The organism is Pseudomonas sp. (assembly GCF_030150285.1).
Classification (GTDB): domain Bacteria; phylum Pseudomonadota; class Gammaproteobacteria; order Pseudomonadales; family Pseudomonadaceae; genus Aquipseudomonas.
In genome coordinates, this window is sequence record NZ_JASLGE010000037.1 from 56934 (window position 1) to 112772 (window position 55839).

The 55839-nt window shown below is 58.1% G+C and carries 42 protein-coding genes; 21 read left to right on the plus strand and 21 right to left on the minus strand.

What is annotated here, in order from left to right:
• Window positions 1-58: 58 nt before the first annotated feature.
• Entirely contained in the window at window positions 59-724 is a 666-nt protein-coding gene (locus tag Q1W15_RS08500) for a LexA family transcriptional regulator (protein WP_300726281.1), read from the plus strand.
• A 73-nt stretch (window positions 725-797) separates the two neighbouring features.
• Here the strand turns inward: Q1W15_RS08500 and Q1W15_RS08505 are convergent, their stop codons facing one another.
• The 4 genes from Q1W15_RS08505 to Q1W15_RS08520 form a co-directional block, all read right to left on the minus strand.
• Entirely contained in the window at window positions 798-2738 is a 1941-nt protein-coding gene (locus Q1W15_RS08505; protein ID WP_300726284.1) for an acetyl/propionyl/methylcrotonyl-CoA carboxylase subunit alpha, read from the minus strand.
• Entirely contained in the window at window positions 2735-3553 is an 819-nt protein-coding gene (locus tag Q1W15_RS08510) for a gamma-carboxygeranoyl-CoA hydratase (RefSeq protein WP_300726286.1), read from the minus strand. The genes Q1W15_RS08505 and Q1W15_RS08510 overlap by 4 nt, the downstream gene beginning before the upstream one ends.
• 41 nt (window positions 3554-3594) lie before the next feature.
• The gene (locus tag Q1W15_RS08515; RefSeq protein ID WP_300726289.1) at window positions 3595-5199 is read right to left on the minus strand and encodes a carboxyl transferase domain-containing protein; all 1605 of its coding nucleotides are present in this window, start codon (window positions 5197-5199) and stop codon (window positions 3595-3597) included.
• Window positions 5200-5351: 152 nt separating this feature from the next.
• Window positions 5352-6515, minus strand: a complete 1164-nt coding sequence (locus tag Q1W15_RS08520; RefSeq protein WP_300726291.1) for an isovaleryl-CoA dehydrogenase — start codon at window positions 6513-6515, stop codon at window positions 5352-5354.
• A gap of 204 nt (window positions 6516-6719) precedes the next feature.
• Here Q1W15_RS08520 and Q1W15_RS08525 point away from each other — a divergent pair, with 204 nt between their 5' ends.
• Window positions 6720-8402: an AMP-binding protein gene (locus Q1W15_RS08525; RefSeq protein ID WP_300726294.1), complete on the plus strand. Its 1683-nt coding sequence runs from the start codon at window positions 6720-6722 to the stop codon at window positions 8400-8402.
• A 719-nt stretch (window positions 8403-9121) separates the two neighbouring features.
• Here Q1W15_RS08525 and Q1W15_RS08530 read toward each other — a convergent pair.
• From Q1W15_RS08530 to xthA, 4 genes are all read right to left on the minus strand, one after another.
• The gene (locus Q1W15_RS08530) at window positions 9122-10018 is read right to left on the minus strand and encodes a hydroxymethylglutaryl-CoA lyase (protein WP_300726297.1); all 897 of its coding nucleotides are present in this window, start codon (window positions 10016-10018) and stop codon (window positions 9122-9124) included.
• A gap of 63 nt (window positions 10019-10081) precedes the next feature.
• On the minus strand, window positions 10082-10477 hold the full coding sequence (locus Q1W15_RS08535; protein WP_300726300.1) for a MerR family DNA-binding transcriptional regulator: 396 nt from the start codon (window positions 10475-10477) through the stop codon (window positions 10082-10084).
• Window positions 10478-10558: 81 nt separating this feature from the next.
• Window positions 10559-11854, minus strand: a complete 1296-nt coding sequence (locus Q1W15_RS08540; RefSeq protein ID WP_300726404.1) for a phosphate ABC transporter substrate-binding/OmpA family protein — start codon at window positions 11852-11854, stop codon at window positions 10559-10561.
• 115 nt (window positions 11855-11969) lie between these two features.
• Entirely contained in the window at window positions 11970-12782 is an 813-nt protein-coding gene (gene xthA / locus Q1W15_RS08545) for an exodeoxyribonuclease III (protein ID WP_300726303.1), read from the minus strand.
• 168 nt (window positions 12783-12950) lie between these two features.
• Between xthA and Q1W15_RS08550 the strand changes: the two genes are divergently transcribed.
• The 3 genes from Q1W15_RS08550 to Q1W15_RS08560 all read left to right on the plus strand — a co-directional run bounded on the left by Q1W15_RS08550 (window position 12951) and on the right by Q1W15_RS08560 (window position 19065).
• Window positions 12951-13601 (plus strand): GNAT family N-acetyltransferase, encoded by a 651-nt coding sequence (locus Q1W15_RS08550; protein WP_300726306.1) that lies wholly within the window; start codon window positions 12951-12953, stop codon window positions 13599-13601.
• 65 nt (window positions 13602-13666) lie between these two features.
• Entirely contained in the window at window positions 13667-15394 is a 1728-nt protein-coding gene (locus tag Q1W15_RS08555) for an autotransporter assembly complex family protein (protein WP_300726309.1), read from the plus strand.
• Window positions 15391-19065 carry a translocation/assembly module TamB domain-containing protein gene (locus Q1W15_RS08560; protein WP_300726312.1) on the plus strand — a complete coding sequence of 1225 codons (3675 nt, stop codon included), beginning with the start codon at window positions 15391-15393 and terminating at the stop codon, window positions 19063-19065. The genes Q1W15_RS08555 and Q1W15_RS08560 overlap by 4 nt, the downstream gene beginning before the upstream one ends.
• A gap of 47 nt (window positions 19066-19112) precedes the next feature.
• Here Q1W15_RS08560 and Q1W15_RS08565 read toward each other — a convergent pair whose 3' ends face one another.
• On the minus strand, window positions 19113-20108 hold the full coding sequence (locus Q1W15_RS08565) for an aldo/keto reductase (RefSeq protein ID WP_300726315.1): 996 nt from the start codon (window positions 20106-20108) through the stop codon (window positions 19113-19115).
• 120 nt (window positions 20109-20228) lie between these two features.
• Here Q1W15_RS08565 and Q1W15_RS08570 point away from each other — a divergent pair, with 120 nt between their 5' ends.
• Both Q1W15_RS08570 and Q1W15_RS08575 read left to right on the plus strand, forming a co-directional pair.
• Window positions 20229-21146 (plus strand): LysR family transcriptional regulator, encoded by a 918-nt coding sequence (locus Q1W15_RS08570; protein ID WP_300726318.1) that lies wholly within the window; start codon window positions 20229-20231, stop codon window positions 21144-21146.
• A 110-nt stretch (window positions 21147-21256) separates the two neighbouring features.
• Window positions 21257-21445: a hypothetical protein gene (locus Q1W15_RS08575; RefSeq protein ID WP_300726321.1), complete on the plus strand. Its 189-nt coding sequence runs from the start codon at window positions 21257-21259 to the stop codon at window positions 21443-21445.
• Here Q1W15_RS08575 and Q1W15_RS08580 read toward each other — a convergent pair.
• Both Q1W15_RS08580 and Q1W15_RS08585 read right to left on the minus strand, forming a co-directional pair.
• Window positions 21442-21828: a fe2+ zn2+ uptake regulation protein gene (locus Q1W15_RS08580; RefSeq protein ID WP_300726324.1), complete on the minus strand. Its 387-nt coding sequence runs from the start codon at window positions 21826-21828 to the stop codon at window positions 21442-21444. The genes Q1W15_RS08575 and Q1W15_RS08580 overlap by 4 nt on opposite strands.
• A 224-nt stretch (window positions 21829-22052) precedes the next feature.
• Entirely contained in the window at window positions 22053-23042 is a 990-nt protein-coding gene (locus Q1W15_RS08585; RefSeq protein ID WP_300726327.1) for a FecR family protein, read from the minus strand.
• Between the two features lie 88 nt (window positions 23043-23130).
• On the opposite strand from Q1W15_RS08585, the gene Q1W15_RS08590 reads away from it, so the two are divergent.
• On the plus strand, window positions 23131-23526 hold the full coding sequence (locus Q1W15_RS08590; RefSeq protein ID WP_300726330.1) for a PepSY domain-containing protein: 396 nt from the start codon (window positions 23131-23133) through the stop codon (window positions 23524-23526).
• Window positions 23527-23650: 124 nt separating this feature from the next.
• Here the strand turns inward: Q1W15_RS08590 and Q1W15_RS08595 are convergent, their stop codons facing one another.
• Window positions 23651-23908: a DUF2790 domain-containing protein gene (locus Q1W15_RS08595; protein ID WP_300726333.1), complete on the minus strand. Its 258-nt coding sequence runs from the start codon at window positions 23906-23908 to the stop codon at window positions 23651-23653.
• Between the two features lie 320 nt (window positions 23909-24228).
• On the opposite strand from Q1W15_RS08595, the gene zapE reads away from it, so the two are divergent.
• Complete coding sequence (gene zapE / locus Q1W15_RS08600) at window positions 24229-25344, plus strand: cell division protein ZapE (RefSeq protein ID WP_300726407.1); 1116 nt, start codon at window positions 24229-24231, stop codon at window positions 25342-25344.
• 17 nt (window positions 25345-25361) lie between these two features.
• On the opposite strand, the gene dkgB is transcribed toward zapE, so the two are convergent.
• The 5 genes from dkgB to Q1W15_RS08625 form a co-directional block, all read right to left on the minus strand.
• Window positions 25362-26165: a 2,5-didehydrogluconate reductase DkgB gene (gene dkgB / locus Q1W15_RS08605; protein WP_300726337.1), complete on the minus strand. Its 804-nt coding sequence runs from the start codon at window positions 26163-26165 to the stop codon at window positions 25362-25364.
• A gap of 138 nt (window positions 26166-26303) precedes the next feature.
• Entirely contained in the window at window positions 26304-27302 is a 999-nt protein-coding gene (locus tag Q1W15_RS08610) for a hypothetical protein (RefSeq protein ID WP_300726340.1), read from the minus strand.
• A gap of 206 nt (window positions 27303-27508) precedes the next feature.
• Window positions 27509-28903 (minus strand): efflux transporter outer membrane subunit, encoded by a 1395-nt coding sequence (locus Q1W15_RS08615; RefSeq protein ID WP_300726410.1) that lies wholly within the window; start codon window positions 28901-28903, stop codon window positions 27509-27511.
• Between the two features lie 7 nt (window positions 28904-28910).
• Window positions 28911-30878, minus strand: a complete 1968-nt coding sequence (locus tag Q1W15_RS08620; protein ID WP_300726343.1) for a MacB family efflux pump subunit — start codon at window positions 30876-30878, stop codon at window positions 28911-28913.
• Window positions 30879-32051 carry an efflux RND transporter periplasmic adaptor subunit gene (locus Q1W15_RS08625; RefSeq protein WP_300726346.1) on the minus strand — a complete coding sequence of 391 codons (1173 nt, stop codon included), beginning with the start codon at window positions 32049-32051 and terminating at the stop codon, window positions 30879-30881.
• A gap of 322 nt (window positions 32052-32373) precedes the next feature.
• On the opposite strand from Q1W15_RS08625, the gene Q1W15_RS08630 reads away from it, so the two are divergent.
• The 10 genes from Q1W15_RS08630 to nudC all read left to right on the plus strand — a co-directional run bounded on the left by Q1W15_RS08630 (window position 32374) and on the right by nudC (window position 48662).
• Complete coding sequence (locus Q1W15_RS08630; protein ID WP_300726349.1) at window positions 32374-32853, plus strand: sigma-70 family RNA polymerase sigma factor; 480 nt, start codon at window positions 32374-32376, stop codon at window positions 32851-32853.
• A gap of 101 nt (window positions 32854-32954) precedes the next feature.
• On the plus strand, window positions 32955-38390 hold the full coding sequence (locus Q1W15_RS08635; RefSeq protein WP_300726352.1) for a hypothetical protein: 5436 nt from the start codon (window positions 32955-32957) through the stop codon (window positions 38388-38390).
• Window positions 38391-38837: 447 nt separating this feature from the next.
• A complete protein-coding gene (locus tag Q1W15_RS08640) occupies window positions 38838-39461 on the plus strand; it encodes a response regulator transcription factor (RefSeq protein ID WP_300726355.1) in 624 nt (207 codons plus the stop codon).
• Window positions 39462-42734, plus strand: a complete 3273-nt coding sequence (locus Q1W15_RS08645) for a transporter substrate-binding domain-containing protein (protein WP_367280631.1) — start codon at window positions 39462-39464, stop codon at window positions 42732-42734.
• A 90-nt stretch (window positions 42735-42824) separates the two neighbouring features.
• Window positions 42825-43310 (plus strand): GNAT family N-acetyltransferase, encoded by a 486-nt coding sequence (locus Q1W15_RS08650; protein WP_300726360.1) that lies wholly within the window; start codon window positions 42825-42827, stop codon window positions 43308-43310.
• A 223-nt stretch (window positions 43311-43533) separates the two neighbouring features.
• The gene (gene gnd, locus Q1W15_RS08655) at window positions 43534-44514 is read left to right on the plus strand and encodes a phosphogluconate dehydrogenase (NAD(+)-dependent, decarboxylating) (protein ID WP_300726364.1); all 981 of its coding nucleotides are present in this window, start codon (window positions 43534-43536) and stop codon (window positions 44512-44514) included.
• A complete protein-coding gene (gene zwf / locus Q1W15_RS08660; protein ID WP_300726367.1) occupies window positions 44511-46034 on the plus strand; it encodes a glucose-6-phosphate dehydrogenase in 1524 nt (507 codons plus the stop codon). Before gnd ends, zwf begins: the two co-directional genes overlap by 4 nt.
• Window positions 46031-46864, plus strand: a complete 834-nt coding sequence (locus tag Q1W15_RS08665; protein ID WP_300726369.1) for an HAD family hydrolase — start codon at window positions 46031-46033, stop codon at window positions 46862-46864. The genes zwf and Q1W15_RS08665 overlap by 4 nt, the downstream gene beginning before the upstream one ends.
• Before the next feature lie 109 nt (window positions 46865-46973).
• Window positions 46974-47786, plus strand: coding sequence for a crotonase/enoyl-CoA hydratase family protein (locus Q1W15_RS08670; RefSeq protein WP_300726372.1), 813 nt, complete (start codon window positions 46974-46976; stop codon window positions 47784-47786).
• 45 nt (window positions 47787-47831) lie between these two features.
• Window positions 47832-48662: an NAD(+) diphosphatase gene (gene nudC / locus Q1W15_RS08675; protein WP_300726374.1), complete on the plus strand. Its 831-nt coding sequence runs from the start codon at window positions 47832-47834 to the stop codon at window positions 48660-48662.
• Here nudC and Q1W15_RS08680 read toward each other — a convergent pair.
• A complete protein-coding gene (locus Q1W15_RS08680) occupies window positions 48630-49409 on the minus strand; it encodes a TSUP family transporter (protein ID WP_300726376.1) in 780 nt (259 codons plus the stop codon). The two genes, nudC and Q1W15_RS08680, sit on opposite strands and share 33 nt — an antisense overlap.
• Before the next feature lie 187 nt (window positions 49410-49596).
• The gene (locus Q1W15_RS08685; RefSeq protein WP_300726379.1) at window positions 49597-50667 is read right to left on the minus strand and encodes a sigma-54-dependent Fis family transcriptional regulator; all 1071 of its coding nucleotides are present in this window, start codon (window positions 50665-50667) and stop codon (window positions 49597-49599) included.
• 333 nt (window positions 50668-51000) lie between these two features.
• Between Q1W15_RS08685 and Q1W15_RS08690 the strand changes: the two genes are divergently transcribed.
• The gene (locus Q1W15_RS08690; RefSeq protein ID WP_300726382.1) at window positions 51001-52176 is read left to right on the plus strand and encodes an aminotransferase class V-fold PLP-dependent enzyme; all 1176 of its coding nucleotides are present in this window, start codon (window positions 51001-51003) and stop codon (window positions 52174-52176) included.
• 48 nt (window positions 52177-52224) lie between these two features.
• Entirely contained in the window at window positions 52225-54045 is a 1821-nt protein-coding gene (locus Q1W15_RS08695; RefSeq protein ID WP_300726385.1) for an aminopeptidase P family protein, read from the plus strand.
• Between the two features lie 56 nt (window positions 54046-54101).
• Here Q1W15_RS08695 and Q1W15_RS08700 read toward each other — a convergent pair whose 3' ends face one another.
• Both Q1W15_RS08700 and rhtA read right to left on the minus strand, forming a co-directional pair.
• Window positions 54102-54383, minus strand: a complete 282-nt coding sequence (locus tag Q1W15_RS08700; RefSeq protein ID WP_300726388.1) for a hypothetical protein — start codon at window positions 54381-54383, stop codon at window positions 54102-54104.
• A gap of 165 nt (window positions 54384-54548) precedes the next feature.
• On the minus strand, window positions 54549-55436 hold the full coding sequence (gene rhtA, locus Q1W15_RS08705; RefSeq protein WP_300726391.1) for a threonine/homoserine exporter RhtA: 888 nt from the start codon (window positions 55434-55436) through the stop codon (window positions 54549-54551).
• Between the last annotated feature and the right edge of the window lie 403 nt (window positions 55437-55839).

Consider the following 55839-nt stretch of genomic DNA (forward strand, 5'->3'; position numbering starts at 1 on the left):
ATTAAAATAATACGGAATGTGTATTGTTGCATCTCGCCCAGTCCGTATTGTTCTGCAGATGGATAAATGGATCGCTTTAGTCAGAATCAAATTGCGCGAGCTCAACCTCACGCAAGAAAAGCTAGCCGAGCGCGTGGGGGCCTCCCAGGGCGGTGTCGGGCATTGGCTCAATAAACGCCGCCAGCCGGATCTGGAGACGATGAACAAAGTGCTGCAAGCCCTTGGGCTAGAGCACCTTGAAGTCGCTCTGGTCATTCGCGAGCGCAGTGCAATGGCTGACGAGTCGGCCGATGCCGATGACGCCTTTACCTATGATATTACCTCTGCCTACCGTTACCCGGTCAGTGACTGGTCGCGGGCAGGGCGTGTGCATGAGCAAGTGCGTGAGGCGGGCCCTCAGCCCGGCACGGTCTATGAAGTCAGTGATCATTACACCAAGGGCGCGGCCTTTTGGCTGCAAGTTACCGGCGATGCCATGACGGCCCCGGTGGGCATGAGTGTTTCCCGTGGGATGATGATTCTGGTGGACCCGGACATTGAGCCTGTGCCGGGCAAGATGGTGATCACCAGCACGCCGGACTCCGATGAAGTGACCTTCCGCCAGTTGATCGAAGAGAGCGGCCAGCGTTACCTCAAACCGCTCAACCCAACGTACCCAACGCGGCTGTTCGATGAGCACTGCCGGTTGATCGGGGTCGTGGTACAAGCTACCGCGAAGTTCTAATTACGCGCGTTGTGCACGTCAATAAAAAAGGCGAAGCCCGGTAACGGACTTCGCCTTTTTGTGTGGCGAGGGTTTACTCCAGTTCGATTAACACGGTGCCTTCGCTGACCATCTCACCTTCCAGGCAGAGCAACGCTTTGATCACGCCGTCGTGGGGTGCGCGCAGGCTGTGTTCCATCTTCATGGCTTCCAGCACCACCAACTGAGTACCCGCCTCAACGGCTTGGCCAACTTCGACCAGGACGCGCACGATGCTGCCGTTCATGGGCGCGCTCAACCCGCCCTGCGGGGCGTGGCCGGCACTGGCGGCAGCAATCGGGTCATGGCGCTTCACGCTGTGCAACTCACCGTCCCAACGCAGGTACAGCGTGTCTGCACGGAGCAAGGCCAGGTGCTGGCGGCGCACGCCGTCCTGCTCAATCAATAACTGTTCATCGCGCAAGGTGGCCGAGGACTCGCCCATGTGGATGACCTGTTGTTCGCCTTCGCAGCACAAGACCAGCAACGTGCTCGGGGGCAAGCCGCAGCGAAAGCCGTCTTGGGTGGCCCACGGTGAGGCCCGGTCATCTTCGCGTACCCGTGGCGTCTCGCTTTGTCGAAATGCTTCTGCTGCAGCCGCCCAGAATTGCGTAGGCAAAGGCTGCGCCGATGGCAGTAATTGCTCCTGATGGCGTGGGATAAAACCGGTGTCCAGTTCTGCCGCGGCGAAGGCCGGGTGGCCGACGATGCGGCGTAAAAAGGCGAGGTTGGTTTTCAAGCCGCCGATGGCGAACTCGTTGAGCATGGCCAGCAGCCGCAAACGGGCCTGCTCGCGGTCTTCGCCCCAAGCAATCAGTTTGCCAAGCATCGGGTCGTAAAACGGCGAGACCTCGTCGCCTTCGCTCACCCCGCTGTCAACACGACGTCCCGGCCCGGCAGCCGACTCGCGGTACACCTCAAGACGCCCGGTTTGCGGGAGGAAATCTTGGTCCGGGTCTTCGGCATATAAACGCACTTCAATGGCGTGGCCGTGCAAAGGGACTTGCGCCTGGCTGATTGGCAGCGCTTCGCCACGGGCGACGCGGATTTGCCAGTCCACCAGGTCCAGCCCGGTGATGGCTTCTGTGACGGGGTGTTCCACTTGCAAGCGGGTGTTCATCTCCATAAAGAAGAACTCGCCACGCGCATCCAGCAGGAATTCGACCGTGCCAGCGCCCACATACCCAATGGCCTGTGCTGCGCGCACGGCGGATTCGCCCATGGCCTGGCGCTGTTCGAGGCTCAAGCCCGGGGCCGGTGCTTCTTCAACGACTTTTTGATGGCGACGCTGGATCGAGCAATCACGCTCATTGAGGTACAGGCAATTGCCGTGTTGGTCTGCGAACACCTGGATCTCAACGTGGCGCGGTTTGAGCACGTACTTTTCGACGAGCATCCGCGCATCGCCAAATGACGACAACGCTTCGCGCTGTGCCGAGGCCAACGCTTCGGCCAGTTGGCTGACGTCTTCCACCACTTTCATGCCTTTGCCGCCACCGCCTGCCGTAGCCTTGAGCAGCACCGGGTAGCCGATGCGCTCAGCGGCCACGCGGAAGGTCTCCAGGTCCTGGGCTTCGCCGTGATAGCCCGGCACCAGGGGCACACCTGCCACTTCCATCAAGGCCTTGGCGGCAGATTTGCTGCCCATGGCATCTATGGCCGAGGCGGGCGGGCCGAGAAAGACCAGACCGGCCGCTTCGATGGCGCGGGCAAAACTGGCGTTTTCAGACAAAAATCCGTAGCCGGGGTGGATGGCTTGCGCGCCGCTGGCCTTGGCGGCGGCAATCAACTTGTCAATGTGCAAGTAACTGTCGGCCGCCTTGCTGCCGCCCAGGTCGACGCAGATATCAGCCTCGCGGCAATGCCGCGCCTCGCGGTCAGTGGCGCTGTGAACGGCGACGGTCTGCAGGCCCAGGGCCTTGGCGGTACGCATGACGCGGCAGGCAATTTCACCGCGGTTGGCCACCAATAGGGTGGTGATAGGACGGGCGCTCATGAGCGGGGCTCCTGAAGCTGAGGGTCGGCTTGCCAACTGGGGGGGCGTTTGTTCAGGAAAGCACGCAAGCCTTCCTGACCTTCGGCGCTGACCCGAATCCGGGCAATGGCATTTTCGCAGTAACGGCGAATGGCTGGGGTGGGGGCACCGTGGCTGACTTCACGTAACAGGTCTTTGGAGGCGCGCATGGCCTGAGGGCTGTTCAGCAGCAGGTTATCGACCCAGCGGTTCACCTGGGTTTCCAGGTCGGCCAGCGGGTAGCACTCTGCTATCAGCCCCAATTCACGGGCGCGCTCACCACTGAAGCGTTCGGCGGTGAGGGCATAACGGCGGGTGGCACGCTCGCCAATGGCTTGCACCACAAACGGGCTGATCACGGCCGGTGCGAGGCCGATGCGTACTTCCGACAGGCAAAACTGCGCATCGTCGGTGCCGATGGCCATGTCGCAGGCGCTGATGAGCCCGAGCGCACCGCCGTAGGCCGCACCTTGCACCACCGCCAGGGTCGGAATTTTCAGTTTGGCCAGGTTGTACATCAACTCGGCCAGGTGCCGCGCGTCATCGAGGTTGGTTTGATAGTCGAGCTCGGCCGATTGCTGCATCCAGGCCAGATCGGCTCCTGCACTGAAATGCTTGCCGCGCCCGCGCAGGACCAGAAAGCGCAGCCTGGAATCACCTTGCACCGCGTGCAGGGCGAGGATCAGCTCGCGGATCATTTCGGCATTAAAAGCGTTGTTCTTTTGCTCGCGACTCAACCACAGGGTGGCAAAGCCCCGGGGGTCGGTGTGCAGTTCGAGGGTGTTGAAATCAATCATGTCCGTCAGTCCTGAAGTGGCTGTACGTAAAAAATGGCGGATTACATCCGAAACACACCGTAGCGGGTGGCGTTGATCGGGGCGTTCAAGGCCGCCGATAGGCCCAGGGCCAATACTTCGCGGGTGTGTGCCGGGTCGATCACGCCGTCGTCCCACAAGCGGGCGCTGGAGTAGTAGGGGTGGCCCTGTTGCTCGTACTGGTCAAGAATCGGCTGTTTGATGCCGGCTTCTTCCTGCGCCGTGAAGGGGGTGCCATTGCGTTCGGCCTGCTCGCGCTTGACTTGCACCAGCACGCCTGCCGCTTGCTCCGCGCCCATCACACCGATACGGGCATTCGGCCACATCCATAAAAAACGCGGGTCATAGGCCCGTCCGCACATGCCGTAGTTACCGGCCCCGAAACTGCCACCGATGATCACGGTGAACTTCGGTACCTGGGCGCAGGCCACGGCCGTGACCAGCTTGGCCCCGTGTTTGGCGATGCCGCCAGCCTCGTACTTTTGCCCCACCATAAAACCGGTGATGTTTTGCAGGAACACCAAGGGAATGCCGCGTTGGCACGCCAGTTCGATAAAGTGCGCGCCTTTTTGCGCAGCCTCAGCGAATAGAATCCCGTTGTTGGCCAGAATCGCCACTGGGTAGCCGTGCAAGTGAGCGAAACCGCACACCAGCGTGGTGCCGAACAGCGCTTTGAACTCGTCGAAGACCGAGCCATCCACCAGCCGGGCAATCACTTCGCGTACATCGAATGGCTGTTTGGCATCGGCCGGAATGATGCCGTACAGCTCATCGCTGCTGTACAGCGGTGCGTGGGGGGCACGTTGTTGCAACTGGCCCTGTTTGCGCCAGTTGAGGTTCGCCACACTGCGCCGGGCCAAGGCCAGGGCGTGTTCATCGTTGTCGGCGTAATGGTCGGCCACGCCCGAGACCTTGCAATGCACATCGGCACCGCCCAGATCTTCAGCGCTGACCACCTCGCCGGTGGCGGCCTTGACCAGCGGCGGGCCCGCGAGAAAAATGGTTGCTTGCTGGCGCACCATGATCGCTTCATCGGCCATGGCCGGCACATAGGCCCCACCCGCTGTGCACGAGCCCATGACCACCGCGATTTGCGGGATACCTGCCGCGCTCATGTTGGCCTGGTTGAAGAAGATGCGCCCGAAGTGTTCACGGTCCGGGAACACTTCGTCCTGGCGTGGCAAGTTGGCCCCCCCCGAATCCACCAGGTAGATGCACGGCAGGCGGTTTTGCTCGGCGATGGTTTGCGCGCGCAGGTGTTTTTTGACGGTCAGCGGGTAGTACGACCCCCCTTTGACGGTGGCGTCGTTGGCCACAATCATGCACTCCACGCCTTCGACCCGGCCGATACCGGCGATGATCCCGGCGGCCGGAACGTCTTCGCCGTACACGCCATAGGCGGCGAGCTGACTGAGTTCCAGGAACGGTGAACCGCTGTCAAGCAGGCGGTCAATGCGCTCACGGGGCAGTAGTTTGCCACGGGAGGTGTGGCGTTCCTGTGCTTTGGCCCCGCCGCCTTGCTGCACCTCGCTGAGCAGGGTGCGCAGGGCTTCGACCTGTTTGAGCATGGCCTGGCGGTTGGTGCCGAAGTCGGCCGAACGCGGGTTGATCGTCGTCTTCAAAATCATGGTTTTGTTCCAGAAAGTTTGTAAGACAAGCGCTAAGCGCTCAGCGACAAGCGACAAGCAAAGAACGAGAGACCGAGAGACCGAGAGACTCATGCACTTGCTTGCAGCTTGAAACGTGCAGCTTGGAACTTATTCTTAACAACTGACGAAATTCATTTCGTCTCGTTAAAGAGTTCGCGACCGATCAGCATTCGCCGGATTTCACTGGTGCCCGCCCCAATTTCATACAACTTGGCGTCACGCAGCAGGCGGCCCGCCGGGAATTCATTGATGTAGCCGTTGCCGCCCAGAATCTGAATCGCGTCCAGAGCCATTTGCGTGGCGCGTTCGGCGCTGTACAGGATCACGCCTGCGGCATCCTTGCGGGTGGTTTCGCCGCGTTCGCAGGCCGCGGCCACCGCGTACAGGTAGGCGCGGCTGGCATTCAACTGGGTGTACATGTCAGCGACTTTGCCCTGGATCAGCTGGAATTCGCCGATGCTCTGGCCGAACTGCTTGCGGTCATGGATATACGGCACCACCAGGTCCATACAGGCCTGCATGATCCCGGTCGGGCCGCCCGAAAGCACCACGCGCTCGTAGTCGAGGCCGCTCATCAGTACTTTTACGCCGGCGTTCAGGCCCCCCAGCAAGTTTTCTTGCGGCACTTGCACGTCGTCGAAAAACAGTTCGCAGGTGTTCGAGCCGCGCATGCCGAGCTTGTCGAAATGGGTACTGCGGCTAAAGCCTTTCCAGTCGCGCTCGACGATAAAGGCACTGATGCCGTGGGCGTTTTTCTCGATATCGGTCTTGGCGTAGATCACGTAGGTGTTGGCGTCCGGGCCGTTGGTGATCCAGGTTTTGCTGCCATTGAGCACAAAGTGGTCACCGCGCTTGTCAGCGCGCAGCTTCATCGACACCACGTCAGAGCCAGCATTGGGCTCGCTCATGGCCAGTGCGCCGACATGTTCGCCGCTGATCAGCTTGGGCAGGTAGTTGAGTTTCTGCGCGTGGGTGCCGTTGCGGTTGATCTGGTTGACGCACAGGTTGGAATGCGCGCCGTAGGACAGGGCAACCGAGGCTGAGCCACGGCTGATTTCTTCCATGGCCACCACGTGGGCCAGGTAACTCAGCCCTGTGCCGCCGTATTCCTCTGGCACGGTGATACCCAGCAAGCCCATGTCACCGAACTTGCGCCACATATCGGCTGGAAACAGGTTGTCCTTGTCGATCTGAGCGGCGCGGGGTGCCAGTTCGCTGGCAACGAACGCCTGCACCTGGTCGCGCAGCATGTCGAGGGTTTCGCCCAGGGCGAAGTTCAGTGTCGGGTAGCTCATGGGGCACCTTGATCGTTGTTCTTGTTAAGGGCGTTTACCGCGTCGCCAGGGGTAAGCTTTACGTTAACGTAAACTTGCGAACAAAGGCTGTCAATGACCTTTACGTTAACGTCAACTTAGGCCAGAGTAATAACAGTTCTTCGAATGAGGCGGCGAGCGTGTGCGTCGTCCTCAGCTCCCAAAACAAGCACAAGAGGAGTTGTCATGAAGTCGCAATCAGTCCCCAGTTACAGCCAGGGCGCACAAGACAAGGCGCTGCTGGCCATGACCATCGGTCAGGCGTTCGATCAAACGGCGGCGCGCTACCCGGACGGCGAAGCGCTGGTGGTGTGCCATCAGCGACAGCGGTACACGTGGGCGCAGTTGTCCCGGGCGGTAGACCTCCACGCCAAGGCGTTTCTAGCCCTGGGGCTCAAGTCCGGTGACCGCATGGGCGTGTGGGCACCCAACTGCGCCGAATGGTTTATCAGCCAGTTCGCCAGCGCCAAGATTGGCGTCATTCTGGTGAATATCAACCCCGCCTACCGGCTGTCGGAGCTGGAGTACGTGCTCAAGCAGTCGGCCTGCCAGTGGCTGGTGTGCGCGGGTGCCTTCAAGACTTCCGATTACCACGCCATGTTGCAAGCGCTGATCCCCGAACTGGGCGCACAACCCGCCGGGCAATTGGCCTGTGAGCGCTTCAGTGAGTTGCGCGGGGTGATCAGCCTCGATGCACAGCCGCCGGGTGGTTTTATTCCGTGGGCGCAGTTGTCTACGCTGGGGGCGGGTGTTACCGATGCCCGTCTGCAGGCGGGCCAAGCCGATGTGGACATCGACCACCCGGTAAACATTCAGTACACCTCCGGTACCACTGGCTTTCCCAAAGGGGCGACGCTCAGCCATCACAACATCCTTAACAACGGTTATATGGTGGGGGAAAGCCTGGGGCTGACGGCGCAGGACCGGCTCGTCATTCCCGTGCCGCTGTACCACTGTTTCGGCATGGTGATGGGCAATCTGGGCTGTGTGACCCATGGCACCACGATGATTTACCCCGGTGAAGCGTTCGATCCCGGCTTGACCCTGCAAGCGGTTGCTCAAGAGCGCGCCACAGGGCTCTACGGCGTGCCGACCATGTTTATCGCTATGCTCGATCACCCGCAGCGGGCCGAGTTTGACGTGTCGACCCTGCGCACGGGCATCATGGCCGGTGCGACGTGCCCCATAGAAATCATGCGGCGGGTCATCAGTGAAATGCACATGGGTGAGGTGCAAATTGCCTATGGCATGACTGAAACCAGCCCGGTGTCGGTGCAGACCGGCCCCGCTGACGAGTTGGAGTTGCGCGTCACCACGGTAGGGCGCACTCAGCCGCACCTGGAAAGCAAGCTGATTGACGCCGAAGGCAACATTGTGGCCCGTGGCGAGATCGGTGAACTGTGCACCCGTGGCTACAGTGTAATGCTCGGTTACTGGAGCAACCCACAGGCCACGTTCGAGGCCATCGACGGCGACGGTTGGATGCACACCGGCGATCTGGCGCAGATGGATGAGCAGGGGTACGTGCGCATCGTCGGGCGTAACAAGGACATGATCATTCGCGGTGGTGAGAATATTTACCCGCGTGAACTGGAAGAGTTCTTTTTTACCCACCCAGCGGTCGCGGATGTGCAGATCGTAGGCATACCGGATGCCAAATACGGTGAAGAGATCGTGGCCTGGATCAAGTTTCACCCGGGGCATTCGGCTAACGAGTTGGAGCTACAGACCTGGTGCAAGGCGCGCATAGCGCATTTCAAGACGCCGCGTTACTTCAAGTTTGTGGAGACGTTTCCCATGACCGTGACCGGCAAGATCCAGAAATTCAAAATGCGCGAGATTAGCATCCAGGAGCTGGACCGACCGTAGCGCGGGTGGGGTAAAGATCGCGAGCAATCGAGCGTCGACCGGCTACTCCTGCGGATGGCAGCGTTTGTAGGAACGAGCTTGCTCGTGATCTTTTGATCTGGCTTTTGATCCAAGGGCCCCTTAAACCACGCTGGCCGATCGCGGGGGGTGGGCTGGCTTGGGCTTGATCAAATGGCAGGCAAGACAAAGGGGAGCCGAAGCTCCCCTTTAATGTGTCATGCGTGCTCTTTTTTTATTATTGAGGGGCGGTCTATTGTTGTTTTTGTACCGTGGCCCTTTGTTGCTGTTTAGGTGATCCCCATCCGGGATCAAGAGCAAACGTATTTTTTTGAGCGCTGATCCACTTTCATCACGGGCTATCAAACCTGTGATTCAACCTGTGCGGGTGCTACCTGAAGGTAGTTTTATTGTTCTCTGCCCGGTTGCGAGGTGGCCTTTGGCTCCTCGGAAAAGTAAACCTTCTCCAAAAAAATCTGTTAGCTGCGTCTCTGCCGTGTTGTTTTTGTTATGTCAGAGTCGTTTCGTATTGTTTTTATTATGGGGCTGCAGTTTTTATTCTTGTTATGCCATAGAGATAGCAGAAGCCGTGCCAACTTTTAAAAACCCTTATAAATCAATGGCTTGAAAATTAAGGCAATAAAAAACCGACCCCGCGTGGGGCCGGTTTGTTTCCGTGTTACTCGTTTGCAGGGTGTGTCGGTAACACTCAGGCACACATTTTAAGCGCAGCGCGCCTTGGCCACGCGTGACCCGGTGGCACGGCCCAGCACGTTGCAGATGTGTTGCCCGGCCCGAATCAGGGTGTCCATATCGACCCCGGTTTCGATGCCCATGCCGTTGAGCATGTACAGCACGTCTTCGGTGGCCACATTGCCGCTGGCACCCTTGGCATACGGGCAACCACCCAAGCCTGCGACCGAGCTGTCAAATACGGCGATCCCTTCCTGCAGGCTGGCGTAAATATTCACCAGCGCCTGGCCGTAGGTGTCATGGAAGTGCCCGGCCAGTTTTTCTCGTGGCACATGGGCCGTGACGGCTTCGAACAGGGCCCGAGTGGCTGTTGGCGTGCCGGTGCCGATGGTGTCGCCCAGCGACACTTCATAGCAGCCCATGGCATACAGTTCTTTGGCCACGTCAGCGACCTGTTGCGGCGAGACCTGGCCTTCATACGGGCAGCCAAGCACGCATGAGACATAGCCGCGCACGCTGATGCCGTGGCTGTTGGCGGCTTCCATGATCGGTTCAAAACGCGCCAGGCTCTCGCTGATCGAGCAGTTGATATTGCGTTGGGAAAACGCCTGTGAGGCGGCAGCGAAGACCGCGACTTCCTTCACACCCGCAGCCACCGCATCTTCAAAGCCGCGCAGATTAGGGGTGAGGGCACCGTAGACGACGCCGGGCTTGTGCTTGATTTGCGCAAACACGTCGCCAGAGCCTGCCATTTGCGGGACCCATTTGGGCGAGACAAAGCTGCCGACTTCGATGTAGCTCAGCCCGGCGTCCGTCAGGGTGTTAACCAGTTGCACTTTGTCAGCCACGCTGATCGGTTGGGCTTCGTTCTGGAGCCCGTCGCGCGGGCCGACTTCAATCAGGCGTACATGGGTAGGAAGTGTCATGGCGGTTCACCGTCTGTGTGTGATTGACCCGGCAGGCGCGAGCGTGCCTCGCGCTTTGCGGGCTCAGGCTGTCTGGTTGTTTATCGTGTGCTCAAGCGCTTGCAGGCAGCGCTCTTCGGCGGTATCCAGTTCGAGTTGCATCTGCTGGATGTCCAGCAACTGCTGCTCCAGTTGTTCGCGGCGTTCGGCAATTTTGGCCAGCATGCTTTTCAGTTGTTTCTGGTTATCGCTGGTGGGGTCGTATAACTCGATCAACTCACGGCATTCGGCAAGCGAGAAGCCAATGCGCTTGCCCCGCAGAATCAGCTTCAGGCTGACTTTGTCACGCGCCGAATAAACACGCTCCTGGCCGCGTCTTTCCGGGGCCAGCAAGCCTTGTTCTTCATAGAAACGAATGGCACGGGTGGTGATGTCGAGCTCGCGGGCAAGGTCGGAAATGCTGTACGTCTGGCTGCTCATGGGCGGGCTCTGAAGGTATCGAGAACCTAAACTACGGTCAGCTTGACGTTCACGTCAAGCTGCAGCCCGCGCGATGATGCCTCAGTACACCCAGACTTCAACCCGGCGGTTTTTCTGGCGGCCTTCATCCTCGGTGTTGGTTGCCACCGGCATTTGCCCGCCGCAGCCGCGAATCTCGCGCATGACCGCGCCGTTTTTGACCAGCTCGCGCCGCACGGCCATGGCCCTTAATTTGGACAACAGCTCGGCCCGCTCGGGGTCATCCTTGGCATCCCCGAACCCCACCAGCGTGACGTGGCGGTCGAGTTTGCCGTTGGCTTTCAGGTAGTCGACGACGCGTGCCAGATCCTGGCGAGCCTTGTTGTCCAGTGAGGCGCTGCCTTCTGCAAACCGAAAGTTAACCGACAGTCGCTGGGCCTGTGCGGCCAGCGCCTGGTAAGCCTGGGGCATGTGCGGGCTCGGCTGTACATGGCGGGCCTGAACGCTTTGCGCGACAAACCCGTTGTTCGCCACGATGGCCTGGCCTTTTTCGCTTTGGGTAAAGGTAATCAGCGCGCGGGCCCAAGGGTTTTGCGTCGATGGCGGCAGGTAAAAGAAGAGACGCCGTGACAGTGGGTAATCTTCAGTGGCGATCAAGCTAGTGAGGGGCAGCATCGGTTGCGACGCGCCGTCGACAATCGCCACGGCCTTGGCCGCGCGGATGGAGGCCAGGCCGGTAAAGCCGATGGCTTGCGGGTCGTGGCTGACGGCATCGGATAATTGCTCGCTGGATTCATACCGCGGTGTGGCGGGGCTCAGGGGGAACTCGCCGCGGTTCAGCACCAGTTCCTTGAAGGTTTCCCACGTGCCGGACTGGTCATCCCGGGCATACACATGAATGTCCCCGCCAACACCCCCCAACGCCTCCCAGGTGGTCACGCGACCACTGAAGACCTGCGCCAGCTGGTCGGTGGTGAGCTGAGTGAGGGGGTTGTCCGGATGCACAATAATGGTCAGCCCGTCGATGGCGATGATCTGCTCGGCGTCAGGGCTTTTCAGGTCGCCCAGGGTTTCGAGTTCGACCAGTTCGCGGTCTTTGATCGGGCGCGACGAAGCGACCAGGTCGGCGTGCCCGGCTTTGAGTGCGTTGAACCCGGTGCCGGAGCCGTGGGCAAACACATCGACGCGAACCGGTCGGCCTTGTGCCGAGGTGCCCACAATGCTCTGCTCATTGGGAGCGCTGCCGGCCAGGCTGTGAATATCGCGTACGCCCTGTTCGGCCAGCATCGCGCGCACCAGTTCCGGGCCCAGGCGTGCACCAATGGTGTTTGAACCCTGGATTCGCAAGTCTGCCCCGTTCGCCAGGCTTGCCATTGCACAACCGATCATGAATGACATAAAGCGCAGCATTAGCGGGCTCCTTCCAGGGGCCATAAAAGTGCCTGCAACTTAAGTCAGAAATGTTGCAATGCGGTGACAGCGCACCGTGCCGACCGGCGCGAAGCCGTCGGGTTTAACTCAGTTCCAGCCAGATCGGTGCATGATCGGACGGTTTCTCCATGGCACGCAGGTCGTAGTCGATGCCCGCAGCCTTGATGCGGGATGTGAGCCCCTCAGAGGCCAGAATCACGTCGATGCGCAGGCCGCGTTTGGGCTCGTCTTCAAACCCGCGGCTGCGGTAATCGAACCAGCTAAAGCGGTCTGCAACGTCGGGGTGCAGGTAACGAAAACTGTCCACCAGGCCCCAGCCCTTGAGGCGTTCCATCCATTCGCGCTCTTCAGGCAGGAAGCTGCACTTGCCGGTTTTCAGCCAGCGCTTGGCATTGTCCGGGCCGATGCCGATGTCACAGTCCTGGGGCGAGATATTGATATCGCCCATCACCACCAGCGGTTGGTCCCGGCTGAACCCGGTTTCGAGCAAGTGTTGCAGGTCGCTGTAGAAGCGTTGCTTGGCCGGGAACTTGGTGGGGTGGTCGCGGCTTTCGCCTTGGGGGAAATACCCATTCATGATGGTCACCGGCTGGCCGTGCTCATCGGCGAAGGTGCCCCAGATAAACCGCCGCTGAGCGTCTTCTTCATCGCTGGCAAACCCTTTGTGCAGGCTCAGAGCGGGAAGGCGCGAGAGCAGTGCAACACCGTAATGGCCCTTCTGCCCATGAAAATGCACGTGGTAACCCAGCGCCTCAATGTCGGCAAAGGGAAATTGCTCGTCACTGACCTTGGTTTCTTGCAGGCCGATGACGTCGGGCTGATGTTTTTCGATCAGCGCTGCCAGCTGATGCGGCCGAGCGCGCAGGCCATTGATATTGAATGAAACGATTTTCATGGGCAGGCAGTCCTGAGTAAAAACACGATGTTAGCGGCCTGCGTGCAGTGCGGCAAATGCACTGCTACCGTAGGAGGCGTGCGTTCACTGTTGAACGAATATGAGCCCTGCGGGTTCGTACAGATTGGAAGTGCTGCCCTTCGAGCGGTGCCAGGGAGATTGATTGCTATGACGCAGACGTCGAATGCTACAGGTCAGATTCAGTTGTTGGACGGTGGCTATTCAAGAGAAGCGCGCTCGGTGTTGTATCAGGCCTATCGGCATGAACCGGTGTATCGCCACCTATTTGAAAGTGAGCGCGAGGGGTATGAACAACGGGTTCGGGCCACGGTGCGGGAGTTGGTCAAACAGCATTTCTTACAGGAATTCCCCGCCCTGGGGTTGCTGGTCAATGACCGCTTGGTGGGTGTCGCCCTGATTGCCCCACCCGAGCGCCGTCTGGGCGTGACCGAGAGCTGGGCCTGGCAGTTGCGCATGGTGCTCAGTACCGGTTTGAGCTGTACCCGGGCCTACCTTGAATACCACCAAGCTATCATGGCCTGCGTCCCCGGCGATGCGGTGCATATGCTGCCATTGATAGGGGTGCATCCGGAGTTCCAAGGGCAACAGTACGGTGAGCAACTGCTCAAGGCCGTGCATGACTGGTGCGCCGTGGATGAGCACTCGGAGGGCGTCATTATTGACACGGGCAACCCTCACTACCTGCCGTACCTCAAGAATATGGGTTACCTGGAAATCGGCGAGGTCGCGATCGGCCCGGTGCGTGAACGTGTGTTTTTTCATGCCCGGCCGAAGGAGCCACAAACCGAAATAGTCTGAGCCGGAACCTTTTTGCTGATAGCGGCGCACTATGCCCCCCTCGACCCGTGATAGCATCCGCGCCTATGAAGTTTTCAGGAAGATACACCAGTGGGGTTGTCCTGCTGCTCAGCTCGTTTGCGGCGTTTGCCCAAAGCGAGCTGGTGGTTAAGGTCACGCCGGCAAACAGCGCCCTCAAGGCTAATGTGGAAGGCTATATAGGCAGCCTCGGCGATCGCGACGAGGAGGCCTTGTTGCGCTTCAAGCGGGGCGCCACGGAACAGGCCGTCAAAGCCGCCCAGGCATTGGGCTACTATCAACCCAAGATTGAAGCCGAGGTCACCGCCGGCAGCACACCGCGCCTGGTGTTGACGATTGAGCCTGGTGAGCCGGTGCACCTGCGCACGGTCAATGTGCGGGTTGAAGGCCCGGCAGCCGAACTCAAGGCGTTTCAAATGCCCGCCAGTGACGGACTCAAACCCGGCGCGGCACTCAATCAAGGCGACTACGAAGACGCCAAGCGCTTTATCCAGAACCGGGCCATGCGCTACGGTTTTTTCAACGGCAAATTTACGCAACACCAATTGCTGGTCGACCCCAAAGGCGGGTTTGCCGATATCAATCTGGTCTACGACAGTGGCCCGCGCTTCCAATTGGGCAAGGTCACCTTTGCCGGTGATTCGCCGTTCGACGAAGAGCTGTTGCAGCGCATGGTGCCGTTTACGCCAGACACCCCCTACGACTCGGAACTGGTCGCAGAGCTGAATCAAAACCTGCAAACCAGTGGCTACTTTGAGACCGTGCGCGTGGATGCCGCGCCCAGTTCGGCGGTGGGGCACGTAATTCCCGTAGGCGTGGATGTGTACACCCGCAAGCCGCGCACCATGACGCTGGGCCTGGGCTTTTCCACCGACATCGGCGTGCGCGGCAAGGCGAGCTGGACCCGTCATTGGGACAACCCCCGTGGCGACAGTTACGGTTTTGAGTCCGAAATCTCCCAGCCCCGGCAAAACGTCGGTGCCTGGTACGACATTCCGCTGACCCCGCCGTTGACCGACAAACTGCGCTTTGCCGCGGGTTATCAGTACGAAGAAATCTCTAACACCGACACCCTGAGCAAGTTGTTCACGGTGGGGCCTGAGTGGCACAGCAAGCTGGACAACGGCTGGACGCGCGTCGTGTCGCTCAAGTGGCAGCATGAAGAGTACCGCCTGGGAGATGACTCCGGCCTGAGCAACTTGCTGATGCCGGGCGTGAGCTATTCGGTGTTGCGCAGCGATAACCGTATCGACCCCAGCCACGGGTACAGCGTGCTGCTGGAGACAAAGGTCGCCAAGCAAGGTCTGGCCTCGGATACCAACGTGTTTCACGGCGATGTGCGGTTCAAGGCGTTGACCACCTTGTGGGATAAACACCGCTTTTTAGGGCGCATTCAATTCGGCGGCAGCGCCACCAATGGCTACAAGAATGTGCCGCCGTCCTTGCGTTTCTTCGCGGGGGGCGATCAGAGCGTGCGCGGTTACGACTACCAGAGCCTGTCGCCGAGAAACTCCGAAGGCGAGCGTATCGGTGGGCGCTACATGCTGGCTGGCAGTCTCGAGTATCAATACCAATTCGCTGAGAAATGGCGCTGGGCGACGTTTGTCGACCAGGGTAATGCGTTTAATACCCTGGAACTGCCGAGCCTGAAAACCGGGGTTGGCATGGGTATCCGCTGGATTTCACCGGTGGGCCCGCTCCGCCTCGATCTGGCCCATGCGCTGGAAGATCCAGGTGGCGTTCGTTTGCACTTTTCCATGGGGCCAGAACTGTGATTCGAGGGTTTAAACTAGCGGGGCTGGTGGTACTGGCGCTGGTGTTATTCGTGGTGCTGGGCCTTGGCGCGGTGCTGGGCACGCACGCCGGGAGCCGTTGGCTGCTGGGCCAGGTGCCGGGCTTGAAAGTGGACAACTTCGCCGGGCACTTGGGTGGCCAATGGAGCGCCGATCACCTGCTGTGGGAGCAGGGCACCAGCCGTGTCGAGGTGGCCCGACCAATCTTTGCCTGGTCGCCGTTGTGCCTCGCACGCATGACCTTGTGCATCAACCAGTTGCAGGCCGATCAGGTCAGTTTGCAGTTCCCGCCCGGCGAAGACAGCAGCAGCGGCCCGGTCAGTTTGCCCGACCTGAAATTGCCGGTGGCGATTGAGGTGGGCATCGTCAAGGTGGGCGCGGTGCAGTTCAACGGCATTGAGCAGCTCAAAGGTCTGCAGATGCAGGCGCAATGGACGGCCAAAGGCTTGCAGATCGACTCGGTGGACGTCGAGCGCGAAGACCTCAGCCTGCAACTGTCCGGCCTGTTACAGCCCCAGGGTGATTGGCCGTTGACGCTTGAAGGCACGGCTCATTTGCCCGCTCCGGGCGAGGCACCTTGGGCACTGTCGCTCAAGGTTGACGGTCATCTGCGCACCACTCTTAACCTGACCGCCGACAGCAGCGGTTACCTGAATGCCCATCTCAGTGGTGCGCTTGAGCCGCTGGCGGAGCATTTGCCGGCGCAAGTGAAAATCACCGCGACGCAGTTCAAGGCCAGCCCTGACTTGCCGGATACCTTGCAACTCAACGCGTTGGTGCTCACCGCCAACGGCAACCTTAAAGACGGCTATGCGGTCGAGGGCAGCGCGAGCCTACCCGCTGAAGACACCCCCGTGAGCCTGTTGTTGCAAGCGCATGTGGATGCCAATGGCGCGCGCATTGGCGCACTGGACCTGACGGCCAAGCCCAAACAGCACCTCAAACTGTCGGGGCAAGTGGACTGGCACGAAGGGCTGAGTGCCGAGGCCAACATCGACTGGCTGGAGTTCCCGTGGCACAGCCTGTACCCGCTGATCGCCAAGCCTGATGTTGACCTGCGCAGCTTCAACGGTGAAGTGTCATACCGTGATGGCAACTACCTGGGCCACTTCAAAGCCAACCTTGACGGCCCGGCGGGTGCGTTTAGCCTCAGCAGCCCGTTCAGTGGCGACCTGGGCAAGATTTTTCTGCCTGAGCTTGAGTTGGTGGCCGGGCAGGGCAAGGCCAAGGGCCACGTCAATGTTCAATTTGCGCAGGGCGTGGCCTGGGACACGGCACTGGACTTGAGCGCCATCAACCCGGCGTATTGGGTGGCCGAGTTGCCGGGTACGCTGGCAGGCCCCTTGCGCAGCACGGGCTCGCTCAAGGATGACCACCTGAAACTGGACGCCAACCTTGACCTTAAAGGGCGTTTGCGCGGTTTGCCCGCGTTGATCCAGGCCAAGGCGCTGGGGGAAGGCGAAGCCTGGAACCTCAGTGGCCTGGACATTCGCTTGGGCGACAACCGCATCAACGGCACCGCCAGTGTGCAGCGCCAGCTCAAAGCTCAGCTTGAACTGAACCTGCCGCGTCTGGGCCAGTTGTGGCCTGAGCTGCGCGGCCAGCTCAAGGGCCGGGTTGATCTTGCTGGCACGCTTGAAGCGCCTCAGGGCAAGGCGGTGCTGCAAGGTCAACAAATGGCCTTTGGTGACAATCGTCTGCAAGCGCTCACCCTGGACGCTCAGTTGGACTCGGCCCAGCGCGGTCGCCTGGACCTCAAGGGCAGCGGCATTCAGGCGGGCGATACACCACTGGGCGTACTGACGCTAAAAGGCAGCGGTGACCTCAAGCGTCAGTCGCTGGAGCTGGCGCTGCAAGGGCCGTCGTTGCAACTGGGGCTGGCGCTGGATGGGGCTCTGGACAAGGACAACTGGCGCGGGCGTCTAACCCGTGGCGACATCAAGGCGGGAGGGCAGGACTGGGCCCTGCAAAACCCGGCGCGCCTGGAGCGCCTGGCCGATGGCCGGATCAACCTGGGGCCGCAGTGCTGGGTGTCGGGCGCGTCAAGCCTGTGCAGCGAAGATCAACGCTTGATGCCAGACCCACGGTTGCGCTTGCACCTCAAAGACTTTCCGCTGGACAGCCTGGCACCCTGGTTCCCGAATGATTTCCAGTGGCAAGGCGAGCTCAACGCCGATGTGTCACTGGACGTGCCCGCCAGCGGCCCGAAAGGCCGGGTGGTGGTGGATGCCAGCGGCGGTACGCTGCGGGTCAATGACAAAGGCCAATGGCTGGACTTTCCCTATCAGGCCTTCAGGCTGACCAGCGACCTGGCTCCGACCCGTGTGGACACCCGGTTCGAGTTCAATGGCGGCAAGCTTGGCCAGTTGGTGCTCAATGCGCGCATCAACCCACTGCCCAAAAACAAGCCGGTCACCGGTGACTTTCGCCTGACCGGGCTGGACTTGTCGGTGATCCGTCCGTTTGTGCCGATGGTTGATAAGATCACCGGCCAATTGAACGGCTCGGGTACGGTTTCCGGTGGCTTGCTCGCCCCCAAGGTCTTCGGCAACGTTGAGCTGAGTGAAGGTGAAGTGTCCGGTTCGCAGTTGGCGACCAATATCGAAAACCTTCACCTGAGCGCGCGCATAGCGGGTGAAACAGCCGAGCTGGATGGCGGCTGGACCAGCGGCAAGCAAGGGCAGGGCAGCGTAGCCGGCAATGTGGAGTGGGGCGAGTCATTGCGCCTCAATGTGCTGCTTAAAGGCAATCACTTGCCGATCACTGTCGAGCCTTACGCCAAGCTCGATGTGGCCCCAGACCTGAGAATCTCCCTTAACGCGGACAACACGTTGCTGGTGTCGGGCACGGTCAATGTGCCCAAAGGTGAAATCATCGTACGTGAGTTGCCGCCTTCCACCGTCAAAGTGTCGGATGACACCGTAATTATCGGCCAGCAGGTCAGCGAGTCCAGCCCGCCGATGGTGATCGATATGGACGTCAATGTGGTTGTGGGCCAAGAGTTGCTGACCTTCTCCGGGTTCGGCCTGAACGCTGACCTGGCCGGGCAGGTGCACATTGGCAACAACCTGGACACCCGCGGCGAGCTGCGCTTGAACAATGGCCGCTACCGCGCCTACGGCCAGAAACTGACCATTCGCCGCGCCCGCCTGTTGTTTGATGGGCCGATTGATCAACCGTATCTGGACATCGAGGCGGTTCGCCAGACGGACGATATCATCGCGGGGATTCGCCTGTCGGGCAGCGCGGAGCAACCCACCACGCAAATCTTCTCGGAGCCGGCCATGAGCCAGGAGCAGGCGTTGTCGTATCTGATCCTGGGGCGACCGCTTACGGGCACCGGCGAAGATGAAAACATGTTGGCGCAAGCCGCTCTGGGCTTGGGGCTGTTGGGCAGTTCGGGGATTACCACCAGCCTGGCCAACCATTTGGGTATCAAAGAGTTCGAGCTTGAGACCCAAGGCAGCGGCGACGCCACGTCGGTGGTTGCCAGTGGCAAGATCAACGACCGCTTGAGCGTGCGGTACGGCGTTGGGGTGTTTGAACCGGCCAGCACCATTGCCTTGCGTTATAAGCTCAGCCGGCGTGTGTTTGTCGAGGTGGCCAGTGGCATCGCCAGCTCGCTGGATATCTTCTACAAACGCGACTTCTAAGGCGGGCCGCTGCAAGCGCCTCGATGCTTGCAGCGGCATAAGCCGTATCAGCGGTTAAGTTGCTTCATGTTTTCTTCGGGGTAACGTAACCCGGCGATGGCTGTGGCCGGGAAGATGGCCTGTAAGGCTGCCTGTTCCTCAGCGCTCAAGTGGATCTGCACCGCGGCGACATTCTCCTCCAGGTATTTGCGCTGTTTGGTGCCTGGAATCGGGATCAGGTAGTCGCCCTGGGCCAGCACCCACGCGAGGGCCAGTTGGCCCGCCGTCACACCTCGTTCAGCCGCCAGGGCTTTGACCTGCTCCACCAACAGCAGGTTTTTGGCAAAATTCTCGCCTTGAAAGCGCGGGCTGAAACGGCGGTAGTCGTCGGCAGCGAAGTCGTCAGGGGTTTTTAGCGCGCCGGTTAAAAAGCCACGGCCCAGCGGGCTGTAAGGCACGAAGGCAATGCCCAGGCGCTGGCACGCCGCCAGGCAACCGTTGTCTTCCTGATCGCGGCTCCACAAGGAGTATTCACTTTGCAATGCACTGATGGGGTGCACCTTGTGTGCCCGCTCCAGTGTGGCGGCTGAGGCCTCGCTCAGCCCCAGATAACGAACCTTGCCCGCCGTGACCAACTCGGCCATGGCCCCAACCGTGTCTTCGATAGGCACATTGGGGTCCATGCGGTGTTGGTAGTACAGGTCGAGGGTCTCAACACCCAGGCGCTTCAGGCTGCCTTCGATGGACGCGCGAATGTATTCCGGGCGACCGCTCAAACCGCGTGCGGCGGGGTTGGCCGGGTCACGCACAATGCCAAACTTGCTGGCCAGAAACACGTGGTCGCGTTTGCCGCGAATGGCTTGCCCGATCAAGGTTTCATTGGTGTGGGGGCCGTACATGTCGGCGGTGTCGAGAAAATTGACGCCCAGGTCCAGCGCGCGATGCACGGTGGCCACGGCCTCGCGGGGGTCGTTGCCGGTGGTGTAGAAATCCGTCATGCCCATGCAGCCCAAGCCGATGGCGCTGATGCGTGGGCCGTTCTTTGCGAGTGTGCGGGTCAGCATGTGAAGTGCTCCTGAGTAGGGTTGGCCTATTCTTGACCTCGACATCCGCAAGATAAACCGGGTAAAACCGCTATCACTATTCGTAATATCTCAACAATTGCGGGCGGCCAAGGAGCAGACATGGACCGATTCAACGCGATGCTGGTTTTTACCCGCATCATCGAACTGGGGGGCTTTGCCAAGGCCGCTGACAGCTTGGCCATGCCGCGTGCCTCCGTGACAGTGCTGATCAAACAACTCGAAGCCCACTTGGGTGTACAACTGCTGCACCGCACCACACGTCAGGTAAGCCCGACGCTGGAAGGAACAGCTTACTACCAGCGTTGTGTCAGGCTGCTCACCGACCTTGAGGAGGCTGAAGGGCTGTTTCGTGGCAGTCAGCCCAAAGGCACTCTACGGGTCGAGATGCCCGCCGCTGTCGGCCAGCGGGTGGTGTTCCCGGCGTTGCCTGAGTTCACTGAGCGCTACCCCTTGATCGGGCTGGAAATCGGCTTGAATGACCGGCCCGTGGATTTGATTCGCGAAGGGGTGGACTGTGTGATTCGCGGCGGGTTGACCCTCGACGATTCGCTGGTGGCGCGGCCGCTGGTGTTAATGGACCAGGTGACGTGTGCCAGCCCGGGTTACTTGCAGCGCCATGGCGTACCGCAGGGGCTTGATGACCTGGAAGGGCACCGGATGGTGGAGTATTTCTCGGGCTTGTCGGGCAAGCGCTACGGGCTGGAGTTTCAGCAGGGGGATCAGGTGCTCTTGATCGATTTGCCCAAGCAGGTATCAGTCAACAGCGCGCAGGGGTATCTGGCGGCCTGCGAGGCGGGGTACGGCCTGGTGCAAACACCGCATTACCATGCGGCGCAGCCGATGCGCGAAGGCCGTCTGCGAGAGGTATTGGGCGACTGCTTGCCGCCCCCGCTGGCGCTGACCGCCCTGTACCCGCCGCATCGGCACTTGTCTTCGCGGGTCAGGGTGTTTGTGGACTGGCTGGTTGACGTGTGTGCCCGACCGGGCAGCGGATTTCGTCGCCAGACCACGAGCTAAAACGTGTTTACGGTTGTAACATGGCCCACCGATTCCGCCGGGCCACCCTGCAAACCCGGCGCTTTTTACCCTTTTGGCTTTATTTACAGCCCTTTTTTCAGGAACAGGTCATGACTTCTTCGCAGCGCTTGAAATACTCGGTTCTGATTTCTCTGGTGGTCCTGGGGATCATGTTCGGTCTTTCATACCTGCAAAACGCCGGCATGATCTCCGAGAAAGTTTTCCAGTACGTGGCGATTGGTGTGGCTGTGGTGGTGGTCGTCATCAACGGCGTGATGCGCCGCAAAACCAAAATTTAAGCCTCGATCTTACCCGTCAGCACGGCTTCAGCCTGCGGGTGCAGGCTGTAGCTTTTGTCGCTGTTGAGCACCACCACCCCTTCGCTGCACAGGCGCTTGAGCACCTCGCGCACACTCAGGAACGACAGCGGAATATCCAGCGCCTGCAAGTGGCTGTGCATGCCGCGTACCCCCAGCCTGCGATCGTTTCCGGCGGCGGTCAGCAGTGCATCGATGACCTTGAGGCGTACCAGGCTGGTACGCAATCCAAAAAACTTGAGTAAGTGACGAATACGTTCGTTGCCCTGCCGTTGCACCGGTGTCTCCAGCAACCCGTTGTCGGGTTGAAATACGGATGTGTGTGTCTGTTGGCTACCGTCCGTTGGTAAATGCGTATTGCGCATGCAAAAACTCCTTTTCAGAGCCTGATCAGGAAAATAAAAAAGTGCTCTTAGTTAACAAGACGAATGAGCGGCGAAAATCATGAACATTTGTCTGTAGAAATTTTGTCGTGCCGGCCCCCTCACCTCGTGATAACCCCGTATTTACGAGGTTTTGCCGCTGATTAATTATTTTTAATCGACGTCACGTTCGGTGGGCCGCACGGTAGCCCGTGGGAGGCGGCGCTTTAGGGGAGGGCGTTGATGAGCCGTTTGCCGTCGCTGTTTTCGCTCAGGTAAACGGGCAATACCTTGGGCAGGGATGTCACCAGGTGCTGGATGTCCCCGGTGTTGAACACGCCGCCAATACGCAGTTTGCCCGTGGCTTCATCGGCCAGTGCCAGCGGTGCGTCCAGGTAGCGGTTGATCAGAGGCAGCGCGGCGTCCAGGGTCAGGTTGTCCAGCACGAGCTTGCCGTGACGCCAGGCCAGGTCGGGTGCATTGGCGTAGGTCTGGTTGATCTGCGGTGCGAAGTCACCGGCCTTGTAGCGGGCTTGCATGCCAGGTTCCAGGCGCAGGCCGTCACCGTTCAGGCCCTTGTTGCTGGTCACCGACACGGAACCTTCCAGAAGCGTGACCCGCACCTGATCCTCGTACATCCACACATTGAATTGCGTGCCTGTGACGCGGATCTGCCCCTCGGCCGCCCGCACCACAAAAGGGTGCGTGGTGTCGTGGCTCACCTTGAAAAACGCCTCGCCCTTGCTCAGCGTCACTCGGCGCTCGTGCTTGTAGTTGGCGAAAGACAACTGCGTGCCCAGGTTGAGCTCGACTTCGCTGCCGTCGGGCAAGGTCACGGTCTTGGGGGCAGCGTCAGCCTGCAGGCGCTCATAGGCGCTGGGTACCCAGCCCAGTTGCCAGCCGCTGAAGGCTGCCAAAGGCCCGACAAGCAGTGTGATGGCGGCGGCGGTCGCGAGAGCGGGCCAGGCGCGGCGGCGTTTTGGCGCAGGCTGTGCAACCCCGCGCGCCGTCGCCTGCGGGGGCAAGTGATCGCTGACGTCCCAGATGTCCTGCATGGCGTCATATTCAATGGCATGTTGGGGGTGCGCGTGCAGCCATACGGTGAAGGCTTCACGCTCCTGAGCCGTGCAGTCTTCGTCGTGCAAACGCATGCACCACTGAGCCGCCGCTTCGGTGATGGCATCGTATTCGGCTTCTGTGAGGTGCGTGCCGCTCATGGGTTTTTCCGGGGGGCTGTTGGCGTACCGTTGTGAGCCGGGTGTTTGGTAGGGCGTATTCTAACCTTGCACTGGCCATGAGGCGTACATGAGCCACGTCAAAGACATGTCATTTAGCCCCCTGGCCGGGAATTTCTCTGCTACGGTTGTTCCAGTCACAGAAAACCTGATCGCAACATCAATTAATGGAGTTAAGACAATGTTGAAGAAAACCTTTGCTGCTGCAATCACTGCTGCTGTTCTGTTGAGCTCCGGCGCAGCGATGGCTCAAGCGCCGGTTGATGCGAACTGGGCGTTTTCCAAAGAGGCAATTGAAGTCCTCAAGAACAAGAACGGCTACACCATCATCAAGAAAATCGAGCTGGAAAACCCGGCAACCGGCCAATGGAAAGCCGAGGGTGTGAAGAAAATTGACGGTGTGGAAGTTGAAGTCGAAACCGTCTTTGATCACACAGGTAAAGTGATCAGCGAAAAGAAAGACTGATTGCCCTCAGCCCGGTCCTGTTCACAGGGCCGGGCCCTGCCTGAGCGCTGAACAGCGCCCATAAAAAAGCCCCCGCTTAACGGAGGCCTGGTTCTTGGTTGTAGCGTTACGGGCTAAACCCTTATTAGCCTTTAGAACAACCGTCACCCATCACGCTGTATTCAAGAATGTGACGTTGACCCTGATGGTCTTCGTAAGTCATGCGTGCTGGCACAACGGCGCAAACATCGGCTACGGGCGACACACTGATGACGGTGGCAATGTCGAGGTCGGTGGCGTAGGTGTAGTGTTCAACCGGCGGTTGAGCCTCTACCACTTTAGGGTCTTGTGCCGCTGCCAAGGTTGAGATGCCCATCAATACAAGTGCAATCAAACGTTTCATTATTCAAGCCTTTAAATAATCACGTATTACTGACTTCAATTGCCGTGTGGCGGGAGAAGTTATTACGCCGGGTCAGAAGGGGGGCGTAATACGAAGTACCGTGCCTGGTTTCAAAGTGTCGCCAAGGGATGGATCAATCATATCGACCTGGCGCATTGATTAAAGTCAAAAGACAGACAAGCAGTCTTGCCGGATTCGTAACAATGCCGCGGCCAGAGCACGTGCCCCCCTCGCCGGCAGGCAAGGCTGCACTTGCAGGTGACGGTGGCGGCGCACTTGCTGGCATACTGATGCCTCTGATTCTGGAGCCCGCCATCGGTATGAATGTTGAGTCCCCCCTTCGCGCCTGGGAACAGGCCATCGAACACAACGGTTTTGTTCACGACCCCGCGCAGTGGCGGGCGGTGCAGGCGCTGCAACAGTGTCATGAGGCCTTGCATTCAGGTGCGCCCTCGGTCAAGGGTGTGTACCTGTGGGGGCCGGTGGGGCGGGGCAAAACCTGGCTCATGGACCAGTTTTTCCAGAGCCTGACAGTGCCCGCGCGACGCCAGCACTTCCATCACTTTATGCAGTGGGTGCATCAGCGCCTGTTTCAATTGATTGGCACGCCCGACCCGCTTAAAGCGCTGGCGCAGGCCTTGGGCAAAGAGCTGAAGGTGCTGTGTTTTGACGAGCTGTTCGTCAATGACATTGGCGATGCGATTATTTTGGGGCGTTTATTTCAAGTCATGTTCGATGAGGGCGTGGTGTTGGTGTGTACTTCCAATCAGCCGCCTGAACAACTCTATGGCCACGGCTTTAACCGTGATCGCTTCGCGCCGGCGATTACGGCCATTGTTAACCATATGACGGTGGTGTCGGTGGACGGGTCTGAAGACCACCGCCTGCACCCCGGCATTGCCCGGCAGCGGTATTGGGTGGTCGAGCCCGGCCAGCCGGGTACGATGGCACCGGTATTTGACGCGCTGGCTCAGGGGCAGGCGGTGTCCGATCAACCGATCCGCGTGGGCCATCGTTCCTTGAACGTGGTGCAGGCCAGTGACACCGTGGTGTGGTGCACCTTTCACGCATTGTGCGAGCAGCCCTTGGCCGCCACCGAGTTTATGGACCTGTGTGACCGCTTCCAGGGTGTGCTGCTCAGTGAGGTGCCTTGCCTGAGTGCCGAACAGCGCGAAGGCAAGATCGCCCGTGGCACTGAGGATGGGGCCGTGAAGGTTGAGGCGGGTGATCGCGAACTGCCGCAGCTGTCAAAGTTCGATGACAGCGTGCGGCGATTTATTGCGCTGATCGACGAGTGCTATGACCGCAAAGTGCCCGTGTTTATTGAGGCGCAGGTGCCTATGGATCAGCTCTATACCCAAGGTTACCTCGCGTTTGCCTTTCGTCGTACCCTCAGCCGTTTACAAGAAATGCAGTTGCAGCGCTACGGCCAGTAACGGTGCGATGCCGCTGATCAATCCCACTGTGGCGCAACGCTGGCCGGGTTGGTCAGGCGATGTCCACGGTCCAGTGCCGCGATTTGCGCCATGTCATCAGCCTCCAGCTTAAGCGCGCTGGCCTTGAGGTTGCTCTCAAGGTTGGCGCGCTGCGTGGACGATGGGATCACCGAATAACCCAGTTGCATGGCCCACGCCAGTGCCACTTGCGCCGGGGTTGCATTGTGGCGTTGGGCGATGCGGACAATCACCGGGTCTTTCAGTACTTCGCCATACGCCAGCGTCATGTACGAGGTGATGTGGATGCCATGACGTTGCGCGAAGGCCACCACTTCGCGGTTTTGCAGGTAGGGGTGCAACTCGATCTGGTGCGTTGCGATGTGCTCGGCCCCGACGGCGGCAATCGCTTCTTGCATCAGCGCGTTGGTGAAGTTCGACACGCCAATGGCACGGGTCAGGCCTTGTTGCTTGGCTTGCAGCAATGCACCCATAAACTCGGCCACAGGCACTTCATTGTTGGGTGACGGCCAATGGATGAGCGTGAGGTCCAGATGGTCGGTGCGCAGTTTTTCCAGGCTGTCCTTGAGGCTGGGGATCAGCGCATCACGGGCAAAATGGCTGACCCAGATCTTGCTGGTTATAAACAGCTCATTGCGCGGCACGCCACGCTCGGCAATCGCCTGGCCGACATCGGCTTCATTGCCGTAAATCTGCGCGGTATCGATGGCCCGGTAGCCCAGTTCAAGGGCTGTTTTAACCGAGTCAATGACCACTTGGCCTTGAAGACGAAACGTGCCGAGGCCGAAGGCTGGAACAGTCATGGGTAACTCCTGGAGTGCGTAAGGTTGAGCACCAGTATGCGTGCCTTAACCCGCCGCAAACACCGCAGGTTGGGCAAAGCACTTTTGACCTTGGGTCATGAATCGATCGTCCACAGGGTGTTGCGCCACACCCTGCGCTTATTCAGGCACAGGTAAAGGGAAGTCGGGCAATTGTTCATGCCCCGAATGACAGGAGCCGTTAAAAATAGACAGGCCAATGTTGTTGCACGGGCGTTGTCCAATTAAATACAACTGATTTCGATACGGTACAAAGCACGGAGTGGACACATACGTTTCGACTGACTCGTTCAGCATTACAGGTTCTGTTGAACTGAAGGGGTGCACGCCAACCAGGCAAGCGTGTGAGGGGGATTTTAATGTGGCGTGGTAAAGGCCTTTTCTCCCGGCAAAAATTGACACTGAGTCGTGCAGATCAATGGCAAGATTGGTGTAGGCCGGTGACCACTGATTATGCAAAAGGCTGCTGATATAAAGCTTGTCATCGACGCCACGAAAACCGGCATAGAGCTTGGCTGAGCCAGGGTGTGGTTGGTATGCGCACAGTGAAGGGCTGCCTTTAAGCTCAATGCTGTTAGCCTCCAGGGTGTCTCCCCAACGATCACGCCAAAGTTCCTTGTGGAAAAGTGTAGTGCTTTCGCTCCCCCGAACAGCGAGGTAAAGCGTATCGCCGTTGTTGAACACAGCAGGGGCATCTGAGGTTAAGAGGTCTGGCACAACTCTCACAGAAGACCATTGAACGCCGTTAAAGGTCAGATAACGCACTGACAGGTCGTTTGCTGTAAAGAAGCAATACAAGCTTCCGTTAAAAACACTCACTGCCTGACGAGCACGGGTGAGTCCTTGCACCGCAATATTATTGCGGCTTTCGATGAAAATGGCATGCCCATCAAGTTGTGTTGATAAGACGATGTAACCTAATGACAAGGGTTGGTCGGGTGACTCTTTAGTGTAGAAAATATATAACTTGTCGTTGAATTCAATGGACGCAAGCGGACTGCAAGCCGCTGTTCTCTCAATGGATAGAAGCTGATGCCATTGCATGCAGTGTGGTTCTTCAATCGTGTGAATGACCGAAAAACGGGATGATTGTGAACGCTCTTGTGTTTCGATGCTCATTAAACGCTCCTGTGTGCACGTTGCTCGGGTGTGTTCTTGTGCACAGTTAAACTTCGGGTGTTTACAGGTGTTTCGCCAGAGCCATGTATGGCTGAGCAGGGAGAGTAATGATTTCGTGAATGTACAGGTCATACATAAATAGGCTGAATAAAACCGTGTGCGGAAGGTTAAATGTAACTGCCCACACACAATGAATACGCGGGCGGTCACCTCACTCGCCAGCCCCCGCCCAACGCCTTGTACAGTTCAATGCTGGCCTGTAACCGTGCCAGGCGCAGTTGCACGTTCTGGTCTTGTGCCTGATACAGCACGCGCTGGGTTTGCAGTACGCTCAGCAGCATTTCGGCCCCGGCCTGGTAGCGGTTTTCAGCGAGGTCGAAAGCGCGTTGAGCCTGTTTGAGTTCTTCGTCTTGCCAGTGGCGTTGCTGGTCCAGGCCATGAATGGTGGTGAGGGCTTTTTCGACGTCGGCAAAGGCGTTGACGATACTGGCGCGGTAAGTGCTCAACAGTTCCTGCTGACGGGCGATGGTCTTGTCGCGTTCGGCGCTCAGGCGACCGTTGTTGAAAATTGGTGCGGCCAGCCCGGCGGTCAGGCTGTAAAACGGGCTGCGCAATACATCGCTCAGGCGGTCGGCCCCCGAGCCCAGGCTTGTGCTTAAGGTCAGGCCGGGCAGCATGGCCGCGCGGGCGACGGTGATGTCGGCGTGGGCGGCGGCGAGGTTGGCCTCGGCACGGGCAATATCAGGGCGGCGACTCAGCAGGTGGCCAGGCACGCCGCTGTCAATCGTCGGCCATTGCAACTGATCAAAGGGTGTGCCGCCCAGCGTCAGGCGTTGCACGGGCTCACCGAGCAACAGGGCGAGGCCGATACGGGCCTGTTGCGCCTGTTGCGCAAACAGCGGCACCTGACGTTGCTGGTTGGCCACCAGGCTCTTTTGCTGGGCCAGTTCCAGGGCGGTGGCCGAGCCGGCGTCGTAACGGGTTTGTACCACGTTCAGCACGCGCCCGGCGTTGAGCAGGTTGAGGCGGGCGATACGCAGTTGCTCGTCAAATGCCAAGGTTTGCACGTACTGGTCGGCGACGCTGCCGAGCACAGTCAGCTCCACCGTGGCGCGGTCAAATTCGCTGGCGTTGAGCCGTTGCCCGGCGCTCTCCCGTGCGGCGGCCTGGCCTCCCCAGAAGTCGACTTCATAGTGGGCAGTCAATCGGGCGTCAAAATAATCCACCGCCTTGTTATCGTCGCGAGCGTCGAGTTGGCTATAGCCTTGGCCACGTAGCAGTTTCTCGCGGTTGCCGCTGCCGGCCAATGTGGCTTCGGGCAAGCGCGAAGCACCTGCAATCACGGCACTGGCCCGTGCTTGTTGCACCCGCGCCACCGCTGCGGCCAGGTCGTAACTGTCGGTTCGCGCCTGGGCAATCAGGCGATCCAGTTCGGGGCTGGCGAAGTGTGTCCACCATTGTGCACTGATCGGTTGGTCGGCCTGGCTGTGGGGGGATTGCCACGCCAGGGGCGGTATCACCCCGGTTGTGTCAGGGGGAATGGACTGGCTGCAGGCAGTCAGCATCAGGTACAAGGGCAGCACGCTTAAAGGCAGTTTTATCACAAGGTTATTCACTGGTAAGGGCTGTGACGGGGTCGAGCCGTGCCGCTTTGCGGGCGGGCATAAAGCCGAAAATAACGCCCGTTGCCAGTGCACAGCCAAACGCACCGAGTACGGCGACCATCGAGAACGCCACCGCCACGTTGCACAGCAGCAACACGCCACCGACCACAAAGGCCAGTGTGACGCCCGCGGCACCGCCCACAACAGACAGCATCAGGGCTTCGGTCAGAAACTGGCGCAGGATGTCGCGCTGACGGGCTCCGGTGGCCATACGAATACCGATTTCGCGGGTCCGTTCGCGTACGGTCATCAGCATGATATTCATCACGCCGATACCGCCCACCAGCAGCGAAATGGCAGCAATTGAACCGAGCATCAATGACAGCGTGTTGCGGGTTTTGGCTTCAGCCTGAATCATTGCGGCGTTGTTGGTAATTTCGAAGTCGCGTGTGCCGTGGTGCAATTTGAGCATGAGCTGTTCGATGGCTTTTTCGGTCTGGTTGACCTTGCTCGCGTCGGCGGCCGCAATCACGACATATTCCGGGTTATGGGTGCCGAACAGGCGCACGCTGGCAGCGGAGTAGGGCACCACAATGCGCGAGTCGCTGTCCGAGTCGCCCGAGCTGGCCCCTTTCTCGGCCAGAACGCCGACCACGCGAAACGGCACGTTTTCCAACAAAATGTACTGCCCGATCGGGTTGGCCACGTCCTTAAGTACCTTGTCGCGCACTTTTTTACCGATCACCGCGACCGCCGCGCCAGCGTCTTCATCCGCCTGGGTAAAGAAGCTTCCTTGTACCACCGGCCAGTTGAAGATCGCCGGAAAATCAATACCGTTGCCGCCGGTGTACATCGTGTGGTCGACGTTGCCGTAGCGCACGCCAATCTCCGCGCCGTTGATGGGCATGATCATCTTTACGTGGGGCAAGGTCGACAGGGCGGCGACGTCGTTGAGCGTGACGATGCCCAGTGGTGCCCGGGGGCGCGGGGGCATGCCGCTGAGGTAAATAATGTTGGAGCCGAAAGCCCCCATTTCGGCCATGACCTGGCGCTTGCTGCCTTCACCCACAGCCAGCATGACCACCACCGAGGCCACGCCGATCACGATGCCGAGCAAGGTCAGGGCGGTGCGAAAACGGTTGATCCACATCACCCGCCAGGCGGCTTGCACGGCCTCCACCCCTTCGCCTTTCCAGGCCCCGCGAGCTTCGCTGCCCTCGTTCAGGCGCTGGCGCAGGTCGATGGCTTGCAGAGCCTTGGGATTGTCGTCAGGCGCGGGTTCACCGTTGGCACTGTCACTGATGACCTCGCCGTCACGCACCTCAATGATGCGTTTGGCGCGGGCTGCTACCTCGCGATCGTGGGTGATCAAAATAACCACATGGCCCTGGCTGGCCAGTTCGTCAAGCAGCGTCATGACCTCGGCACCGCTATGGCTGTCGAGGGCACCGGTCGGTTCGTCGGCGAGGATGATATGCCCACCGTTCATCAGCGCGCGGGCGATCGACACCCGTTGCTGCTGACCACCGGAGAGTTGATGTGGGCGGTTGCCCGTACGCTCGGCCAGGCCAAGACGGGTGAGCAGGGCGGCGGCGCGGGCGTGTCGCTCGGCGGCGGGTGTGCCGGCGTAAATGGCAGGCATCTCGACGTTCTCCAGCGCCGACGCCGAAGGGATCAGGTGATAGCCCTGAAACACAAAGCCGAAAGCCTCGCGGCGTAGCCACGCCAGCTCATCGGAGTTCAGGTGGGCGACATCCTCACCGGCAAACAGGTAGCGGCCGCTGGTGGGGCGGTCGAGGCAGCCGAGGATGTTCATCAGGGTCGACTTGCCCGAACCGGACGCACCGACAATGGCGACGAACTCCCCGGCGTGGATCGACAGGCTGACACCTTTGAGTACCTGCACTTCGGGGCTGTCGATACCGCCATAGACCTTGCGGATGCCCTGCAGGTCGATCAAGGGAGTAGGCATTCAGCCTCCATGGCCATTAACCGGGCCGATCAACAGATGATCCCCCTCGTTCAATCCTTCGAGTACTTGTACCTGCAGCCTGTCCGTGAGACCGGTGCGAAGGGTGCGCGTTTCGACCTTGCCGTTTTTGGCCACCACGTGGGCGGTTTGATGATCGCTTTCGGTGCTGCCTTGCAGCGCGACAATGGGTGCCAGCAACACGGCTTTGGCCTGGCCGGCGACAAAAAACACTTGGGTGGTCATTTCCGACATCAGCGCTTGGTCGGTGTTGTCCACATCCAGCAGCACGGTGTACAGCACCACGCGGCCGCTGCCGCTTTTGCCTGAACCACCGGGGCTGCCGCCGCCCTGGGCGATTTCATTGAGGGGCTTGGGCGGCACGGGGAGGATCTGGCGTACGGTGCTGCTCCATCGCCGGTTACCCCCGCTCAAGGTCGTGAAATAGGCTTGCATTCCCGGTTTCACATAACCGATATCGGCTTCCGACACTTCGGCCCAGACGGTCATGGACGACAACCTGGCGATGCGCAGAATCAACGGGGTTTGCTGCTGGGCATTGAGGGTCTGGCCGACGCGGGCATCGAGCATCACCACGGTGCCGGACATGGGCGCGTAAATGCGCGTGTAGCCCAGTTCGGCCTGGTCGCTGCGCAAGCTGGCCTGGGCCTGGCGGATTTGCGCCTGGATCATATCGATCCGTGCTTGGGTGGTGTGCACTTCAGCCTGGGCGCTTTGCACGTCCTCTTCGCGAGTGGCACCGCCTTTGGCGAGGTGCTGCTGACGCTGGAATTTCTGCCGGGCCAGCGTGTGCAGGGCGCGCTGCTCTTGCAGTTGGGCCTTGAGGTTTTCAATGGCGAAACGGCTGGCGTCAATGCGCGCGGTTTGTGTTGCGGGGTCGATTTCGACCAGCAACTGACCTTCTTTGACCTCATCGCCGACGTCGACATGCAGCGTGTTGATTTGCCCGGAGGCCTGGGCACCGACATCGACATATTGCCGTGGCTGCAAGGTGCCGAGGGCAGTGACACTGCTTTCGATGTCGCCACGGGTCACGGCAACGGTGTCATAGGCTTCGCGCCCTGGCGTAAGAAAGGGCCACGCAATCAGTGCGCTGACCAGCGTTAAACACACGATAAGCAGCAGCGCACGGCGGGTCTGTCGAGGGCGTTTCATGCAGGGTTCCGGCCAAATAAAATCGGCCCGTGGTCATGGTGCCGGGTTTCAACCCCAGAACCTAAGGCTTGCGACCGGTGATTGACACGGGGAATTGTTGAGTAGACGTAGGATGCAGCTAATAAATTAAGAATATTCCTACAAGCAGGTAACCAAATGTTTCTCGGTCGTTTTTTCAGGCGATTCAAGGGCGTGCGCTTTAAATCTATATGAGAATTACTATAAATTGCATCCCTAAAAGTGCCATCATCACGCCGCTATTTTTTGAGTCTGATGTTGTGCTCGTGATGTGTTGCCGCTGCCGTTGCGCCCAGGAGTCCTGTTGGAAAACTACTATCGCGAACTGGTGAGGTTTTTAAGTGCCAGGCTGGGCAATGCCCACGCCGCCGAAGACGTGGTGCATGACGCCTATATTCGCGTGCTGGAACGAGCCAGCGATGAGCCGATTGAGCAGCCTCGGGCGTTTCTGTACCGCACGGCGCTCAATTTGGTCATCGACGGCCATCGGCGCAATGCTTCGCGTCAGGTTGAGCCGCTGGAGGTCCTGGACACTGAAGAGCGCTTCTTCAGCCCTTCGCCACAGATGTTGATGGACCACGACCAGCGACTGGAAATGGTCCAACGGGCACTTTGCGAACTGCCCGCCGTGTGCCGTGAAAGTTTTTTGCTGCGCAAGATCGAAGGGCTTTCTCACCCTGAGATTGCCGAGCGCCTGGGCGTGTCGCGCAGCGTGGTGGAAAAGCACATCGTGAATGCCATGAAGCACTGCCGTGTGCGTATCCGCCAGTGGGATAACGCTTGAAGCCAACCAGCCCCATGCTCAGGCTGGCGCTAACTATCTAGCACTTTCAAGAAAGACTCCGTTGATTTAATGAGCGCACATTTTTTTCAGATGAGCGCAACATGACTAACCATCACGCCCAATCCCTGCCAGCCTCACTGACCCCGCGCGATGCGATGCTGCTTCAGTTGGACCGCCGCTTGCAGGCGGCGGTCTCTCCCAGTGAATGGGTCAACGGGTTGCAAGCCGCAATTACGTTGAACCAGCATGCCCATGAACAGATCCAGGCCTTGTATGCCGCAGCGCCCACCTTGAATCAGGTGCTGCGTGAGCAGTTGCACACCGCCTTGACCTACGACCCGGACCAGGTTGAATGGAAAGCTGCGCAGCAGCCCCAGATAACCTTGACGCAGGCGGTGGCCAATTACCTCCACGGTGTTGCGGTTCCGGCGGACATCAATTCGCGCATCACCCTCAAATGGGCCTCGGCTGCGGACGATGAAGCGTTTCCCCTGACGCCCGCTCAGGTGCTCACGCATTTTCAAGCCCTGGGGATGCCGACGCGTTACAACACTAGCGTCAGGGACTACTGGGCCGCTATTGCGGCGGGCCAATCAGTAAGTCGCGGCGATTATGCAGGGCAGTTGCGCCGCACCTTGATCCGAACGCAAGTGACCTTGGCGCAAGCCTGCGGGCAATTAAGCGATGAGGGCGCAAAGAGGTGGCGGCAGGTGATCGATGCGCCCTCGCAACTGGAACGTCAGCAGGCCGGTGCAGGGCCGGCCGAGCGGGAAATCAGTGAAATTGCCTGGGGCAATGGCAATGGCAGCTCGGTGACCTTTAAGGGGGCCTTTGTTGTGCATGCCCGCGACACGGCGCAAGACCCGTGTGAGCTCCTGTTTGTACCGGGGCTGGGGTTGGAACTGTTTGAGTACGCCTCGCGTGCAGCCCTTGTGGCGCAACTGCAACGCTGGACGGGCAGTGACACTCAGCCGGGCTGGTTGCTGTGGCAATTGTTGGCGTACCACAGCCGTTCAGTGCTGTACGAGGCGGGCAAGAAGCGTACGTTGGACAGGCTGGTTTACACCCCGGTCAGCGAAGATATTTTTCAGCACAGCGCCCGCGCCAGTTTCAGTACCCAGCACAGCAATGAATTGCTCAGTGCCGTGATGGTCAGCCCGGCGTTACAAAACGGAGCTTCAACCCTGCTGGCGCAAGACACTAGCGGCGTGGCTCTTAGTTACGCTCAGGCCCTTGAACAATGGCGGGGCGAAATTGCCTCTAAAGGCTTGCCTGCTGAACAGATTGAAGCGGTAGCAGCGCTAGTTCGCCGCGATGCGCGCTGGCATGCCGGCGACATTACATTCGGCAGCCTTGCGGTTGAGATCGCGTTGCGTATCCGTCAGGAAAAAATCCAGGTACAGGAGCACGCACTCCTACAGTTACTGGACCCGTTGAAACTGACGCAGGAGAGCGCACCATTCAATCAGTTTCTAGAGAGCCAGTTGTTACTGCAGGCAGAGCGTGACAGGGCGGTCACGCATGTGAAGGACCTGACGGTTGAACGTGAGCTTGAGAACCCGGATGTGCTGACGCTTGATCGCGATGGGGGCTCGCATCAACGTGCCTTGATCGCCATTCGCGGTTTGGCGATTCATCATGAAGGCCAGTTGCAGCAGTGGCAGAAACAATTGAGCGAGGCCGAATTCAGGGCCTTGAGCCAAGCCTTGAAACTCAACATTGCAGGTGCCGACAGCACATCGTCGTTACGCACCGTCGGTGTTTCAATTGGCCCCCCGGATCAGGCCTTCCTGTTGGCAGGCGTGGTGGTGATTACTGCTCGTGAAGCGTTGCTCGCGCCCTCGACACCGGCGACCACGCTGTTATTTGTACCGGGCGTTGACGGTGGTCTGGCAGCGTTTACCTCGCTCAAACACCTGCAGGAACAGATCGGTAAAACCCTTACCCGTTACCCACAGAGTGCGCTATGGATGACCGTAGCCCTTGAAGAGCAAGTGGCTGCTCGCGCTTGGGTCAATGAGTTGACCCAACCGTCATCGCTGGCCATTCAATGGCTCGACATACCGATTGGCTTTGTCGAATACAGCGTTAAATCGCAAATCAAAGCGCACCGCAAAACGCTGTCAGCGATCAAAAAAAGAAGTTTTATTGTTCAGGGGTTACAACCGATAACGTCACTGCGCTTGTTGGGGCTGACGACCTCTATGTTGCTGCAGGTGCCTGAGCATGCCGCGCGTGAGTTGGCTATTGAGAACGTGGCCATACAGCGTCAGGCGCAGGCGTTGAAAGAGCAATGCATGACGGTGATCGGCACGTTGAGCGAGACGGCGCAAGAAGCGTATGCGAGTCAGTTGCGTGTAATCAGTGAAAGCACCTTGGCGGTTGAGCGTTACCTGGCAACACACTTGCCTTCACTGACAGCGTTTGCGGTGCAAAAACTGCACGACCAGTTTATCCATGATGGCTTTGGACAAGACCTTGACCCTCAACAGGTTATGTTTGGCATACCGGATTCAGTCAAAGTCATCAAAACCTTCAGCCCGCCAAAGGCGATCATTCCCGAGATCGAGGTCGGGCAAATCCCTTTGGATTACCGGGACTACTCGCTGCTCCAACTGGCCTTGATGAACATCGATATGACGGATCCGCAAACGGCTCTACGCCTCAAGCATATGCATGTCCGACACGCCCGATGGAAATCTCGACTCACGCCTGACTACCTGGGTCGGACAATACCGGCGCTGGATGTGGCGGGTGCTTACGAACGAGAGGTCACGCGTGTTTTTTTTGGCCCCGCGTCAGCCAGCGACAGTTTCTCTGCAATGCAGCCCGAGAATAGCGTCCTGACTCAATTGATGAGTCGGCCCCACCGGCAGGCGCTGGAACTGCAACTGTGGTTGTCCCGCCAGCAAGGCCTGAGCGAGGCCGCTTTGACGTTGTTCAGCTGTGCCATCAGGGCCCGTACGGTGGCTGACCTGCACGCTGAAGGCATGAGTGTTGAGATCGGCCAGGTGGTTCTCAGTAGCTTTGTCGAGCATTACGGGTGGAGCTCTCTGGACCAGATACGGGTCATTCGTGATAAACGCTCGGGCATGACACTGCTCTACCTGCCTGATTTTCCTGAGGGCAAAAACCTTCAGGTTTACACCAGTCTGGCGTTGGCCAACGCAGCATTGACAGGCATGGCCAATACGGCGGCACACATGAAGTATGTGGCCGAGCATGTGAAGTCCAATGAAGACGTAGCAGGGGTGCAAAAGTATCTGGCAGATGGGGCCGCTTTTGTTCCGACCGAGTGGCTGGAGAGTGTCTTTACGTCTGAAGCTGATTTGGCGTGGAGCCTAAGCCTTGAACGCCCTGAGCGGCTGATCCGCACGGTGAACCTTGTGAGTCGCACCAACGCTCGGCTTCTGGCATTGCGCAATGAGCGTGACACCCAGCAGACCCTGGATTTGATTGCGTCGGGAATGGCCCTTGTACCCGGTTTGAACCTGATCAGTGATGTGTATTTCATCACGCGGGCGGCGACGGCGTTGAGTCAAACTCATGATCTATTGGACCGTGTAATGCTCGCGGCACACATAGTGATGTGCGTGGCCGACATTATTGTGACCATAGGCGGGGCTGTACTGCCCGCACCCGGGGCCGAAGGTGCAGAAGTGGCGGGCATAGCAGAGGTGGCAGATACAGAAGGCCCTACCTCAGTGCCTCTCGCACTGCCCCAGGTTCACTTGCAATCCTTGAATGCGCGGCGAGCCCTTAGTCAATCGGGCTGGGCCGCGCAGGCCAGGCCGGCACAAGCACGAGTGAGCGCGCAGGTGCTGTTCAAGAGCTTTGAGATTGATCGCTCCCCTCAAGGTGCCACTGCCTTGAGTGGGCAGTATGACCGTGGCAGTTACCTCAGCGAAGGTGTTCAATTTATTGTGCACAAGGGCAAAACCTACAACGTGGGGCGGCCTAAAAATGCCCAGGCCCTGCACTTGCGAGACCCCGTGACAGGCACTTTTGGGCCTCCCGTTCGCCAGGGTGTGAACGCAGAGTGGCACCTGGCTGCTGGCTATGGACTGCCCGGCGGTATGAAGCCTGCCGTGGAGTACCTGCTTGAGGGGGGTATGTCGCTTGAGGTGGCGCAAGGCATATTGGCCGATTATGACTTTCCGGCGGGTTCGGGGCTCGAGCAACTGTTTGCCATCCAGATCAAGATTACGGGGGTAAAGCCGGTGTGGGGTGACAAGTTCCGCGCGCAAACACCGGGCCCTAGCGCAGGCTCGTCGCAGCCCCGGCCTGTATCCGTTCCATTGATCGAAGAGTTGGAAGCCTACGCGCTAGTCCCCAGCGTCAGCCCACGACCTTCACCCGGCACCAGCGCCATGGATTCGGTGGTGATTGGAGATCGTGAGATCTTTATCGGTCGAGAAGCGAATGGTGATGGCTTTTATCCGCTTTACGAATGGGACTCTCAGCGAGTAGGGCAACTCACGCCTAGCGGACGTCTGTCGGCCGAGGGGATTTATCACATGGATGATGAGGCGGGTCAGATGGATTTCATTTCCATCAACGGGGCGTTCTTTCAGGCGTACTACAACCAAATCATCAATCGGTTGACAGTGATTAGGCCCGGGGGAAGGGTCCAGGACGGGTTGGTTGTTGAACCCCAGGGGGCTTTTCGGCGTATGGGTCAATGGCAGTTGGCTCCGGCTCCCGCTGCCGATATGAAGGTACGGCTGGATAACTTGTCACGCCAATTATTACCGCCTCCGGTCAGTGATGAGCAGCGGCTTCGTTATGTGTCGCTGTATGGGTTTCAGTTGATCAAGCGCATCGTGCCAGAGTTGCGTCTTGCCAGGACGGTACCTGAGCAAGATGCGTTGGCCATGGAATTTTCCTACCGACACGGACAGCCTGTTGACACCTTGATAAAGATCTTTGATGCCCGTCTCAAGGGGGAAGGCCTGCCTGAGGGGCTGCCGGTTTACGACGAAATTCAGGGGCTCACCCCTTTAATGAGTTCGGCGCAGAACCAATTGAATGTGAATGAATCATTCAAGAGAGGGAACTACACCATTGTGGCCCCGACATCGGTGCAAGAGATTGCTCGTCGCGATGCCATGCGCAGCACGCTGGAATCCATGGAAAAACTGCAACCCGCTCATATGAAAGAGGTGAACACATATCTTCGTGACCTGTTGGTTGCTAGGGGATATGAAGCATTGGGGCCTGAGGTGGCGGGCGTTTTTAGTCGTAATATTTTCCGGCAGGTATACCGTGGGCCCAACGGGGAAATCTATTTGGTTGCGGTCAAAGTGCTGGGTATACGAGAGGGCAGTAATGTATTGCGAGGCATCGGCATGCACAGCACGGTTCATGGACGGTACATGTCAGATGGGTGGGTTGAAACGACGATTGAACATGAAATGCGCGCCCACCCAGCGAATCCACTGCTGCAGACACTGCGCGATGCCCTCGAAAGTGGCCGGCTATATAAGGTATTGGCCGGTGTGTCCAGAAAGGGCGAGATTCTGATTTTTCGAATGTAAAGCACTGCACCTTCGGCACGCGGACGCCGGGCAGATTTTTCGCGCGCTATAAAACCGCGTGTGCCCCCATTCACATGGACGGCTGGCAGTCAGTGGCATGCCGAACTGCCACCACTGCCAAACGCTCCGGTGCCTGGTTTGTCCGATGGCAGGTGTTGGAAGCTCATGCGGCGAATCTTAGGAAATATCCTACATTTGCGATGGTTTATCCCCTTCGTCTAAGTAGCTCTTATACAGTGATCATAAGTGGCTGACTTCGAGTTGGACCAAGGTGTCCGGTATTTGAAGTGTGTTAGGGTGAGTGATGACAAGTGTAGGAAATGTCCTATACTTTAATTGTTATTCGTTAAGATGGGTTTGCCGGGTTAATACCGGGCGTAGTTATTCAAAAAGGTAGTTGTGAGATTTATACCGACTGATCCATGGCGTGCGACAGGTAGTCATTCAATGAAAGTGCTGATTGCAGATGACCATTCATTAATTCGTTCAGCTATTAAAACACTTCTGCAGAGTCAGGGTTATGATGTTGTCGGGGAGGCGGAAAACGGCGTTGAAGCGCTTCAATTGGCGCGAGCGCATCAAGTAGACCTGATTATTCTGGATGTTTTCATGCCCGGTCTAGATGGCCTTGAGGTGATTCAACGGCTCAGGTCTATCGGGCTCAACACGCGTATTCTGGTGCTCACGTCTCAATCAGCCCAGTTCTATTCGCACCGCTGCATGAAGGCTGGTGCGGCGGGTTTTATTTCGAAAACCCAGGGGCTTAATGACTTGTTGAGGGCCGTTAAAATCATTCAGGACGGGTACACATTTTTCCCGAATCTGTCGATAAACTCGGTGCGTCATAGCGACTCTACACAGAGCGATCAAGAGCTTATTGCTCGGCTGTCAGCCAGGGAGCTAAGCATTTTGCAACAACTGGCTCGTGGTTTAAGTAACAAGCAAATTGCCAGTGACATGATATTGAGCAGTAAAACGATCAGCACGTATAAAGCACGGCTGATTGAAAAGTTAAACATGAAATCGGTGGTGTACCTGGCAGATTTTGCCAAACGCAATGGTCTTGTTTAATTGAAACCCCTTGTGCTGTCGTGGTTCGCTGTACTGATGCTGGCGTTCGGCATACAACCCGTTAGCGCTAATGCATCAGTTGACATATTGACGTTGCTGGGCCGTTCTCAGGTTGAAGCGTACAGCGTGACCCTTGAGACGTCTGACCGTGAGTGGCTCAAGCAACACAGCACGTTGCGTCTGGGGGTTTCGGCACCTGATTACGCACCGTTTGATATCTCGGCCAACGGGCAGGACTTTGAAGGCCTGACGGCGGACTACGCGCAACTGTTAGCGCAGTTGCTGAATGTCAGCATCGAAGTCAGGCGCTATGACACAAGGCCGCTGGCAATGGAGGCGCTCAAGCGGGGTGAGCTGGACCTGCTGAGCAGTGCCAATGGTTTTGAGGCTGAGGACCCGGCCCTGGTCCTCAGCCTTGCCTATGCCGATGACTCGCCGACCCTGGTGACCCGCAGCAATGACCGAGAGCATTTGCCGGCCGATCTGGCCGGCAAGCGGCTCGCGATGCTCGATCACTATTTGCCGCCAGAGCGGGTCAAGGCGTTTTACCCCAAGGCTTCGTTACAGTTGTACCCGTCAACCTTGAGCGCTATCGGTGCCGTGGCGTTCGGTCAGGCAGATGTGTATCTGGGTGACTTCATCAGTGCCAATTACCTAATCAACAAAAACTACCTGAACAACGTGCAACTGGGCGACTTTTCAAGAATTGATGTCAGTCCGTTCTCCTTTGCACTCAGGCGCAAAGACCACACGTTACTGCGTATCGTCAATGCCGCGTTGGCGCAGATTCCGGCCAGTGAGCGCATGACCATTGTGCGGCGCTGGAGCTCGGAAGGGCCGCAAGTCAATCATCATTCTTCGTTGAACCTGACCGTCACTGAACAGCAATGGCTCGATGCTCATCGGCGGTTGAAGGTGGTGATCAACGATCAATTTGTGCCGCTATCGTTTTTTGACGAGCAAGGGGTTTTCAAGGGGGTGAGTGCCGACATCCTGCAATTGATCAGTGCCCGCACGGGGCTTGAATTCGACGTGCTCAAGGCAGATTCGGTGGAAGACATGATGCGCTGGGTCGACACGGGCAAGGCGGATCTGGTGGGCGCTTTTACCCCCAGTGCCGATCGTGCAAGCCAATTGGCCTTTACGCGCCCCTATGTCACCACACCTTTTGTACTGGTCACCCGCCAAGGTCCTGACAGCCCGGCCACGCTCAATGAAATGGGCAATCAGCGTCTGGTGCTGGTGAAGGGCAATGCGTTGCGTGAATTTATTCAGCAACATTATCCGCGCATTCAGGTGTTGCAGGCAGACAACGCCGCCGCCGCGATGGAGGCGGTGGCCCAAGGCAAGGCCGAGGGAGCCGTTAATGCCTTGATCAGTGCGCGGTACATGATTAATCGCCGTTACAGTGAGCGATTGCGCATCACCAGCACCGTGGGGACGCAACCGGCGCAGATCGGATTTGCCACGGCACATGACGGTTCTGTCTTGCATTCGATTCTGGACAAGGCGCTGGTGAGCATTACGCCGGAAGAAATGAGCGCCTTGAGTGGCCGCTGGCGCGGCATCACGCAGGAGGGTGAAAGTTACTGGTTACGCCACCGGGTCGCGATTCTTCAGGGTTTTGCCATTGCGGCCGCGTTGTTGCTGGTGGCGCTGGGCTGGATTGCTTATTTGCGCCGTGCAATAGCCAAGCGCCAGCAATTGTTGGAGCAACTTCAAGCGGCCAAGCAGAGTGCCGATGAGGCGAATCGGGCAAAAACTACATTTCTGGCGACCATGAGCCATGAAATTCGCACGCCTATGAATGCTGTTATTGGCATGCTTGAGCTGGCGATTAAAAAAGCCGATCAGGGCATTCTGGACCGTTTTGCCATTGAAGTAGCGTCACAGTCGGCCCGAGAGCTGCTGGATTTGATTGGTGACATCCTGGACATTGCTCGCATTGAGTCTGGGCATTTGTCCTTGAGCCCCAAGCGCGCGGCTGTGCGAACCCTTGTCGACGACCTGGTCCGCTTGTTTGATGGGTTGGCCCGCCAGAAACATCTGAATCTAGTGTGTGACTTTCACTCGATGCCAGCGCCCCCTGATGTACTGATCGACCCGCTGCGCTTCAAACAGGTGGTGTCAAACCTGCTGAGCAATGCCATTAAATTCACGGACCATGGAGAGGTCCGGTTAACGGTACACCTGGAATCCGTACCGGATACCTTACAAATGCTCATCTGCCTGCGAGTGGAAGACACGGGCTCCGGCATTAGTGAGGACGATCAGAAGCGCCTGTTCAGCCCGTTCGTACAGGCCAGTAACAACACTCAATCGGCGCGCAGCGGCTCTGGTTTGGGCCTGATGATCAGCCGCACGCTCTGCGAAATGATGGGCGGAACGCTGTTGCTTAACAGCACGCCGGGCGTTGGCACGCGGGTTGAGGTCACGTTGGCGGTGCCATGCCTTGAACCGCAAAGCTCACCTGCCGGTATTGAGAGTGCCCCCCTTGTTCCGGGTCGTGCTCTGACTATTCTGGTGGTGGATGACTACCCGGCCAACCGGTTGCTGTTATCGCAACAGTTGAGTTTTCTGGGGCACCGGGTCACGGATGTCGAGAATGGCGCACAAGGGCTCGCCGCTTGGCGCTCCACGCACTTCGACGCCGTGATCACGGACTGCAACATGCCGGTCATGAACGGTTATGAATTAGCCCGGGCCATACGGGCCGAAGAGCAATCGCGGGACCTTGAGCCTGTGCTGGTACTGGGTTTCACCGCCAATGCACAGCCTGAAGAAGTTGAGCGTTGCCGTGAAGCCGGGATGAATCAATGCCTGTTCAAGCCCACCAGCCTGAAGGACTTGAACGCTTGCCTGGCGTCGGGTGTGCTGCCCGATGTGGCACTTGCGGTGTCAGAGCCTGAGCCGGGTTATCGCAGCGCAGAATTTGACTTGAGTCACTTACGCCACTTGAGCCAAGGCGATGATGCTGCGTTTGACGTGCTGTTAGCCGAATTCGCTGCCAGCAACCGCCAGGATCTAGCCCGCTTGCTGGCGTATTTTATGAGCAATGATGTTGAGGGTTTAGCGTTTCTGGCGCATGGCATCAAGGGTGGAGCGGGGTTGATACAAGCTCACACCCTGATTGAGTGTTGCGGGCAACTGGAGCAGGCGTGTTCGACCGCTGACCCAGATCTCATTACGCCGTGTGTCGATGCGTTGCATCAGTGCATGGAGCAGCTAGAAGAAGCATTGGAGCCTTACCTGCGGACCAGTCTGTCTCATTAATGTCGAGGCTGTTGTTTGCGCCACCCTTGGCACGTTAAGGTCAAGGGCAGCCATAAGTGGACATAAATGATTCGTTGAGGAACCCGCACAATGTCGGATGTCGTTGTCGTTCAAGCAGACTATACCAACCCTATTCACGCCCAAGCCCTCAGGGACGTGTTGAATCACTATGCTCAGGATCCGATGGGCGGTGGCGAAGCATTGCCCGAAGACGTGCTGGAGCAGTTACCTGGTGAACTGGCCAAGCGTCCTCATGCCTTTAGCGTGCTGGCGTTCGTTGATCATCAAGCGGCCGGGCTGGTTAATTGTTTCGAGGGGTTCTCGACTTTCGCGGGTAAGCCCTTGGTGAATGTGCATGACGTGTCCGTCGTGGGCGCGTTTCGTGGCCTGGGCCTGAGTCAGAAAATGCTGAAAAAAGTAGAAGATATTGCCCGTGAGCGGGGCTGCTGCAAGCTCACCCTGGAGGTACTGGAAGGCAATCCGGTCGCTCAGGGGTCTTATCGTAAGTTTGGCTTCAGTGGCGGTCAGCTCGACCCGTCCCATGGCGTCATGCAATTCTGGAACAAATCACTTTAAGCACGACGGTGGTGTCGTGGGCCTGACGTGGGCGGATCGTGATCGGTCTTGCTCCATCGTGCCCTCAGCAAGGGGAATGCTCGTCTGTCCATTGAGCACATTGAGTCGGGAATCTGCCTTGCCGCTTGTGCGAAACTATTGGTTATGTGCCAGGACTAATCTTTGGCTGAGCACCTTCAATCAGGTGCCATCTACCTTTTTTTGCCGTCGGGAGCAACAGCACATGCAGTTGGGAATAATTGGATTGGGCCGGATGGGCGGTAACATCGCACGGCGTCTGATGCTCGATGGGCATAAAACCGTGGTTTTTGATCGTAATACCGATTTTGTCAGCGCGCTTGAGCAAGAGGGTGCCCATGGCGTTGCTGATTTGCCTGCGTTGGTGGCGGCTCTGGAAAAGCCACGTGCCGTATGGGTCATGCTGCCTTCTGGCGCGCCTACCGAAGACACCATTGAGACCCTGAGCGAACTGCTCGACGCCGATGACATCATCATTGATGGCGGCAACACTTTTTACAAAGACGATATTCGCCGCGCACAGTCGCTGGCCGGCAAAGGCATTCGATATGTCGACGTTGGCACCTCTGGCGGAGTGTGGGGGCTGGAGCGCGGCTACTGCATGATGATCGGCGGTGACACGGCTGTGGTTAACCACCTGGACCCGCTCTTCGCAACGCTGGCTCCCGGCATGGGTAGCATCCCGCGCACCAAGGACCGTGTGTCTGACGATGATCGTGCTGAACATGGCTACATCCATGCCGGCCCGGCGGGCGCAGGGCACTTCGTGAAAATGGTTCACAACGGTATTGAGTACGGCCTGATGCAGGCGTACGCGGAAGGCTTCAACTTGATGAAGATGAAAGCCTCGGCCAATTTGCCGGAAGACCAGCGCTTTGACCTCAACCTGGGGGATATCGCCGAGGTGTGGCGTCGAGGCAGTGTGGTGTCGTCCTGGTTACTGGATTTGACCGCTGATGCACTGGCCACCGATGCACCACTGGACGGTTACTCGGGTTCCGTGGCGGACAGTGGCGAAGGTCGCTGGACCATTGAAGCGGCGATGGAACAATCCACCCCGGTGCCCGTGCTGTCGAGCGCGCTGTTTGCCCGTTACAGTTCCCGCCAGCAAAGCCTTTACGGCGACAAAATGCTGTCGGCCATGCGCTTTGGCTTCGGCGGCCATGTGGAGACCCCCAAAAAATGACCGACCTGTCCGGTAAACCCAATGCCAAGCCTGCCCCCCCCACCACGCTGTTTTTGTTTGGGGCCCACGGCGATCTGGTCAAGCGCCTGTTGATGCCAGCGCTGTACAACTTGAGCCGGGACGGTTTGCTGGATGATGGCTTGCGCATTGTGGGCGTCGACCACAATGAGATCAGTGATGAAGGGTTTGCCAAAAAGCTGGAAGACTTTATTCGCACTGAAGCGGCCAGCAAAGTGGATCGCCATGATGGCCAGCGCGTGAGTGCCGATGTGTGGGCCGCGCTCGCGAAAAACATCAGTTATGTACAGGGCGACTTTCTGGATGACAGCACCTATGCGGCGCTGGAGCAGAAGATTATCGCCAGTGGCACGGGTAACGCGGTGTTCTACCTGGCCACTGCCCCACGCTTTTTCAGCGAAGTGGTGCAGCGCCTGGGTGCCAGCGGGCTGCTCAAGGAAACCCCGCAAGCCTTTCGCCGGGTGGTGATTGAGAAACCGTTCGGCACCGACCTCGACACCGCTCAAACCTTGAATGCGTGCCTGTTGAGCGTGATGAGCGAAAAACAGATCTATCGGATCGATCATTACCTGGGCAAGGAAACAGTCCAGAATATTTTGGTCAGTCGCTTCTCCAATGGGCTTTTTGAAGCCTTCTGGAATAACCATTACATTGACCATGTGCAGATCACAGCGGCTGAAACCGTTGGGGTCGAGACGCGTGGCAGCTTTTACGAGCACACCGGTGCCTTGCGCGACATGTTGCCCAACCATTTGTTTCAGTTGCTGGCGATGGTGGCCATGGAGCCTCCGGCAGCCTTTGGTGCCGATGCCGTCAGGGGCGAAAAGGCCAAGGTCATCGGTGCCATTCGCCCGTGGTCAAAGGCTGACGCGCTAAAAAATTCGGTACGCGGGCAGTACACCGCGGGTGAGTCGGGTGGCAAGTCGGTGGTGGGTTACCGCGAAGAAAACAACGTAGCCGCCGACAGCAACACTGAGACGTTTGTTGCGCTTAAGGTCATGATCGACAACTGGCGCTGGGTCGGTGTGCCGTTTTATTTGCGTACCGGCAAACGCATGAGCGCACGGGATACCGAGATCGCTATTTGTTTTAAGCCGGCCCCTTATGCCCAGTTCCGTGACACCGAAGTCGAGCGACTACAACCGAACTATTTGCGTATCCAGATCCAGCCCAATGAAGGGATGTGGTTTGATTTGCAGGCAAAACGTCCGGGGCCGGGGCTTAAAATGGCTAATATCGAGTTGGGTTTCGCCTACAAGGACTTCTTCGAAATGCAGCCTTCGACGGGCTACGAAACGTTGATTTACGATTGCCTGACCGGCGATCAGACGTTGTTTCAGCGTGCCGACAATATTGAAAACGGTTGGCGCGGCGTGCAGCCGTTTCTGGATGCCTGGCGTGAACACTGTGATGTTCAACCCTATAAAGCCGGTGAGGACGGGCCGCAAGCGGCAAAAGACCTGATGGCCCGCGATGGTCGCGTGTGGCTGAACATCGGATGAGCGAAGCCACGAGTGAGCCGATAGCGCTGGTGCTGTGTGACCTGGACGGCACTTTGCTGATGCCGGATCATCGCATCAGTGCGGGTAACCTGGCGGCGGTCAAAGCGCTGCAAACGGCAGGTGTGCACTTCACCCTCGCCAGCGGTCGTCCGCCCAGAGCCATGCGGCCGCTGGCTGATGAGTTGGGAATCACCCTGCCCATCGCCGGGCTCAATGGCGCGATTGTGCTTGATGCCGATGGGCGTGAACTGCAATCGTACCCGTTGCCGCTGCAAGCGGTGCACATCACCTTGGACCTGTTGACGCAGCACGACGTGGAAATCTGGCTGTTTACAGGCGATTTATGGTTGCTGTGCGATCCTGACAAGCCAATGGTGGCACAGGAGCAAGCGGGGCTGGGGTATCCGCCGCAGGTGGTTACCCGCTTCGAACCGTATTTGCAGCGGGTGCATAAAATAGTGGCGGCCAGCCGTAATGCCGCGCTCTTGGTTGACCTGGAGCAGCAGTTACAGCCGCTACTGTGCGGGTTGGCGCTGGCCAGCCGGTCGCAGGCCTGTTACCTGGACGTGACGGCGCTGCGCGCCAACAAAGGGGAAGCCCTTGTGACTCTGGCCGAGCGCCTGAAGGTGCCTTTGGCCCGGACGCTGGCCGTCGGGGATGGTGGCAATGACCCGGCGATGTTCAAGCTCGCCGGTGTTTCGGTGGCAATGGGGCACGCCGAGGCGCTGGTGCGAGAACAGGCTGCTCATGTGACGGGAACCAACCTCGAAGACGGTGTAGCGCAGGCCATTGAGCGTTTTATCCTGCAGCCTGGAAAGATACAGGGGTAGGCCGTTTTGTCCTGATTTTGGCGCAAACACGGCCTGCTGCGTGTCTGTTGTGCTTGTTATAGTCCATCGATCATTGATTGGCGGCAGCGCCCTACACAGGATTGGAATCATGTCCGAGTACCAGGCTTTTCAGGTTGAAGTAAAGGGCAGCATTGCCCATGTGCAGATCAATCGACCTGAAAAGGTCAATGCGATGAGCGCGGCGTTCTGGACCGAGATTGTCGAGATCTTCCGCTGGGTCGACGACACTGACGCTGTGCGGGTGGTGGTGCTTAGCGGTGCCGGAAAGCATTTCTCTGCAGGCATTGACCTGATGTTGCTCGCCTCGGTCGCCAATGAAATGGGCAAGGACGTCGGCCGAAATGCCCGTTTGCTGCGGCGCAAGATCTTGCAGATGCAGGCGTCGTTTAATGCGGTTGATCAATGCCGCAAACCGGTGCTGGCTGCCATTCAGGGCTATTGCCTGGGCGGGGCCATAGATTTGATCGCCGCGTGTGACATGCGCTACGCCGCTGAAGATGCGCAGTTCTCGATCAAGGAAATCGATATGGGCATGGCCGCAGATGTGGGAACGTTGCAACGTCTACCGCGGATTATCGGTGACGGCATGCTGCGTGAGCTGGCGTATACCGGGCGTAGCGTGTCTTCGCAGGAGGCTTTGGGCATAGGCCTGGTCAATCGCGTCTACAGCGACCATGACACATTGCTTGAAGGCGTCATGGCGATTGCCGGTGAGATCGCCGCTAAATCCCCGATTGCCATTGAAGGCACCAAACGGATGATCAGTTACATGCGCGATCACACCGTGGCGGATGGTTTAGAGTATGTGGCGACGTGGAATGCGGCGATGTTGCAATCCAGCGATCTGCGAGTTGCCATGACGGCGCACATGACCAAAAAGACCCCTGAATTTCTCGACTGACGCGTGACTCGCGTTGGTCATCAACCCCTGACCAAGGAACGATCCATGACACCGCGTTGGACCACGGCAGTACTGGACACAGAGCTTACTGGCGGCTGGGCCGTGGCTCGCGGGCCGGACGGTTTTTTGCTTGACGACAATGGCCCGCTGTTTGCGCGTGAATGGCTTAAGCGACAGAATTTACCCGTGCTGGCAGAACATGGCATTGGGCATCTGGACGGTGAACCTGTGTACCTGCTGGAACTGAGCGGGCCGGCGCAGCTTTCAGGTTGTCGTTGGCAGGGGCTGCGGGCCTTTATGCTGGAGGGCGATCACACGCTCTACAAGGTGCTTGGCTATGCCGCGCAAATCGGCACGTGGGCGCGAGAACATCGTTTCTGCGGCAGCTGTGGGCAGGCGATGACGCAGGTGCCAAAGGAGCGCGCGATGTACTGCGTGGCGTGTGATTTGCGCAGTTACCCGCGTATTTCACCCAGCATGATTGTGTTGATTACCCGAGGCGATGAAGTGCTGCTGGCGCGCTCGCCGCGTTTTGTCACGGGTGTGTACAGCACGCTGGCGGGGTTCGCCGAACCCGGTGAATCGGCTGAGGATTGCCTGATTCGTGAGGTGCGTGAGGAGGTGCAGCTTGAGGTTAAAAACATCCAATATGTGGGGAGCCAGTGCTGGCCATTCCCACACTCGATGATGCTGGGTTTTCATGCGCAGTACGCGGGGGGAGATATCGTGCCCCAAGTCGACGAGATAGAAGATGCGCAGTGGTTCAGTGTGCACAACTTGCCGCCGTTGCCGGCATCGCGCTCAATTGCGCGCTACCTGATCGACCTGTATGTGGCGCGGCGCTTAGGCTTGGCCGAACCAGTGCTGCCAGGCTAGGCGCACGGTCAGCCCAAGCACCACGGTGATAAATACCGGACGAATGAATTTGGCCCCGCCGCTGATAGCGCTGCGGGCGCCAAAGAAAGCCCCCACCATGACGGCCAGGCCCATGGTGATGCCGATCACCCAGTCAACGTGCCCCGAGAAGATAAACACCGACAGCGCCGCAATGTTGCTGACGAAGTTCATGCTGCGGGCCACACCGCTCGCTTTAACCAGATCAATGGGGTAGAGCAGCATGCTGCTGACTGTCCAGAACGCGCCAGTTCCAGGGCCTGCCACGCCATCGTAAAACCCCAGGCTAAACCCTTGCGGCAACTGCCACTTCTTTTTGATCGGGGCATCGTTGTCGATAGGCGTTTTTGGCGTGCCACCAAACAGTAGATACAAGCCGCAGGCAAATACAATCACCGGGAGCATTTTGTTCAGCCATTCAGCGGGCATGTAATGGGCCACAATGGCACCAATCAGTGCGCCAGCGAGGGTGCCGAAGACGGCCAGTTTCCACTCGCGGGGGTGGAACAGCTTGCGCCTGTAAAAAGTAAAACTGGCGACTGCCGAGCCGAAAGTGGCACTCAGTTTGTTGGTACCCAGTACGAGGTGTGGGGGTAATCCGGCTGTCAGCAACGCTGGAGTGGTAAGCAGGCCACCACCACCGGCAATCGCGTCGATAAAGCCCGCCACAAAGGCAACGGCAGCCAGGATGGCGAGGGTGGTCAAATCTACGCTGAGTTCGAAAGGCATGGGATCGACTTAATTCGGCAGGACGTACAGCGCTGACGCGCAGGAAGGACGTCATCTTACCGATAACAGCGAACAGCAGCGATAGGCCTTTACGATGTACGGGTGTGATCCCGCTAACCGACGATTAGCCCTAAGTGCTGGTTAGTACCAGAGCATTGGCGTTGCAAGGAGGATCAAGGCATACGGTTCAGGCTTCATGCTTGCGAGCGTTCACCGACAGTGCGCCAAGCTTGATCAGGCGGGTACGTGTGACATTGCGGCTCAAACCCAGCAGCTTTGCCGTGTGTACCTGATTGTGATGGCAGAACTCATAAGCCGCCCGCAACAGGCTGTCTTCTACGGTTTCGTGCAAGGCCCCCGGCTCTTCTTCGAACAGTTTACGAAAGGCGCTCTGCAGCAGCGCTTGACTGGTGTCCGAATGCTTGTGTTGTGTCGATGGGGGAGTGCGGCGCTGGCGCGATTGCGATAGGCGCAAGTCTTGAGCGGTTATCGTTTGGTTACGGCACAACAGCAGGCTGTGATGAATAACGTTTTCCAACTCACGGATATTGCCTTGCCACGCGTGTTGTTCGAGCACTTCTTCGGCGCTGGCACTTAATGTGGTGGGCCCATGTTGCAGCCTTTGCCGATAGGTTTGAAGGAAATGCCTCGCCAGCGGCAGGATATCCCCTGGGCGATCACGCAATGGGTGCAGCACCAAGCTGACGACATTCAAGCGGTAGTACAGGTCCTCACGAAAATGCCCGGCATCAATGGCCTGCTCCAAGTTCACGTTGGTGGCGGCCAGCACACGAACATTGATCCGCGTGCTTTTGCGCGAGCCGAGCCTTACCACCTCTTGCTCTTGCAGAACGCGTAACAATTTCACCTGGATGGCGAGCGGCAAATCACCAATTTCATCCAGAAACAACGTACCGCCATCAGCCTCTTCAAACCAGCCGCCCTTGGCGGCCAGTGCCCCCGTAAAAGCGCCTTTTTCATGGCCAAACAACTCGGCTTCAACAAGCGATTCGGCGAATGCACCGCAATTGACGGCAACGAAGGGTTGATGATGACGGTGACTGAGTTGGTGAATATGTCGCGCAACCAGTTCCTTGCCTGTGCCGGTTTCACCCATGACCAGCACGCTTGCATCGCTGGGGGCAATCTGTTTCAGGTGCGCTAGCAGCGCCTTGGAGGAGGGGTCTTCGAATACTTGGGCGGTCGCCCGTATAGACGTGGCGAGCGCTGGAGTGGCCGGCAATGTCAAAAGCTGCATGGACAGCTCCTTTTAGCGGAGGCTCTGCCCACAAAAGGAAAGCCGAAGGCTGCTTTATAATGTGATTTTGTTATTCCGTAAACTAACCTAATTCCATATTTATATATCCTTATGATATATAAGGCTTGCGCGAAGCGGCATTTCTAGCGCTTTATAGCGCCATGTATTCACCTGTTGCAGGGATTTGGGAATCCTCCTACATCTTTTCTTGAGGGTGACTCTTTTTTCATCTGGCTCGATCGGTTATTTCTAATCGCCACACCTCTAATGTGGCTTCACTTTTCTGGCATCAGGCGCTGCCTGATTCCGGATTATGCTCAGCGGGTTTTTACGATGAACAAACGACCTCTTTATTTTGATTACGCTGCCACCACGCCTGTGGATGCCCGTGTCATTCAGGTGATGGTCGATTACCTGGGTTTTGAAGGGCATTTTGGCAATCCGGCGTCGGGGTCCCATGTTTTTGGTCAACACGCCCGGCAGGCAGTCGAACTGGCCCGTGAGCAGGTCGCACAATTGATCAGGGCGAGGCCGGATCAAATCATCTGGACATCCGGTGCGACCGAGTCCAACAACCTTGCGCTCAAGGGCGTGGCGCAGGCAGTAGGCCAGACAGGCGGGCATATCATTACCAGCCAGATTGAGCATAAGGCCGTACTCGATACGGCACGCTTTTTAGAGCAATCCGGCATTGAAGTGACCTATCTGGCCCCTGATGAAGCCGGCCTGATAAGCGCTGAACAAGTGAGTTCGGCACTACGCCAGGACACGCTGCTGGTCTCGTTGATGCTGGTCAACAATGAGCTGGGAACGGTGAATGACATTCCGGGCATTGGGCAACGGGTTCGTGAGCATGGTGCCCTGTTTCATGTGGATGCAGCGCAAGGGGCTGGCAAATGTGTCATTGACCTCGGTGAATGGGCTGTGGACCTCATGTCCTTTTCCGGGCACAAGGTGTATGGCCCAAAAGGGATTGGCGCATTGTATGTAGGCGAGCGGGCGCGGGACCGTTTGCAGGCACAAATTCACGGTGGTGGGCATGAGTCAGGGTTGCGTTCCGGTACGTTGGCGACGCATCAGATTGCTGGCATGGGGGCTGCTTTTGCAGTCGCCAGTGAGTCCTTTGGCTCAGAGCTTGAACATATTCGTGTACTGCGCCAGCGTTTGCTGGATCAATTGGTGGATATACCCGGGCTGCAGATCAATGGTTGTCCGGCTCAGCGTATTCCTCATACCTTGAGCCTTACGTTCGGCGAAGGGCATTTTGACAGTGGGGTGCTGAGCAACGCTCTGGCCTACTCGGCCACGTCAGCGTGTAATTCAGCCAGCAAGACGCCGTCTCATGTGCTGCTGGCGCTGGGGCACGATGCGCATAAAGCAGGGCGTACCATTCGTTTGAGTCTTGGGCGTTTTACTCGTGAACAAGACATTGATGCTGCTGCAAGGGCGATCCAATCTGCAGTCGCGGCACCGGCACCCTTTTGGGCGTTGTCCAGTGTTGATAGCTGATTCATTATCAGCCACGGATAAAAACATTCGTGGCAAGCAGGAGGCGGGATGAATACCCAGTTGTTGAGCAGCGAGCTGGTAGTGCAGCGCTTGGCCCGCACGCGTGCGCAGATGAATCAGAACGGCATCTATGTGTTGCTGGTGCCTTCTTCCGACCCCCATCTTTCAGAGTACCTGCCGGCGTATTGGCAGGGAAGGCAATGGCTTTCAGGTTTCTATGGGTCAGTCGGGACATTGGTTGTGACGCCGGACTACGCTGGGTTATGGGTGGACAGCCGCTACTGGGAACAGGCAACCAAAGAGTTGGCGGGCAGCACCATAGCGTTGGTTAAATTACTGTCGGGTAAGCCTGGCCCTTTGGAGTGGCTGGCTGAACAGGTACCTCAAGGTGCGACCGTTGCGGTTGATGGCGCGGTGTTTGCCTTGGCCTCGTACCGAACGTTAGACGCCAGGCTCAAAGAGCGTGGCGCTGTTTTGCGCACGGATCTCGACCTCCTGGGGCTGGTTTGGGATAATCGGCCTGCGCTTCCGGCCCAGGCGGTCTATGAGCATTTGCCACCACAGGCAACAGTGAGCCGTATCGATAAGCTGGCCGAGCTACGCGAAACGCTGAAACAGCGCGGCGCGGATGCACATTTTATTGCAACCCTGGATGACATCGCCTGGTTGTTCAACCTTCGCGGTTCTGATGTGTCCTTCAATCCTGTATTTGTTTCGTTTGCACTGATCGAGCCTGAGCAAGCCACTGTCTTTGTCGATCTCAACAAAGTCAGCGATGGACTGCGAGCGGTGTTGCAGCATGACGGGGTTGAACTGCGTGACTACACCGAAGTGAATGCCGCCTTGGCCGCATTACCGGCATCGACCCGGCTGTTGCTGGACCCTGCGCGAGTTACCTGCGGGCTGCTCAGTCATCTTCAGCGCGAAGTGACGTGGGTTGAAGGGGTGAACCCGACGACATTGGCCAAGTCCCGGAAGAGCCTTGATGACGCTTTTTATATCCGTGAAGCGATGGAGCAGGATGGCGCTGCACTCTGTGAATTTTTTGCCTGGCTGGAAACGGCCATGGGGCGTGAGCACATCACGGAACTGACCATCGATGAGCGATTGAGTGCTGAGCGGGCACGGCGGCCGGGTTTCGTTTCTTTGAGCTTCAATACGATTGCAGCCTTCAATGCCAATGGTGCAATGCCGCATTACCATGCGACCGAGCAGGCGCATGCGGTGATCGAAGGGAATGGACTGTTGCTGATCGATTCGGGAGGTCAGTATTTGGGTGGAACAACCGATATCACGCGCATGGTTCCAGTCGGTACGCCGACTGTCGAGCAAAAGCACGATTGTACGCGTGTGTTGAAAGGTGTGATTGCCTTGTCCAGAGCGCAATTCCCCACAGGCATTCTCTCACCGTTGCTGGATTCAATTGCTAGGGCACCTCTCTGGGCTGAGGGTGTCGATTACGGGCACGGTACAGGCCACGGTGTTGGTTACTTTCTGAATGTGCATGAAGGGCCTCAGGTAATTGCCTACCAGGCATCACCCGCGCCGCAGACCGCTATGCAGCCCGGCATGATTACGTCAATTGAGCCGGGAACCTATCGTCCAGGGCGCTGGGGAGTGCGAATCGAGAACCTGGTGTTGAATCGAGAGGCTGAGGGGTCGGAGTTCGGGAGTTTCTTGAGGTTTGAAACGCTGACCTTGTGCCCGATTGATACCCGCTGTTTGGAGGCGTCACTGCTAACGCACGATGAGCTGGATTGGCTGGATACCTACCACGTTGAGGTTTTTGACCGCTTGAGTCCTCTGCTTGAAGGGGATGCTCTGGCTTGGTTGAAGGCCAGAACAGAGCCATTTTCAAGCGTGGTTTAACTCTGCTGCGTCGCACCTGTGGGCTGTTCACGGTGCGGCGAAAGCGTTGAATGCCTTTATTTGCAAATGACAATCATGCTCCTGCTTGTATACCCCGCCGGGTTCAAACCGAAAAGGTAGTCCCCGGGTTCTTCAGCGGTATCGCCTGATTTGGCAATCAGCCTGTATCCTTTCTTACCACAAGACTTCGTCGCTTCTTCGTAGCAGTTATCCCACGATGATGAGAGCCCAGAGCAATTGATATGCAAGCCTCGTTTACCATGCTTGGTGGTAGTTTCTGAGGTTGCTGCGCAGCCGGTGACAACGAGTACGGCTAAAGCTATCAATAAGCGTTTCATTTCTGTCCTTATCAGTTACGTCGGATTTACGGAAACAGGTATTGATTGACCATCGTGTAATGGCTCCAGTGAAGGCTCCTTTATGGAGTCGTCCCTCCAGCCACCTTTAGACGAACAAACATCGCTCAAATAAAGGCTAATTACTAGGGCTCTGTCAAAACCTGATTACTGATCAGTCTTAACAGGGTTGAAATGGTTGCGCATCGTCAAGGTTGCACCGATGGAGGCCATGATAATGCAGAGGATGGCCATCCACTGGGTCAACGATAGAATTTCATTTAGAAACAGCAGGCCTGAAAGCGCTCCAAAAGCAGGTTCTATACTCATAAGTGTGCCGAATGTCCGTGTGGGCATACGAGTGAGAGCCATCATTTCCAAGGTGTAAGGAAAGGCCGTCGACAAGACGGCGACCGCAATGGCGACAGGGATCAGGCTGGGGTTTAATAAGGCGGTACCAGCATGAGCAATCCCGATTGGTGTGATCAGCACGGCTGCAATCATTACGCCTAGAGCAGCTGACTGGACGCCGTGATCAGAACCGGCTTTTTGTCCGTATAAGATGTAGAACGCCCAGCACACACCTGCACCTAGCGCGTAGCCCGCGCCGACCGGGTCGATGCCGCTTGTATCATCGCCTGTGGGCACAAGCAGGAACAGGCCTGCAATGGCCAGCCCAATCCAGACAAAGTCGATAGGTCTGCGGGAGGCGTAGATGGCGACAGCCAGTGGGCCGGTGAACTCCAGGGCTACAGCAATGCCCAGCGGTACGGTTCGCAGCGACATGTAATAAAGGATATTCATGCCTCCCAGCGCTACCCCATAAATGATGACAGTCTTTAAGGATTTGGCGGTGAGCTTGGTTCTCCAGGGGCGCAATATCAGCAGCATGATCAGGCTGGCGAATATAAGGCGAAAAGTGGTCGTGCCTTGGGCTCCGATGATGGGGAACATGGTTTTTGCTAGTGCAGCTCCCGATTGCACCGAGGCCATTGCAATAAGCAGCAAGCCGACAGGGAGCAGTGTCGATAAGAGGCTGTTGGTGTGTTTGGTCATTAAAGAAGGGGCCTGGGTTGTCATCGGGGTTCAAGAAGATCGGGCATCATGCGCAAGTCATACGTGTTGCGCAATATAATGCGCACTGGGTGGCATCCTTTTGCTTGCATCGCCTTTTGGTATAATTAGCCCTTGACTCTGAATTCCAGCGGCCTATAATTCGCCCCACTTCCGGCGCAGTCGAAACGGAAAACTCCTTGATTATCAACGAGTTGGATTGGTTTTCGGCGGTGCCAGCTTCAAGTCATTGAAGCAGGAAATGAGGTGTTGACAGCAGCGTGTAACGCTGTAGAATTCGCCTCCCGCTAACGAGAGATCGAAAGCGCAAGTGGTTGATGTTACAGAGGAAACTTTGAAAACATCTTAAAATAACCGCTTGACAGCAACAGAGGCTGCTGTAGAA

Bases quoted from the DNA above. Each gene is read 5' to 3' on its own strand.
- Q1W15_RS08500 (WP_300726281.1), top strand. From the start codon at position 59: ATGGATAAATGGATCGCTTTAGTCAGAATCAAATTGCGCGAGCTCAAC.
- Q1W15_RS08505 (WP_300726284.1), bottom strand. From the start codon at position 2,738: ATGAGCGCCCGTCCTATCACCACCCTATTGGTGGCCAACCGCGGTGAA.
- Q1W15_RS08510 (WP_300726286.1), bottom strand. From the start codon at position 3,553: ATGATTGATTTCAACACCCTCGAACTGCACACCGACCCCCGGGGCTTT.
- Q1W15_RS08515 (WP_300726289.1), bottom strand. From the start codon at position 5,199: ATGATTTTGAAGACGACGATCAACCCGCGTTCGGCCGACTTCGGCACC.
- Q1W15_RS08520 (WP_300726291.1), bottom strand. From the start codon at position 6,515: ATGAGCTACCCGACACTGAACTTCGCCCTGGGCGAAACCCTCGACATG.
- Q1W15_RS08525 (WP_300726294.1), top strand. From the start codon at position 6,720: ATGAAGTCGCAATCAGTCCCCAGTTACAGCCAGGGCGCACAAGACAAG.
- Q1W15_RS08530 (WP_300726297.1), bottom strand. From the start codon at position 10,018: ATGACACTTCCTACCCATGTACGCCTGATTGAAGTCGGCCCGCGCGAC.
- Q1W15_RS08535 (WP_300726300.1), bottom strand. From the start codon at position 10,477: ATGAGCAGCCAGACGTACAGCATTTCCGACCTTGCCCGCGAGCTCGAC.
- Q1W15_RS08540 (WP_300726404.1), bottom strand. From the start codon at position 11,854: ATGTCATTCATGATCGGTTGTGCAATGGCAAGCCTGGCGAACGGGGCA.
- xthA (WP_300726303.1), bottom strand. From the start codon at position 12,782: ATGAAAATCGTTTCATTCAATATCAATGGCCTGCGCGCTCGGCCGCAT.
- Q1W15_RS08550 (WP_300726306.1), top strand. From the start codon at position 12,951: ATGACGCAGACGTCGAATGCTACAGGTCAGATTCAGTTGTTGGACGGT.
- Q1W15_RS08555 (WP_300726309.1), top strand. From the start codon at position 13,667: ATGAAGTTTTCAGGAAGATACACCAGTGGGGTTGTCCTGCTGCTCAGC.
- Q1W15_RS08565 (WP_300726315.1), bottom strand. From the start codon at position 20,108: ATGCTGACCCGCACACTCGCAAAGAACGGCCCACGCATCAGCGCCATC.
- Q1W15_RS08570 (WP_300726318.1), top strand. From the start codon at position 20,229: ATGGACCGATTCAACGCGATGCTGGTTTTTACCCGCATCATCGAACTG.
- Q1W15_RS08575 (WP_300726321.1), top strand. From the start codon at position 21,257: ATGACTTCTTCGCAGCGCTTGAAATACTCGGTTCTGATTTCTCTGGTG.
- Q1W15_RS08580 (WP_300726324.1), bottom strand. From the start codon at position 21,828: ATGCGCAATACGCATTTACCAACGGACGGTAGCCAACAGACACACACA.
- Q1W15_RS08585 (WP_300726327.1), bottom strand. From the start codon at position 23,042: ATGAGCGGCACGCACCTCACAGAAGCCGAATACGATGCCATCACCGAA.
- Q1W15_RS08590 (WP_300726330.1), top strand. From the start codon at position 23,131: ATGAGCCACGTCAAAGACATGTCATTTAGCCCCCTGGCCGGGAATTTC.
- Q1W15_RS08595 (WP_300726333.1), bottom strand. From the start codon at position 23,908: ATGAAACGTTTGATTGCACTTGTATTGATGGGCATCTCAACCTTGGCA.
- zapE (WP_300726407.1), top strand. From the start codon at position 24,229: ATGAATGTTGAGTCCCCCCTTCGCGCCTGGGAACAGGCCATCGAACAC.
- dkgB (WP_300726337.1), bottom strand. From the start codon at position 26,165: ATGACTGTTCCAGCCTTCGGCCTCGGCACGTTTCGTCTTCAAGGCCAA.
- Q1W15_RS08610 (WP_300726340.1), bottom strand. From the start codon at position 27,302: ATGAGCATCGAAACACAAGAGCGTTCACAATCATCCCGTTTTTCGGTC.
- Q1W15_RS08620 (WP_300726343.1), bottom strand. From the start codon at position 30,878: ATGCCTACTCCCTTGATCGACCTGCAGGGCATCCGCAAGGTCTATGGC.
- Q1W15_RS08625 (WP_300726346.1), bottom strand. From the start codon at position 32,051: ATGAAACGCCCTCGACAGACCCGCCGTGCGCTGCTGCTTATCGTGTGT.
- Q1W15_RS08635 (WP_300726352.1), top strand. From the start codon at position 32,955: ATGACTAACCATCACGCCCAATCCCTGCCAGCCTCACTGACCCCGCGC.
- Q1W15_RS08640 (WP_300726355.1), top strand. From the start codon at position 38,838: ATGAAAGTGCTGATTGCAGATGACCATTCATTAATTCGTTCAGCTATT.
- Q1W15_RS08650 (WP_300726360.1), top strand. From the start codon at position 42,825: ATGTCGGATGTCGTTGTCGTTCAAGCAGACTATACCAACCCTATTCAC.
- gnd (WP_300726364.1), top strand. From the start codon at position 43,534: ATGCAGTTGGGAATAATTGGATTGGGCCGGATGGGCGGTAACATCGCA.
- zwf (WP_300726367.1), top strand. From the start codon at position 44,511: ATGACCGACCTGTCCGGTAAACCCAATGCCAAGCCTGCCCCCCCCACC.
- Q1W15_RS08665 (WP_300726369.1), top strand. From the start codon at position 46,031: ATGAGCGAAGCCACGAGTGAGCCGATAGCGCTGGTGCTGTGTGACCTG.
- Q1W15_RS08670 (WP_300726372.1), top strand. From the start codon at position 46,974: ATGTCCGAGTACCAGGCTTTTCAGGTTGAAGTAAAGGGCAGCATTGCC.
- nudC (WP_300726374.1), top strand. From the start codon at position 47,832: ATGACACCGCGTTGGACCACGGCAGTACTGGACACAGAGCTTACTGGC.
- Q1W15_RS08680 (WP_300726376.1), bottom strand. From the start codon at position 49,409: ATGCCTTTCGAACTCAGCGTAGATTTGACCACCCTCGCCATCCTGGCT.
- Q1W15_RS08685 (WP_300726379.1), bottom strand. From the start codon at position 50,667: ATGCAGCTTTTGACATTGCCGGCCACTCCAGCGCTCGCCACGTCTATA.
- Q1W15_RS08690 (WP_300726382.1), top strand. From the start codon at position 51,001: ATGAACAAACGACCTCTTTATTTTGATTACGCTGCCACCACGCCTGTG.
- Q1W15_RS08695 (WP_300726385.1), top strand. From the start codon at position 52,225: ATGAATACCCAGTTGTTGAGCAGCGAGCTGGTAGTGCAGCGCTTGGCC.
- Q1W15_RS08700 (WP_300726388.1), bottom strand. From the start codon at position 54,383: ATGAAACGCTTATTGATAGCTTTAGCCGTACTCGTTGTCACCGGCTGC.
- rhtA (WP_300726391.1), bottom strand. From the start codon at position 55,436: ATGACCAAACACACCAACAGCCTCTTATCGACACTGCTCCCTGTCGGC.